Genomic DNA, 57,671 nt, shown 5'->3' on the forward strand with positions numbered 1-57,671 from the left:
TTTTATTGACCACTACATATGAAAGATAATAAAGGACATGGATTCCAAAAAGAAGAAAATAAAATAGAGCTTTATACAAAAATAGAAATTTTTTTGAATAAACACCTATAATCTCGGCTGACTATCTTTTACATTTTTATTAAAATGTAGCCTTTTGATTATGCTTATACTTAAGTCTTATTTTTGATTGTAATTAGTATAAAAGCACTGTTTTATATTAAGTATTCCACTTTTTAGTTTGTGGTAAAAATCAGTTTATACGTTTATACTTACCTTGTAATTTAAAGGTTAATACCAACAAGCAAGAGAGATATAAATGAAAGAAGTCCGATCTTTTGTTAAAACTGCATCATTAACAGAGCTTGAAAAAGCACAACAATTAATTAGTGATGCAATTGCAAAATATACTGAGCAGCTACAAGCTAAACAGGAAGTGTTGGATCTTTTAAAAGAAAAAGGACTTACGTTAGAAGATTTACAAGATGGCGCAGCCGATAAGCGAACTAAAGTTAAAGCTAAGTATCGCATTGAAGTTGACGGTGAATTCATTGAATGGACTGGCCGTGGGCGTCGTCCAAAAGCGTTTGAAGGTGTTGATTTACAAAAGCACTTAGCTTAAAAGTACAAAAGAGATACATTGCTTCTCTTTTGTTTTCTACCAATTGTTATAACTGAACCTTAATAGTTTTAGTCTTTATTTACTAAGTAATCCTCACTCAAATCCAACTTTTCCTATGAGCTATACATTAAGACCTTACCAACAAGAAGCAGTAGAGCGCACTGTTTTACATTTTAGAGCGACAAACGACCCCGCTATTATTGTACTACCCACAGGTGCAGGGAAAAGTCTCGTAATAGCTGAACTTGCGCGAATAGCTAAGCAAAAAATATTAGTGCTTGCACACGTTAAAGAGCTAGTAGAGCAAAACTCACAAAAATATAAAAGTTTTGGTTTAGAGGCGAGTATATTCTCAGCAGGCTTAAAAGAGAAATCTTTAAATCATCAAGTAACTTTTGCGAGCGTGCAATCTTTATCAAGAAATTTAAATAAATTAAATGAGCATTATTCTTTGCTCATTATAGATGAATGCCACAGAGTCAATGGTGATAAAAAAAGCCAATACGGTAAAGTTATAAACGCTCTAAAAGAGTATAACCCTCATTTAAAAGTATTGGGTTTAACGGCTACACCTTATAGATTAGGAGTGGGATGGATATATCACCATCATTACCATGGTTTTGTTAAAGGCACGAAAGAAAGCCCATTTAAAAGTTGTATATTTGAGTTACCGCTCAGGTATATGATCAAACATAATTACTTAACGCCGCCAAATGAAGTTGACGCAGCAATTAGTCATTATGATTTTTCGTCTTTAGAGTCTAATGCATTTGGGCAATATACGACTGACGATATGAATGCGCTTTTAAAAAATAGTGAACGTGCTACGCAAGCCATATTAACGCAAGTCATGAAATATAGTGAAGAGCGTGAAGGTGTTATGATTTTTGCGGCTACCGTTATGCACGCCCAAGAGATTTTAAGCTATTTACCTCAAAAGCAAAGTGCGCTAATAACAGGCGATACCCCTAATACTGAACGCGATAAAATTATAAAACGGTTTAAAGCAAAGCAGCTAAAATACTTGGTTAATATATCGGTGTTAACGACAGGGTTTGATGCACCTCATGTCGACTTTATCGCAATTTTAAGACCTACAGAATCTGTAAGTTTATATCAGCAAATAGTGGGGCGAGGGTTGAGATTATCTGAATCAAAAACCGACTGCCTTGTAATTGACTATGCTGGAAATGGTTTTAATTTATTTCACCCTGAAGTGGGCGATAAAAAAGGCGATAGTGATAACGAGCCTGTACAAGTGCCTTGCCCAGGCTGTGGCTTTGCTAATATTTTTTGGGGAAAAACCGATGCTGATGGCAAAGTAGTTGAGCATTTTGGCAGGCGCTGCCAAGGCCTTCTAGAAGATGATGAAGGTAACAAGCAGCAGTGCGATTATCGTTTTAGATTTAAAGAGTGCGACCAATGCGGCGCTCAAAACGATATAGCAGCCCGTAAATGTCATGATTGCGGAGCAGTAATGGCCGACCCTGACGACAAGCTACGTAACGCACTTAATTTAAAAGACGCGTTAGTACTGCGCTGCAGTGGGTTATCAGTGGTTCAACTTAAAGACGATTTAATTAAGTTAACGTACTTTGATGAAGATGGCGCAAGCTGCGATGAAGTTTATAACCTTGCCAGTAAAGGTGGGCAGTTTGTATTTAATAAGCAATTTGGTAAGCGAGTAGGGCAAGGACAAACACCTATAAATTTTAAAAATGCAGAGCAGGTAATCAAAGCGCAGTATGATTTAGTGCCACCTGATTTTGTTATTGCACGCAAAAGTAAAAAGTATGGGTGGAAAGTGGCTGATAAACTGTTTGACTATAAGGGAAGCTTTAGAAAGGCAAATCAGTTAAACCGTTAAGCTTAACTGACTTTAAAAGGTTAGGCGGCGTCTTCGTCCATTAATCCCCAGCCATCACCATAACCATTATAGCTATTAGCAATACTTTCTAGATATTGCTCAGCTTGCCCTAATAGTGTGTGCTCTGGCACCATTTGAACATGAGTAATTACTTCCCATACGCCAGTATCTTTGCATTTTTCAACATCAGCGCTTTGAACTAATGCATCAGAGATTATTTCTTTAGCAAACTTTTCTGCATCGGCTTGTTGCTCAAATAAAATGAAAAAATCGATTTGGTGCATTTTATTTAAATCAACGCCAGCATCGGCTATTTCGGCTAAAAGTTGGCCGTTATCATCATCAGGGAATTGCATTAAAAACTCGTTTAAAATTAATTTTGTATACATATACGCTATTGTAACCAAATTATTGTCATTACGCGTACAAATTTTAATTATGCCGATACTTATTCAAAGTTAAATTTACGCGATAGATTGTCACTAAGTTAATGTGTTGCTCATTATGGCTATGCTAATATGCAGGTAGTTGACCAGTTATGTATAAGATATTTAAAGTAAGGATATTTACTTGTTTATTAAGTTTTTACGCTGCATGTGTATTGCGGGAGCCTTAATTTCGGCAAACAGCTATGCAGCAGAAAAAGTCATAGAAGATTATGATATAAAAGGTATTAGCGGTGATTTAGAAAATAACGTAGCGCTTTATCTTAAGCAATTAATTGGCGAGAAACCAACGCGTACGCTTCGTCGCTATGCACAAAAACAAGTACAAAATAGTATTAAGGCGCTGGGCTATTATAACCCGACTGTTGACGTTATATTTGATGACAATGACGGCGAATTAATTGTTGAGGTTGAGCGCGGGCCTGCAACGCGTATTGAAGCAATTAATATTACCTTAAATGGTGAAGGCAAAGACGATACTCAGCTGCAAACGCTAATAAATAACATTAGCTTAAAACAGGGTGATATTTTAAACCACGGGCAATACGACTCCGCACATAAAAAAATTGAATCGATGCTTTTAGAGCTTGGTTATTTTGATGCTAAATGGCCAGCACGAAAATTAGAGGTGTCGGTGCAAAAAAATAGTGCCGTTATTACCTTCGTAATTAATACAGGTGTGCGCTATAAATTTGGCGATATTGAAATTGCGAGTAATACTCCGGCTGAAAAATACATACGTTCTTTAGCTCCATTCGCTCAAAACCAACCCTATAAATCAACACGTATAGCTGATTATAATCTTGATTTATCAAGCACACCTTATTTTGCCAGTGTTCGCGTGTATGCTGATATTGCTGCGCGTAAAAATGGTTTGGTACCAATTAAAGTTGATGTTCTTCCCAAACCAGCAAATAGCTATGAAGTTGGGGGGGGATACAGCACTGATTTAGGACCAAAAATACGTTTTAAATGGAGCAAGCCCTGGATCACAGAAGATGGCCACTACCTAGAGACGAATTTAAATGTAGCGCAAAAGCAACAAGATATTTCAATGGCTTACACCATTCCTGTTGACGATCCTAATGATGACTTGTGGCGGTTCTCTGTAGGTTACAAATTAGAAGATGAACTCACAAATGATACCTACAGCGAAATACTAACGGGCCAATTACAGCGTCAATGGTTGACCGAAAACAAATGGGTGCGCACAGCTTTTTTGCGCAGAGACCAAGAAACTTACCGTATTGGTGATGAGCCTGAAGAAAGTACTGAAATGTTAATGCCGGGTATTAGTTACGCTCGTAAAAAATCAAAGGGCAGGACAACTCCTTATTGGGGAGAGCAGTGGTTGATTTCGGCTGAATTTGGCTTAGATGATGTTCTCTCAAGTACTAATTTAGTAAGAGTACAAATGCAACATGCGTGGCTACGTACCTATTTAGATAAGCATTTGGTGTTTTTAAAAGCAAATGTAGGTGCAATGCTCGTTGATGATATTGAAAACGTACCTTACTCACTTCGCTTTTACGCCGGCGGCGATCAAAGCGTTCGTGGCTTTGCATACCAATCAATTTCGCCAGAAAATGATGATGGCGACCTTATAGGTGGTAAATACTTACTAACCAGTACAATAGAGTACAACTACCAATTTGCTCAAAATTGGCGCGCGGCTTTATTTGTTGATGGCGGTACAGCTACAAATGATTTTTCAGATGATTTTGAGGTAGGTGCTGGTTTTGGTTTTCGTTATTTAACACCTGTTGGCCCTGTGCGTATAGACCATGCATGGGGATTAACAAAAGAGAGTAAAAGTACACGCTTGAGTATTACCATAGGGCCAGAAATTTAATGTCAGTATTTAAAAAAATAACAGCCGCTGTAAGTGCTACATTAATCACGCTGCTTGTTAGCGTATTTTGTTTATTATTCACAGCCCCGGGTAATCAATTCATTGCCTACAGTGCAAACAAAGCAGTGGATGGGCTACATATTGAGATTAAAGATGGTCGCTTTATTTATAACGATGCTTTTAATGTTCGTTTTGAAAATAACGGTTTAGTTTTTAATGCGCAGCAACTAAAAATAGATTTATTTTGGTGGCAATGTGATGGCATTTGTATTGAAAACTTAAGCGCTAAATCTATAAAATTAACCTTGCCAAAAACAGTCGAGGCCCAGGATGAAACACCCTCTGAGCCCCTTGAAAAAATCACCTTACCCTTTAATGTTTCATTAAAAAATATAGCGGTTTATGATTTTACATTAAACCACCCTAGTGCAGATGTGAATGTTAATAATTTTAAATTATCAGCTAAAGCTGAAGGTTCAAAACTCACAGTAAAGAGCTTAAATATTCCCAGTATACTTGTTGCTTTAAAAGAGCAAGAACAACCTGTTAAGGCACAAACTGCTCAAAGCAGCAAAGACCCACTTACACAATTGCCAGCACTTCCTGATATTGAATTTACATCACCCATTGATTTAGCCATTGAGGCTTTTGATATTGCAAAAGTGACAATTGAACAGGGCGAAGCACAGCATAATATCGAAAACATTTCTCTGTTATTAAGTGTAGAAGACGCAGCTATTAATTTGCAGGCGCTTTCAGCCACATATGAGCAATGGCAGCTTAATACCCAATTAAATGCAAAGCTTGCAGGTAACTTGCCTATAAAAGGCCAAGTAACTTTGCAAAGTGATGCACACCAAGCAAATTTACAGTTAAACGGTGATTTAGCTGACTTAAATTTAAATTTAGAAACGAGAGGACAGTATCCGCTCACGTTAACCGCGAACGCTAATTTAAAGCAAAAAAATTACCCATTTGAACTAAGCGGAAAAATCAACCAATGGCTTATTGATGCGCAAAGTAACGAACTTAAAGTTAAAAATGTAAGCCTTAACGCAAATGGTAACGCCGATGACTACCAACTCAATTTGCAGGCTAACAGCCAATTAGGTGCTTATCCGGCTGTTGATCTTAATACTCAGCTATCAGGAAGTTTAACTCAAGCCACGCTTAAAACATTAAGTATTAAAGCTAACGAAAGTAGCGCAATCATAAAAGCTAATGTTGATTGGCAACAGGGCATTAAAACGAGTTTTAACGGTACGCTTGCAAACTTAAAAGCACAGTATTTCACGGATGCTGCAACCAGTGACATTTCAGGACAGTTTAAGGGGGCATTTACCGCTGAAGCCGGCTCGTGGCAACTAAAAATGGATGATACTAAGTTAAGCGGATTACTAAACGAGGTACCCCTTGAGTTTGCGTCAAACTTTCAGCTTGATGATGCATTAAAAGCCAATATCGATAGCCTTTATTTAAGTAGCGGCACTAATAAATTAGTACTCAGTGGGCAAGTTGATGATGGCTGGAAAGTTGATGGTAAAATAACACTTCAAAGTAATGAAGAGGCAAACATGCCATTTATTGCCAACGGCACCGCCAATTTAAAAGTGAGAGGTGAGAGGTTAACGCCTTCTGTTGATTTGGCTTTAGTGCTAGATAGTTTTATTTACAATGAAATTAACGTCAATAAATTTAACGTAAAGGGACAACTAGATACTAGTGCGGATTGGCAAACAAACTTATCCGTGAGTGTTGGCTCTGCGCTGGTGGCTGATCAAAAAATAAATAGCGTAAAAATTGATGCAACTGGAGATAAAACAGATCATCAGCTTATTGCATCGGTAGATGCCGAGCAGGGCAGTGTTGAACTTGAACTAAATGGCAAAATCAATAATGCCACGTGGAATGGTGAGCTTAGTAATGTAACGCTTGGTGATAAAAAGCTCAGTTTTAGCAACACTAAAAATATTGCCGTAATGTTTAACTCTCAAAATGGTGATTTTGATGTAAGTGCACACTGTTGGGCTTCTGAGCAAAGTGAGCTTTGTATAAACACGCTTGCCCAAACTAAAGAGCTTGGCCTGTTAAATGCGACGTTAAATAATTTAGCGCTTGAAGAGCTTAAACACTTTCTGCCAAAAGATATCCATACTCGTGGTGATTTAACAGGCGACGTGGCACTTAATTGGCAAAGCGGTGCGCTTAAAACACTGCGTACGAATATAAACTCCAAAGATTTAACCGCAATATTAACTTCAGAAGAGGACCGATTTAAATTACCTATAGAAACTCTTAGTGTGAGTGCCTTTTCAGACTCTCAAACAGGGCAGCTCAAAGCTAATTTAGAATCAAGCGTTTTAGGTAAAATTAATGCACAAATTAATATTGATGACATACAAAATACGCAAGCGCTTAATGGTAGTGTTAATATTGAAAAAATATTGCTTTCAGACTTGCAGCCATTTTTAGAAACCCTAGAGGAATTAAAAGGTGATATTAGCGGTAAAGTAGCACTTTCGGGTACGTTACAAGACCCATTATTAAACGGCGAGCTTAACGTAAACGATATCAACCTTGAGGGCGAGCAGCTCCCTATTGCGCTACAAAAATCTAATATAAACATAGTGTTTGATAAAACGACTGCCACAATAGAGGGCAATCTAAACGACAATCAAGGTGGTAAAGTAAAGCTAACTGGCGATGTTGATTGGCAAGGTGAGCAACCAGCTGTAAACGTTGATGTAGCGGGAGAGCAGTTTTTTGTAAGGGCACAACAAGGCGTTACATTTAAAGTATCACCCGACTTAAAAATAGGGTTAGCTAATAATGCACTTAAGCTAGCGGGGGAAGTGGTTGTACCGTATGGTCGTATAATGATTGAAGAGCTTCCAGAGGGAGCGGTACAAGTAAGTGACGATGAAATTATTGTTGACCAACAAACACAAGAGACAGAAAAGGTGCCTTTTGATTATGACATAAACTTAAAAGTGATTGTTAAAAATGACGTAAAAGTAGAGTCGTTCGGGTTAGAGTCTAAAGTGGCAGGGGATTTAGCGATTAAAATGAGCCAAGGTGCGCCTATTATTGCCACCGGCGAACTTAACTTGATAGATGGTACCTATTTAGCATTTGGCCAAGATTTAATAATAAGTACTGGGCAAGTCGGTTTTAGCGGCTCAATTGAGCAGCCATACTTAAATATTAAAGCAATACGTAACCCAGATAACACCGCTAATGATGTAATTGCAGGGGTTACGTTAACGGGTAATGTTGAACAGCCAACACTTAAAGTGTTTTCTGAGCCCGCGATGGATCAAGCGCAAGCATTGGCATATTTACTTAACGGGCAACCATTAGGGGATGGCGAGGGGTCATCTAGTGATGCAATGCTTACACAATTACTACTTTCTCAAGGTGTTAGCCGAAGTGAAGGCGTGGTCTCTAAAGTGGGCGAAACGTTTGGTCTATCTGATGTTAGCTTAAGTTCGTCAGGCAGTGGTGATAGTACCAAAGTAGAAATATCAGGCTATATAGCACCAAGCTTACAGGTAAAGTACAGTGTAGGCGTATTTGATTCTTTAAGTGAAGTGGCTGTACGGTATCAATTGCTTTCACAGTTATATATAGAGATAACCAGTGGATTATATCAAAACGTAGATGTGTTATATAAGTTTGACTGGGACTAAGTCTAAATTTTGTATTATAAGGATTATATGAAAGCGTTATATTTAATGGCATGTATTGCAGCGTTATCGGGATGTGCTCAGCATGCCAAACCCACTCAAGATGTAGCATTAGCTGTAAGCGCAAGTGATGTATTAAATAATGCTAAAGCAGACGAATGGCAAACGGTAAGCACACAAAATATTTTAAAAATAACGTTGCCCACAGGCTCAGCTTATATTGAGCTCAATCCTTTACTTGCACCTAAACATACCGCGCATATAAAACAATTAGCGCGGGAGGGTTTTTATAAAAACACCAGTGTTTATCGTTTTGTTGAAGGTTTTGTAGCGCAGGGCGGCGACAGTTCAGGTAATAAAAAAATACAAACAGCTAATAAAACGGTACCTGCAGAGTTTTATTTAGAAACGATTCAACCTCTTAAAATTACCGCGTTAAAGGGCGATGGTTACGCGCCTGTAACGGGGTTTTTAAATGGTTTTGCAGTAGCGCAAAATCAAACACATACACAAACCTGGCAAGTTCATTGTAATGGGGTATTTGCAATGGCGCGCGGGAACGATACCGACAGTGCAAGCACAGAGTTTTTTGTAACCATAGGACAAAGCCCTCGTTATCTTGATAAAAACATTACGGTGTTTGGCCGAGTACTTGAAGGTATGGAGCATTTTAACCGCTTGCAGCGAATACCAACCGATGGTATTGCATTTAACCCCATAACAAATGTGCAAGTATTAGCTGATGTTAAAAACGATAAAAGTGCATTTAAAGTAATGAAAACAGATTCTGTATCGTTCACACAACTCATTAATGCTCGTAAAAACCGTACTGAGCCATGGTTTGTGCAGTCTTACAATTATGTGGATGTATGTGCGATGCCTATACCAACAAAGCGTATTGATTAGAGTAACACCAACATTAAAAAAGGAGCTTAAGCTCCTTTTTTAATGTTCATACTTTAGTGTTTAGGGTATTTACTGACGATTAATCTTAACGGCAAACGGTGTATCATTATAGTGCGTTGAACGGTACGGGTTAATGTCTAACCCACCTCGGCGTGTATAACGTGCGTACACTTCAAGTTCTTTAATGTTTAATTGCGTGGTTAAGTCACTATAAATACGCTCTACACATTGCTCATGAAACTCATTATGCGTCCTAAACGATATTAAGTAACGCAGTAGCGATTCACGACATATTTTCTCGCCTGTATATCTAATAATAATGCTCGCCCAATCAGGCTGAGAGGTTATTAAACAGTTTGATTTAAGTAAGTGGCTATGAAGTGTTTCTGTAACTACAGTGTCACTTTGTGCTTTTAGAGAGTAAGCGTCAATGTCGTAATTATCTATCTCGATGTCTAAATCATCAATACACTCACCAGGAAGCGCAGTGCAAGGTAGGCAGTTGTAGTCATCTGCATTATATAAAGTTACTTTTACAGGGCTATTAACAGCATTCGATAAATCGTCAATTAAATGCTGCTTAACCACTTCATTACTACCAAAGCGAGTTTGATTAAAGCTATTTAGATAAAGCTTGAACGATTTAGACTCAATAATATGGCTGCTTTGACATTCAAAGGTAAATAAAGCCACTGCAACTTGCGGTTTACCTTTAGCGTTTAACCACGAAAGCTCGTAACCTGTCCAAATATCTTGGCCTTTAAATGGCAGCTCGGCTTCATCAATATTTAGAGCATCACGATTTAGCTTGCGCGCAATAGGGAAAAGCAAGCTTGGCGTATAGTCGTCTACATACTCAGTAGATTGCCCTAATACACTGCCTTTAAGGTCTGGAGAATTGCTGTAATCTGTCATGTTTGCTCTTAAATAGTTACAATAGGAACATTATATCTAATTTAATTGAGTTTCACAGTATGTCTGTTGCATTGCTTTTAGAACAACTTCACCATCAATTTAGCGAAAATACCTTTAAAAAAACCGCTAAATATCCACTTATAGCGCATGATGAGCAATGGCCGAGCCCCTCTGAGCTTGGAGAGGTTGACGAACAAGGCAATATTCAATGGCAAGGCGTACGCCAGCAGCCAGCAGGCTCATTAAACGATTTAGCTAAGGCATTAGAGCTTGAGTTTCCAAAAGCGCTTAGCGAGCTTTATGGTCACATGTACGGTGGAAGTATTTTGGCAAGTATTGATGGTCATCAAGTTGAGCTATTACAAGCTTGGAATAGTGATGATTTCGACATGCTACAACAAAACATAACAGGTCATGTTTTAATGAAAAGAAAGTTAAAGCAGCCAGAAACAGTGTTTATAGGCTTAACAGATCAAGACGATTTATTAGTCAGTGTTTTAATTCATACTGGGGAAGTTTGTTTAGAGCATGTCGGCAAAAAAACGCACCATGTGCTTGCACCAAATTTAGAATCGTTTTTAAAAGCGCTTGAAGTTTAAAATGTAATTAATAAATCAGCTTAGCGTTATCACTAAGCTGATTTTAAAAACGCATTAGTAGTGGCTACTGAAAATCCCACGACACATTAGAGACTAATCCGCACGGCTCACATCTAAAATCAAACAGCCCAAACCAAGGCTCATCTAGTTTCCAATCACTATTACAGCCAGGGCATTTACGTTCAAGTTCAGAGGCTTTATCAACACCGCCAACACGGTATAAGTAATAGTAAACTGGCTTTTTAGTTAAAAAACTAATGCGCTTAGTTATGTCTTTTCCACGGCGATATAAATCGCTTTGTGTACTCGATATTTCTTCAAGAGCAGGAAACTCACAGCGTGTTGCGCCATTAATCTGTATTTGATCGCATGCTTGCCAATCTTCTTGCCACTTAATTAGCGTTTTATAATCGCCATTGGCTATAGCGGGTATATTAAATAGTGGCACGGGCAAAAAGTCATCACCACAATAAAGCGGGCTACAGGTGTGCACATAAGTTGTGTACAAGATATAGCTTGATGGCTCCTTACAGCAATCAGCTCCGTTTGAATGAATATCCTGGCCGATAATTTTAACTTTAGGGGCAAGCAAACCAGCAGTATTAAGTAGCTCAATACTGTGTTTTACAAACGGGCTATTATTTAGAGGATGCATGGCATCCTCTGTAGGGCACATTACACGGGTGATGAAGTAACCGTCTTTTAACACGGTTGGGAATTCTTCCCCCATTATTTGGCCATTAAAACGCAGGGCATTTACTAAGCGGTTTATTGCTTGTTCGGCTTGTTCTAGGGTAGTGTCTTGGTAGCAATCAAATGTTAAATCAACAACGAACATTTATAGTCTCAAATTATTTTTGCTCTAGCAAAGCGAGTAACCTATCAAGCTTTTGCTCAATTCTATCTAGTTGACTAGTTTTAGGTTCGTTATCGCTGGTTTGCTGTGGGTTCTTCATTAAGTTATGAATAGATTCAGGGTTATTCTTATACTGACTTACTGCGGCAATTATCATAGGCATAGGCACTGATTTTGCTAAACGGCCTTTAGTAAGTGCAACAGTGGGAGTTTTGCCTTCCTCAAGAAGGACTTTAATTGCATCAAATACAACTGAATTCATTAGGTAATAACTCTTTAATATATAAATGCGCAGCACGTAGGCTGCGCGGATGCTATGTTAGCAATAAATAGGGGAGGGCACATTAATTAATGTGCCAAATACGATTAGTTACTTTGTCTAATTCTTACATCAAGTTCATCAATTACTTCGCTCCAGGCACCATCTTCTTCAAGTGACTCCGTTAGGAAGTGCTGCTGTGCTTCATCCCAAAAAGGGGCGTTTTGAAGTAATGTCGTGTCGTCGAGCTTATGGTTGGCAATAAAATCATCAATTTGCTCTTCAGAATTTGGTAAACCAAGCTGTGCAAATAAGGTGTTTATGTCGTGCTTTGTTGTATCCATAATATAGCTCCATGTAATGATAACAATTTATTAAATGCGCCTTTTAACCAGCCTCAGTAAAAATTGACCTCGTTAAGTCGCTCATAGAATTAATATACTCAATATTAGATTTATCCAACGTTGGAGTACGATTATAAGCTTGGCTAGCTAAACTCTAGCTGAATTGACGCTTTTTTCACTTTAGGTATATAGTTAACTGGTAATTAGGCATATTTAAAAACTTAGCGAAAGAGGAAGTAGGATGACCACAGACACACCAACAGACACTTTTAGCGTACAGCATTTAGCCGCAGAAGATCTAAGTATTGCTGCGAGCCTTATTTACCAGGCTTATCATGACGATCCTATGTTGCAAACGCTGCTTAATTATGACGACAATAACAAATCCGCCTACGAAAAAAAGCTTCGTTCACTTGTTCGCGAAGAGCTTAGTTCCTTTTGGCAAGAAAAACAGCCTTTAATAGGCTTGTACCGTAATGGAAGGTTAAAAGCGGTAGCGTGTGTATTTGAGTCTAATAGCCAATTGCAGCCAGAGCGCTATTGGCATTGGCGTTTAAAACTTATGCTCAGTGCTGGTTTTTTGCAAACTAACCAATTAATAGAAAAAGAAAAAACTATACGTGATGCATTAAAAGAGCAGGGTAATTATTACTTTTTAGCATTTATAGCGGTCGATCCACACTTTCATGGCCAAGGACTAGGGCGATGTTTATTAAGAGGGTTAGATGACCTTGTAAAGTCAAATTCAACAGCAACAGGCATGGCTGTTTTTGTTACACGTAAAGAGCACTCCAAATTTTTTAAAACCGAGGGCTTTAAAGCACTAAATCAACTTACTTTTAATAAAATCGACGGTGACTTGCTGTTTAAATAATGGTTTAACTGAATAGTTTGTACGGTTAATTGAATTTTTAACTATTTATGTGTGAGTAATACGCCAAAACGGACATAAGGCCGTGAGATATATCCTACATTGACGTGAGTGTTAATAGATAAAGGCCTGTGATAATAGGTCTTTTTTGGTTTAAGTTACTAATATGTATGGTTTATTTTTTTTTGCATATTTATTACACTCATTTATTTTTTGTTAAGTGCTATTACCAAACCAAGTTTGCTTTAAACTTTACTTTGTCAAGACGACATAGCTTAACGATTAAGCTACTGCCAAGGATACGGAATAGGCAACATAGCAGGCGCTAGCAGGAAGCACAAAGGACAAGTTAAAACGGATACAAGGATGAATAAGGAAGTGCAAGAGGCACTTAGTAGCTAGGAGTTACTTTAGGATATTCACGGATGAGGCTACAGGAAGTAGCAGGAACGTTAGTTTACGTAGGATGGCCAAGGCGGCAAGAGGAAAATGCAGGATGCATAAAGTGGCAGGAGCTACTTAAAAGGATGACCACGGATGAAGCTGCGGTATGTAGCTACGCGTTAGATTACGCAGGTTAATCAGGAAGGTTAAGGATATTGCAGGATGCAATGGGAGGGTAAACAAGGTTGTTTGCTCGTTCAGGGGATGATAATACGGATTTATAGATAAAGGATATCTAGCAGGATGCAGTCCAATTGGGGCGTAACTTTAGTTACGCCTTAGTTTTTTGTATTAAGTTTAGTTTTAAGCATTAAAAAGCGCTTAAAATACTTTTATATTTTATGCGGCGGAACAACCACACTTTTCAAAAACTCATTTTCCATTATAAGCACACCTTGATAAGCATTCTCACCATCGCTTGAAAATTCAAATATAAATTCACTTTTAATACCTGGCTTACCGTTTTTTAAAAAACCAAAACGGCGCTTAGTGCATGCAACACTCATTAGCTGTACTTGCAATTGATCGCTTTGGCGCTTTGCATGAACGTTCGCTGCTTCAGCAACTTTTCGGTTAAGCCAAAATAAATAAATTACACTACCAATAAGTATGAACGTCCATAAGCTTGCCATTAAGAGAATAACCTTCCAATTGCTCGTGCGAGGGTTTCGCTACGATTTTCTTTTCGTAATAAACCTAATAAATGAGGGCGAATAGTGGGTATTGCAACTAGATCGGCAAACACACTAGGGAACAGCTCCGCTATTGCTTGATGCTGTGCACAATTATCCATAAATATATGTAACCGCTCAGGGTCTTCTAACTGCATAAAACAGCGCCCTGCAATGGTTAAAAGTACGTCCGAATCGCTACCAAGTGATGAGCTTAATGCTGCATCAACCAGTTGTGTGCTTAGCCCTTGCGCTTGCCCTTTAGACAATGAGCGCAGTGCAGCGGTTAAAGCTATGGTATCGTTATTTTCAATTGCAGCTTGACCATAGGTTAATAAAAGCTCACTCAAAGATGTGGGTATTTCAACATGTTCAAGCATTGCGCTAAGTGGTTGTAATACTTCAAGCGGTAAATGCGCCCACGCGTTTTGTAAGTTGCTTAAATTTGCGTCGTTATCTAGGCGTAGTGCAAAATCTGCAATACCTTGAAGTGCAACACTTTGCCAGTTATCAAAGCCAATTTTGCCGCTAAAGTATAATTGTGCGTGTTCGTAATATTGCGAAGCCGGTTGTTTTAATAGCACTTTAAGCTGTGCGTTAAACGCAGCTAACTTATTTGCATTAGGTGTAAAAACATAAGGGTTGTTATCAAGTTTTCCATCAGCCTGCTCACCTGTAATTTCAGTGCCTAAAGCCTCAATAACCATATTAGCAAAATGATCGCGGCTTGCACTTACCAGTTTGCTTTGTTCATCAAGCGGAAACTTTAAAAACCACACGTATGGTTCTTTGCTTGCTTTACTATCCCAAAATTGAATAGCAAGCCATGCATGACCCCCAAGAGGGTAAGGGTACGGGGTTTGAGCTTGTTCAATGGCTAAAAACTGTTTTTTATCAAGCTTAGTTATATGTCTGCCAATATCAAAAGCACGCCACTGAGTACCTGCACCGTCTAAAAGTTGGCCTAATGTGGCTATGTGTTCGCTCATTGTATTCTCAACTGTTTTTACTGCTAAATTGCCCTAATTATACGCCATAGCGGGCTGTGTGGGAACAGGGTATAATTGCATTACATATATGAAAGAGGGTGGTTATGTACCAGCAAACCCAAGCTTATTTAAATCAGCTAACAGCTCTTTTAAAAAAGCATCAACTTTGGCAAGCTCAGCCAATAGCCCCGGAGGCATTAAATTCCAGTGTTCCATTTTGTCACGACACGATGGCGTTTGAACAATGGCTACAATTTGTATTTATAGAAAAAGTTCAGCATTTAGTGGCTCATCAGCAACCATTGCCTCGTAATTTTGCAATTGCGCCTATGGCACAAATGACCCTTACTAATAAAAACGGTAGTAACGAGATTATTGAATTACTAACCCAGCTTGATGCTTTTTTAGGAGAGCCCAATGAGTGAGCGTCCAGAGCCTGTTGAATACGACGAATTGGCTATTTTGTATCAAGACGAGAACTACGTAGCCATAAATAAACCCTCGGGTTTATTAGTGCATCGCTCTTTTTTAGATAAGCACGAAACTCAGTTTGCCATGCAAATGTTACGTGATCAGTTAGGGCAACATGTGTTTCCAGTACATAGACTCGATAGACCTACGTCGGGTGTGCTGCTATTTGCTTTAAGCTCCGAAGCCGCGCGTGATATGAATCAGTTATTCATTGAAGGCACTATCGCTAAGCGATATTTAGCGCTAGTGCGCGGGTTTGCCCCTGAATCAGTTTTTTTAGACAAACCGCTAAAAGAAGAGCTGGATAAAATAGCTGACAAGTTTGCAGATCAAGATAAAGCGCCACAAGAGGCGCAAACTCAGTTTAATTGTTTGCACCAAGCTGCATTGCCAATCCCTATTGGCAAATACCCAACCGTGCGCTACTCGTTAGTTGAGTGCTTTCCTAAAACGGGGCGTAAGCATCAAATACGTAGGCACTTAAAGCATTTATCGTTACCGATTATAGGTGATGTAAATCACGGTGATAATCAGCATAATCAGTTTTTTAGGGAGCACTTTGCACATAGGCGTTTAATGTTATTTGCAACGCAGCTTAGTTTTGTGCACCCTTACAGTAATGAATCAATAACAATTAAAGCGCCACTAGGTGAAGACATGCTTAAAGTATGCAAGCAGCTAGGTTGGCCAGATCAAGAAAAGGATTATTAATGTCACATATTAGTATTTTTGTAGGCAGTGTTAATGGCGGCGCGGAGCGTTTGAGCGATGAAGTTGCAACCACAATTGAAAAAGCGGGCCATACTGCAAGCGTTATTAGTGAGGCATCTCTTGATGATATTAAAAATGCTTCACATATTTTAATTGTTACTTCAACCACAGGCCAAGGCGATATACCTAGTAATTTAGCGGGGCTGTATTTTGCTATGAATAGCACGTTTCCTATGCTTACCGATAAACCTTTTGGGGTTATTGCTATGGGTGATAGATGCTATGGTGACACCTTTTGTGGCGCTGGTCGCAGCTTTGATGAGCTATTACGCGACTTACAAGCAAAGCCAGTTGGTAATCGTCTTGAAATAGATGCCTGTGAAGACTTTGAACCATGGCCCGTTACAGAGCCTTGGTTAAAAGCATGGCTTGAAAAGCTACCTGCTTAATTTAATCCTGAACTTTGAATAGTAAATTTATCTTTAACAGCTATTTTTAGCGTTGAATTTACGTGCAATAGGCCAAATTTATTAAATTTAAAGTATTAAAAAAGGAGCGCATGCGCTCCTTTTTACTTTTATAGCTCTATAAATTAGCTACTTCTTACGTCTACTTTAAGCTTTAACTTTTGGCCAGGTTGTAAATACTTTTGGCCGGCTAAGTTATTCCACTTAATAATCTCGTTAACCGTTAAATTAAACTTAGAAGCAATACGCGCAAGCGAGTCACCACGGCGTACTTTGTAGGTAATGGTACGATTAGTACTTGCGGTTGCTTGTGGTTTACTTGCTGATTTATAGACAGTTAGCTTTTGATTTAATCGCAGTACTGAGTTTTTCTTCAGTTTATTCCACGACGCAAGTTCGTCCATTGTTACATCGTATTCGCGGCTTATATCCCAAAGTGTATCGCCACTTTTAACCGTGTGCGATAACTTAGTACGCGTGGCTTTATTAGCTGCTAAACGCATTTGTTTAGGTAAATGTTCGCTATTAATTGCACCATCGGTAAGCGGTACTAACAGTTCTTGGCCTACGCGAATAGTATTTGATTTTAATTTGTTGAGCGAACGAATTGCACTGCTACTGGTGGTAAACTTTTTAGCAATAACAGAAAGGCTATCGCCACGAGCGACAGTGTATTGTTGCCAGCGTAAGCGATCTTTTACATCAGTAAGTGCAAGCTTTTGGCTAAACTGTTCTGCTTTATCGGTAGGTAATAATAAAAAGTGCGGCCCATTAGGATCCGTAGCCCAGCGGTTAAAGCCAGGGTTTAACCTGTATAACTCAGTAAGTGTCATATCGGCCATCTCAGCGGCAAGCGCTAAATCAATCTGAGAGCCTACATCAACCACTTCGACTACTTGTGCATTGATCACCGGTTGCCATTTAACGTTAAACTCATCCGAGCGCTTTAATAAATCGGCAAGCGCTAATAGCTTAGGTACGTACGCTGTGGTTTCGCGTGGTAAATCTAGAGACCAAAAATCGGTTGGTAAATGCTTTTTACGATTCTTTTTAATCGCACGCATCAAACGCCCTTCGCCCGAGTTATACGCCGCAATAGCGTTTAACCAATCGCCTTCAAGGGTTTTATGCAAATACGATAAGTAATCTAGTGCAGCACGTGTCGATTGAACAATGTCGCGACGACCGTCGTACCACCAGTTTTGCTTTAAATCAAAACGCTCACCTGTTGCAGGCATAAACTGCCAAATACCTGAAGCGCTTCTATTAGAGTAACCAAATGGGTCAAAGGCACTTTCTACAATGGGTAGTAATGCTATTTCGATTGGCATTTCGCGTTTTTCTACTTCTTCAACAATAAAATGAAGGTAAGGCTCTGCACGTTTAGAAATGCGATCTAAATAAGCTTGATGGCGAGCGTAGTAATTTCGCTCGGTAACAACAGGGCGGTTTTGTGGTACGTCAATAGAAAGCTGGTAACGAATACGTTCCCACACGTCATCAAAAACGGGAGCTTCTTGGTCTTCACTATTAACTTGTTGATATTGTGCGTTTACCATCAATGCATTGTTGATATCGTTAGGGCTTGCGCCTTCAAGCTTTTGGTTTGCTTGAGTCGCTACTTGAGAGTCAGAGTCTAAGGTTGTAACCGTTTGACAACCACTTAGCGCAAGCGCCAAGGCAATTAAAAGAGGAGATTTATTCATAAATACCAATACATCGGGTAAAAAACTCGGCGAATACTACCCGTTATGAGTCAACATTGCCACTTAGTGACCACCTTAAACGCGAAGAGAAAATCATGCCCTAATAATAAAGGCATGATTTTAATATAAAATATAGCTAGCTATTAGATTATGCGTTAAAAATTGTCTTTGAACTTTCTCAGACTAGCAAAGTTTCCCCAAGGTTCATTGTTTTTTGTAACTAAAAGGAATTCTTTTGGTAATAATTCAGTAATAGTGGGTAAATCGCTGCGCATAAACGGATTTATTTTAAGCTCTTGCTCAATAGTGCTTGGTAACGTTATTTCATCTTTACTACGAAGTTCATCTACTTTTTTGCTGTACTCGAGTAGCTCAGGGTTACGTGGCTCTACTGCTTTTGCAAACGCTAAGTTAGCCTGAGTATATTCATGAGTGCAATACACCTTACAGCTTTTTGGTAATTCACGCAGTTTATTGAACGAATTCCACATTTGCTCGCTTGTCCCTTCAAATAATCTACCACAGCCACCGCTAAATAAAGTATCGCCAGTAAAAGCGAGTTCGTCGTGGGTATAACAAATATGATCAAGCGTATGCCCAGGCGTGGCTACAATATTAAATGGCACATTAAGTACTTCAATATTATCGCCATCAATTAAAGTATGCGTAATACCATCAAAAGGACTATTGGCGGGGCCGTAAACAGGGATATTTGCAAATTGCTTAACCAGATCTGCTACGCCACCGGTGTGGTCGCTATGATGATGGGTTATTAAAATGCCAGCTAATGATAAGTTATGCTCAGCTAAATACGTAATCACAGGCCTTGCGTCACCTGGATCTACCACCCATGCTTGATTACTATTATGAGTGGTTAAACACCAAATATAATTATCAGAAAAGGCTTTAATTGCTTTGACTTGCACCATGTTACATTGCTCTATAAAGTGACAGTTAACACATAGTATAACGAGCTCATAAAATGAAACCAGCCCTTAGTTTTCAAGAAGGACCTAAACCGCTGTCATGGCAGCAGTTCCCTCATGGTGACTATTTACGATCTGACATTGAACGCAAAATGGATCAATGGTTACCGCGTATGTTTGGCTATCACATGCTAAAACTAGGTAATTTAAGTGGTGAAATTAATACAAGTGTTAGCACCATTAAGCATCAAGTGTGCGTTGCAGAGCCCGGCCCCTATACAGGTGTTGTGGCCGATATCGACGAATTACCTTTTTACGAGCACAGCGTTGATGCGTGTATTTTAAGCCACTGCTTAGAGTATCATTCAGATCCGCACCATATTTTACGCGAGGCACACCGCACGCTAATACCTGGTGGTTATATTGTTATTACCGGTTTTAACCCATTTAGCTTATGTGGGCTTGCTCAAATGCTGCCGTTTAGTGGTCAAAAACTTCCATGGACAGGGCGCTTTTTTACACCTGCCCGTGTTAAAGATTGGCTTAACTTATTAGGATTTGAAATAGTGAGTGATGAGCGATTTATTTACTCATCGCTAGCGAGAGGTAACAGGTTGTCGCGTTTTGAATTTTGGCGCAGTTTTGCTAAACAATATTTAAAACCTATGGGGAGTGTGTATATGCTGGTGGCACGTAAGCGAGTAGCCCCGCTGACACCTATAAAGCCTAAGTGGCATGCAAGGCCGCAGTTTGCGCCAGTAAAAGGGGCAGGGCTTAGGCAAACCTCTAAGCAGCACTTTAAGCGCTGCGATGAAAAAAATAACAATTAAGGCTGATAACCTACATCTTCAAGTAAATCTTTACTGCCTGCGGCATCGCGAGCTAAATCGTCAACTATTTCGTTGTACTTATGGCCACTATGCCCTTTAACCCACTTCCATGTAACAGTGTGTTCGCTACAGGCTTTATCTAGACGTTTCCATAAATCTACGTTTTTAACCGGTTTTTTCGCAGATGTTAACCAACCGCGCTTTTTCCAATTAGCTATCCACGATTCAATGCCTTGCTTAACATATTGGCTATCGGTTGTGAGATTTACCTCGCATTCACGCGTAAGTGATTCTAAGGCTACAATCGCTGCGAGCATTTCCATGCGGTTATTAGTTGTTAATTTATAACCTTGGCTTAATTTTTTTTCGTGACCGTTATAAATCATAAAAATACCATAACCACCAGGGCCCGGATTACCTAAACACGAGCCATCGGTATAAATCTCTACGGTTTTTTGCACTGTTTTACCTTGATATTATGTACAATAAAGTGATTATAGAAAGATACCAGAGTCAGGCTAAATTCGATATGGCACGTAGACAAATAGTTTTAGATACAGAAACCACCGGCATCGACCCTAAACAGGGTCACCGCATTATAGAAATTGGTTGTGTAGAGTTAGTAAACAGGCGCTTAACCGGCAACAATTTTCACGTTTATATAAATCCACAACGTAGTATTGAAGAAGAAGCGATAGATGTTCATGGTATTACCAACGAATTTTTACGTGATAAACCGCTTTACCGTGATATAGCGCAAGAGTTTTTTGACTATATAAAAGGGGCAGAGCTGGTTATTCATAATGCACCGTTCGATGTGGGTCATATGGATAACGAATTTGCGCTGCTTAATCAGGGTTACCCTAATACCCACGATTACTGCCAAGTTCTCGACACCCTTAAAATGGCGCGTGACTTGCATCCTGGTCAAAAGAATAATCTTGATGCTTTGTGCCGTCGCTACGATATAGATAACGCAAAACGTACATTGCACGGCGCTTTACTGGATTCTGAAATTTTAGCCGATGTTTACCTTGCCATGACAGGTGGGCAAACGAAGCTAAACTTAAATCAAAATAAAGACGATGGCAGCGAGCAACAAAAAGGCGGCATAAGACGTTTAAGCCCAAATAGGGCACCTTTAGTTGTTTTACGTGCAAATGACGCTGAACAAAGCGCACACGAAGCACGACTCGATCTTGTCAATAAAGAAGGCGGCCAATGTTTATGGCGCGCTGAATAAGGCTACCCAATGAAAACGATATATTTTGTTAGTGCGTTATGCGCCGCCAGTTTGTTCACTGGCAATGCTTATGGCGTTAAGCAAGTAGAAGTGCTCAAACGTGACGGGCATCAAAATGAAATTCCTTTATTAGAAAATCGTTTTCGTATAGATAGTAAAATTGAAGAAATAACTCTGCTGTTTTTTAGAAAGCTTGGCACACCGGCTGTTATTTTAGTTAGGCCAGATGGCAGTAAATACTTTGCAACTGAAGCCGTAAGAAACCCCGACCTCGATTGGTTTGACGAGTTAACCTACGATTTGGTTACAATAAAAAATCCTATGGCTGGTCCATGGCAGGTTATTGGCAGTATTTTGCCTAACAGCCGAATTGTAGTGCTTGGTGAAGTATCTTTAGAGGCGCAGCCACTTCCTCCTATGTTATTTAGAGGGGAGACGATTAAAATTACCGGTAAAATACTTAACGACGGTGAGCCAATAGACGCTGAGCTATTTAGGGATGTAGTAAGCCTTAATGTAGATTTTGTAAGTACCAATAACGAAAACTTTGCTAATTTTGGTTCAGGGATACAAGAAGTCGCCGAATTTAAAGATGATGGGCGCGGATTTGACGAACGCGCTAAAGATGGCATTTTTACCGGAGAGTTTACGTTAGACTTTCCTGCTGGTGAATGGACGCCTGAGCTTTACGTTGCAACGCCTCTATTACAGCGCCGTATTGTACAAGACACAATAGAAGTGCACGAACCTCCTTTTTCCACAAACGTTACCCTAGCAGAGCAAGACACTGACGATCATCAACTTACAATAACGATAGACCCACGCATTGTAAAGCCAGAAACCGTCATTATTCAGGGCAAAATTTATTACCCTAATAACGAAGAGCAAATGTTTACCATAGACGCTGCTCCTAATGACTCGCGCCAACTTAACGTTAAAAATTATGATTGGGGTCGATACAGTGTTGAGTTATCTGTTTTTGGCACAAATATAAACGGCCGTGAGTTTATGGCGACGCTACCAACCTATAAATTTGAAATAGAACGTCCTATAGTTGCTGTGCCTGAAATTGATCCGGCAACGATTATTACGCCTGAACAAATGAAAGCGAGTGAGCCTGTAGATGAAAAAATGGCCACTTCAACAATTGTTAGCTTAATAATAGGCTGTAATATTCTTATTTTATTACTCGGCTGGTTAGCAATTCGTGTATTTATTCAGAAAAAACCAATCAAATTTAAAGTTAAGCTGCCTTTTTTAAATAAAAAGAAAGCAGTTGATGGTGAAGTTACCAACACAGGAAAAAATCAAGTTGGCAAAAATGGTTCAAAAAATGACAAATCAGGTGAAATTTTAAACCTTTCGATGTCAGATGACTAAAAAACCTATAAAAAAACAAAAAAGCCCTTGACGAAATAGGGGCTGGTTCGTATTATTCACGCCGCTGTCAGGGGAGACTCAGACAGCAACGAAAATGCGGAGTGGTAGTTCAGTTGGTTAGAATACCGGCCTGTCACGCCGGGGGTCGCGGGTTCGAGTCCCGTCCACTCCGCCAATTTTCGACAATTTGTAAGTACGCGCTGGAGTGGTAGTTCAGTTGGTTAGAATACCGGCCTGTCACGCCGGGGGTCGCGGGTTCGAGTCCCGTCCACTCCGCCAATACTTACACAACATATGGTTGTAAAACATAATCTTATTATGGAGTGGTAGTTCAGTTGGTTAGAATACCGGCCTGTCACGCCGGGGGTCGCGGGTTCGAGTCCCGTCCACTCCGCCAATAAGAAAAAATAACAGTTTAAATATGCGCTGGAGTGGTAGTTCAGTTGGTTAGAATACCGGCCTGTCACGCCGGGGGTCGCGGGTTCGAGTCCCGTCCACTCCGCCACTATTTAAACACTGTTATGTTACAAAAATTTGTATGCTGGAGTGGTAGTTCAGTTGGTTAGAATACCGGCCTGTCACGCCGGGGGTCGCGGGTTCGAGTCCCGTCCACTCCGCCAACAAATTTAGTAATGACAAGTAATATGATATCTCTGCGGAGTGGTAGTTCAGTTGGTTAGAATACCGGCCTGTCACGCCGGGGGTCGCGGGTTCGAGTCCCGTCCACTCCGCCATTTGATATCGTAACAAAATTAGTAAGTGCATTACCCCATGCACATACCACTGCGGAGTGGTAGTTCAGTTGGTTAGAATACCGGCCTGTCACGCCGGGGGTCGCGGGTTCGAGTCCCGTCCACTCCGCCACTTGTTATTTCCTCAATAGCAAGATTATAAAATTATTTCATATTTATTTTAATAAAATATACTTTGGCTATCAGCTATCAGCTATCAGCTATCAGCTATCAGCTATCAGCTATCAGCTATCAGATCGACTCTTTTATTCTAACCTGCTAATATTCCTTGTTATTCTTCACTATTCAGCTTCATATATCTACATGAATAGCCAAGAATCTAGTCTCACTTTAAAAAAGGAAGAACTAAAATGAGCACACTAGGTCAACAATTAAAGCAGCTAAGAAATAACAAAAAATTGAGTCAACCTGAATTTGCCCAGCAAGTAGGGATAGAACAAAGTTATTTATCAAAACTTGAAAACGATAAATCAATTCCCTCGAATGAAATATTTAGATCTTTATTGATTGCATTAGATCTTTCAATTGATGAGTTTATGAAGCCGCTTGTATCGAGCCATGATAAAGCTAGGCTGATGCAAATACCCGATGTAGAAGTGTGGTTTAAGAGTAAAGCTGTAAAGAGTTCTGCTGCACAGCGAAAAATTATATACCTTGCTATGTTTTTGATTGCTTTTGGCTGTGCATTATTTTACGCAGGACATAAAAACTATCTGTTCAATGAGCGCTTTTACGAATACAAATCACTGGGTGTGATCAAAAAAGATGAACCTCTGAATATTTATACTCATTGGAGCAATTATATTATTGAGTCAAACCGCGAGAAAAGAGAAGAAAAAGGGCGGGAAATACTGGCCAGAAGGGTACCAAGTTTTAAGTTAATGGATAAGTATGTTGGTGAGTCATTTGTCGAAGACGTTGAGGGAGGTAAACGTGTTTATAGTGCAGATGAAATCTCGCGAACAATGCCACATGCAGGCAATAGCTGGCTCGAATTTATCGGCATATTTGCCGCTGTATTTGGTTTGGTGTTTGCTTTACTGGAACCTAGATTAACCAAACAATAAAAAGCCTGCGTACAAGAAAACGCAGCAGGCTTTAATATAAATTGGTCTACAATTACCCTTGTGGGCCAAATGACTCTTTTAAGTAAGTATCTAAAAAGTTTAAATAAGCGTTAGAAGCGCTGATACTGTTTTCTTTTTTAGTAAAACCGTGGCCTTCATCTTCAAACAATACATACTCTACTGGTACGCCATTGGCTTTGACTGCGGCAACGAGTTCATCGCTTTCAACTTGTAAAACGCGCGGATCGTTAGCGCCTTGTATTACCATTAAAGGTTTTGTAATATTTTTAGCATGAAATAATGGCGATATAGCACGATGACGTTCGCCATCAGTTGCAGGGTCGCCCATTTCATCGTACAAGGATTTTTTAACACTCTCCCACCATGGTGGAATGGAGTTAAGTGTTCTTGCCCAGTTAGTCACCCCAAAAATATTAATACCTACTTTGAACTCTTCTGGTTCAAAGGCAAGGGCTGCTGCGGTCATAAACCCGCCGTAACTACCTCCAATAATGCCAATTTTTTCGCTATCGACCCAATCTAAACTTTGAAGGTGCTTTTTACCGTATACAATATCTTGTAAGTCATCTGTGCCGTGCTTTTTATCATCCAAATGAAAAAACGTTTTACCGTATCCTGAACTACCCCGGTTATTAACGGCAAAAATAGCATAACCATGATTAACTAAATGTTGTAGCATTGCTCTATAACCAGTACGGCTTTGCCCACCAGGGCCGCCATGCACCCACACCAGCGCAGGTACTTTATTGTTTCTATTGGCTTGTTTTGGTTTATACAACACGCCTGGAACTTCTAAGCCATCAAAGCTTTTAAAGCGAACGATAGTGCTCTCTACTAAATCGCTTTTATCTATATCTTTACTTAGTGTGTTGGTAAGCTGCTTAGCGCTATCATTATCCACTTGCCAAACAAATAAATTACTTGGTGAGGTGTCAGAGTTTAAATAAAACGCCATGGTTTTCTCGTCACTTGAGAAATTTACACTGCTTAAATTTCCATTGGGTAGGGCGGGCATAGCAACTTGTTTACCTGAACGAGTATCTAAAATAGACACTTTAGTACTGGCATCGGTATTGACTCCACTTACTTGGTAGCGGCCAGATTTAGAAAAATAGATAAAGGTTACGTCCCATTCGTCTTCTAAAGCTGGGCTATGTTTCTCTGTCGCTAACTCATAGCTCCACACTTGTGAAAACTCGCCTTTTGCGTTCGTAGAGTAGTATAAATATTTACCATCAGCAGAGAAGGTTTCAGGTGTATATTGTGCGGGATCATCATGCTTAGATATAAGTTGTGGCTTGAGGTTTTTTTTATAAGTGTCGAGAATGTATGTATCACTGTCTTTATTGCTATTATTTTTAGATAAAGCAATAAAGCGTCCATCGGGGATAATAGCACCAACATCTAATCCGAGCTCATTTTGATAAGCAGGGGACGCTTTATAGGTTTCACTATCTACGCGATATAAATCCATAAACTTGGCATCACGCTGATTACTTTAGATAAAAAACTGGCTGCCATCTTTTGTAAAACCTGAAAAGCCAGCTCGTGTTTCATCGCCAGGGGTTAAATCTTTGATTGAACTGTCAACTTCACGCACGTAGACATGGTACCGTTCGTTACCGCCTGAGTCTTTGGTAAACAATACATGCTCATCATTAGGGAAATAGCGCACTGGCTAAGTACTGTCTTCAAAATTAGTTAAACGGGTTTTACTACCGGTTTTAACATCGACTTCGTATAAGCTTTAAGTGCCACTTTCATCGCTACTAACTAAAACTTTATCACCACTTGGTGAAAAACTACCGCCCATAATAGAGGTGGTGTCAAAAAAGTTTTTGCGTCGTAGGTTTTTACTTGTTGTGCTTGTTCAGTTTTCACAGTGCTAGAGACTAAACTATTAGATTGATTGCAACCCGCTAATGCAAGAGATACAGCACAGGTAATACAGGCAAGTTTGAGGCCTTTTTTCATAGGTACATTCCTTAGTTTATAGGTATGTTTTCATTTAGAAGTGTTAACCGAACGTTTTTCAAACGCAAGTATTTATGATATGCAAATAGTAATAAAGTGTTACAAACCATAAATCGTTTTTATATAAGTATTCGCTATAATGATAACTCGTTGAAAAGTGAGTATTTATGATAGAAGTCATTGGGTTACATAAACAGTTTACTGAAAACATATTGTATAATGGTTATAACGTGCGATTCTGTGCACCTAAAATATGCATCGAAGCGCCTAATGGCCAAGGGAAAACAACGCTATTGATGATGTTAGCGGGGCTTGAAACTTACCAAAGTGGAAAGCTTTTGTTTTCTGGAAGCGAATTAACCGAACCACACAAGCAAGTTGCTATAGCCTCAGACTGTATTGCTTTACCCGACTTCTTAACAGCAAAGCAAATAATTAACTTATCCTCAAATACATTTGGCTGTCGTTGGCCGGCAGCTATAGTTGATGGATTTAGTTTTAATGAATTTCTAAATACACGTTTTGACGCCCTTTCATCAGGTAATCAAAAGAAATGTCAGTTAATTTTAGCGCTTATGCGCGATGCACCGTATTTACTGTTAGATGAACCCAGTGCAGCGCTTGATCAAGCGAGTATTGAGTATTTATTAATTTTACTTGATGAATATTTAGTAAATAAGCCACAAGGTCAAATAATTATCACCTGTCACGAGCCCGAGCCTTTTTTACTGCATGGCTTTGAGTGTATGCCTTTATGATTTCAAATTTAAAACAATCAATTGGCCAATACCGCTCTTTTATGGATTATCGTTTACAGGCATATAAAACTGAATTTACGCAATTATTTTTACAACTGAAATGCTTCGGGTTGTTATTTTTAGTGGTGTTAGGCTCGTCAGTACTAGGTTTAATATTGCTACTATTTTTAGGGCTTGGAAAAATTATTGATAGTAGTGATACACCTCAATATGGTGCGCAAATGGCTTGGCTGTATTTGTTGCTACAAAGTGTAATGTTGAGCGCAATGAAGTCTGCAATAAAAAACTCCGCCCAACGAGCGTTTCAACAGACATTAGTAAAGCGGTATTGGCTTGGTTTGATGGATATAAAGCTTATGCTGCTAAGTAATGGCTGGTTGATTGCAAGCCTTGTTATCGCGATTGACCTGAGCATAAACCAGTGGCTTAGAGTGCCGCATTTTTTGGTGTTTTTACTATTACAATTTACGCTCGGCATTTTATGCTTATACAAACCAATAGCGCTTGTTTATGGATTTTTATTATCAGCAATGTGGCTTATGTTACCGTTTGATGTAAGCCCATTAATTTATCAGTGTGGGTTTGTGTTGTTGTTTGCGTTAAGTACTTTAATGGTACCTTTTAATTTTGTAGCTAAGTTAGAGATGAGCTCACTGACAGGCTTTTGGCTAATGTTTTTTATACACAACAGCTGGACTTTGATTTGGCGAGGTGCTTTATTGCTGTCCCTATTTATGGCATTTGAGGTATTACTACAAGAGCGCGCTAATTTAGCAGTTATATTCAGTGTTTTGTCATTTGCTTTTGTGGTGTTGTTTAGTAGTTCATTACAATTTGATTGTAGTCATCTACATCAACAATATAGTGTGTTTTTTAAAATACAGAATAAGCAAACAGCATTTTTTATTGGCCAATTTGTTCCTAGTTTAATTGTGCTCTTACTTTCGCTTATTGTTTTTTTTGCTTTATTCAACCAAGCAAGTGGCTTGTTGCTATTAACTGGCATTATTTGGTGCGGACTCCAACAAGCTATCGCGCAAAAAAAACCAGCGCATTACGCGCTGGTTTGGATGATCACAACAGGTGGACTGTTGGCTGCGTTAACCTAACTGGTTAAGCTGCATCTGCTTTGCTGTCTTCACTTTTACGTGCGGCTTTGCCGGCTAATAAATCAGCTGGGTCAAAGTCATCAACGTTAATTACGTCTAAACGGGCTTTTTCTACAGCAGCTAATTTATCAGCTTCTGCTTGACTTAATATGCCAGCTTCAAGGCCCATTTGCGCTACTTTATCAAGTTGAAAGAATGGCAGTTTAAGCCCTTTCTCTTTACAAACTCGCTCAAATAACGGCTCTACAGCCAGTACGTCTTTAAGTGTTTGCTCTTGACGGCCTACTAAATTAAGAGGTTCGTCAGTTAAATAAACATAGCTTGCTAAACGATTACGCGTTTCGCTAGGTACTTGTAGTAGTTGTGCTAGTTTATGCTCAAGTTTGTCTGTAGGTTTACGAACCGGGCGACCAAACGGGAATAACAATACTTTTAGTACGCCACGTAGTGGGGCAGATGGCATGTTATTGATTAAATCAGCAAGTGCACGTTGGCAATGGTAAAGGTGATCCTGACAACTCCATTTTACTAGAGCAAAATCTTCTTTTTTACGGCCTTCATCGTTGTAACGCTTAAGCGTTGCAGACACTAAGTAAAGGTAGCTTAGTAAATCACCTAAACGTGCTGAAATACGTTCTTTACGCTTAAGAGAACCCCCAAATACTGCCATGCTAATGTCAGACATAAGTGCTAAAGAGGCACTAAAGCGAGACGCGATTCGGTAAAACTCAGCGGTTTCATCTTTGTAAGGTACACTCGTAAAGCGTGCGCCTGTCAATGCAAGCCACTTAGTACGTACAAGGTTCGACATAGTAAAGCCAATGTGGCCCATTAGCGCTTTATCAAATACGTTAAGCGCTTCTTCGCGGTCTTCAATTTCACATGCACCAAGCTCTGTAAGTACAAATGGGTGACAGCGAATTGCACCTTGACCGTAAATAATCATATTACGGGTCAAGATGTTTGCACCTTCAACGGTAATGGCAATAGGTGCGCCTTGATAGCCACGACCTAAATAGTTATTTGGCCCAAGCATGATGCCCTTACCGCCAAGTACATCCATTGCATGAATGGTTGAGTCGCGCATTTGCTCAGTAAGGTGGTATTTAATAATAGCTGAAACTACCGATGGCTTTTCACCTAAATCAACTGCACCGGTAGACATGCTAACAGCTGCATCTGAGCTGTATGCGTAACCTGCAAGTTTAGCCAAAGACTCTTCAACACCTTCCATTTTACCAATAGGTAAACGAAACTGACGACGAATACGGCTATAAGCACCTGTAGCTAAGGCGATAGTTTTAATGCCACCGGTTGAATTTGACGGCAATGTGATTGCGCGGCCAACCGATAAACACTCAACCAGCATACGCCAGCCTTGACCTGCCATTTCCGGGCCGCCAATAATGTAATCAAGTGGTACAAATATGTCTTTACCGCGAGTTGGGCCATTTTGAAATGGTACGTTAAGCGGAAAGTGACGACGTCCAATTTCTACTCCAGGAGTATCTGTTGGAATAAGTGCACAGGTAATACCCGGCTCTTTAACATCGCTTAATAAACCGTCTGGATCTTGTAGTTTAAATGCAAGACCAAGTACTGTAGCCACGGGGGCAAGTGTAATGTAACGCTTATTCCACGTAAGGCTTACGCCTACAACTTCTTCGCCGTTCCATTGCCCTTTACACACTACACCGTAATCAGGAATTGAGCTTGCATCAGAGCCAGCCTCTGGCGAGGTTAGTGCAAAACAAGGGATTTCTTTACCGCTCGCTAAGCGTGGTAAGTAATGATCTTTTTGCTCTTTTGTACCATAGTGCTGTAACAATTCACCCGGGCCTAAAGAATTTGGTACACCAACAATTGACGAAAGTAGTGTTGATTTACTCGTTAACTTTTGAAGTACACAAGATTGTGCAAACGCAGAGAACTCTAAACCGCCGTATTCCTTTTTGATGATCATGGCAAAAAATTGATTATCTTTTAGGTATTGCCATACATCTTGAGGAAGGTCAGTAAGCTCGTGCGTTGCTTCCCAATCATCTAACATGCTACATACTACTTCTACAGGGCCATCAATAAAGGCTTGTTCTTCAATAGTAAGTTTAGGGATTGGGTATTGGTGTAGCTTTTTCCAATCTGGGTTACCACAAAATAAATCAGCTTCCCACCACGTAGTACCGGCATCGATTGCTGACTTTTCTGTGTCAGACATGCTTGGCGTTACTTTTTTAAAGGTAGAAAAAATAGGCTTTATTATATATTGCTGACGAATGCCAGTAACAGAAAGAGGAACCGCGATGATCAAAAAGATCAACCAGCTAATTAAACCAAACGCACCTGCAAAGGTACCAATTAATAAAGTTGCAGCAGAAACACCAAGTGCTGTGTTCCAACTCGCTCTGTGGTAAATCGCGATGCTGAGCAGAGCGATTAAACCGAGTGTAAATATGAGTGTCATTGCTTATTCCTTAATAGAGGTCAGACCACCTCAGTTAGAGTAGCGCTAGTAAGCTTAAGTTTCAAGTACATTACAGTGATAAATTATAGTCGAAATAGACATAATTAATTCATAGCTTCCCTTAAAGAGGAACGAGCATGCATTGCTACTGCGTTTAATTCAGCGATTAGTTATATTAAAGCGCTAAAAATCAGTAAATCAGCTAGCCAAAAAAGATTTTTTAAGTAAATATGTCTGCTGTAGCGCACTGTAAAACGCAGCGTTATTTATACGTATTTTTTAAGGGTTAGTTTATTAATGTGTGAATTACTTGGCATGTCAGCCAACGTACCTACCGATATTTGTTTTAGTTTTTCAGGGCTTTTAGAGCGCGGTGGCAATACCGGCCCGCATAAAGATGGTTGGGGTATTACCTTTTACGAAGGTAAAGGGTGTAGAACGTTTAAAGATCCTGAGCCAAGTTATCAATCAGAAATTGCAAAGCTCGTTAAAGCGTACCCAATTAAAAGCGTGTCGGTTATTAGCCATATTCGCCAAGGTAATCGTGGGCGAGTGTGCCTTGAGAATACCCATCCGTTTACACGGGAACTTTGGGGCCGCGAAATTACCTATGCACACAATGGGCAGCTTTCTAATTATCACGATTTAAAACCTGAGTATTATCGCCCTGTAGGCAATACCGACAGCGAACTGGCATTTTGTTGGTTGCTTGATAAAATTCGTGAAAAGTATCCAAAACGTCCCTCTAATATGGCCTCTGTTTTTAGATACGCTGCCAAGCTTTCACACACGTTGCGTGAAAAGGGCGTATTTAATATGTTGCTTACTGATGGCGTGTTTGTATTGGCGTATTGTACTAATAACTTACATTACATAACGCGCCGAGCGCCATTTGGCAAAGCAACCTTAATTGATGCTGATATGGTGGTTGATTTTCAACAAGAAACCACACCAAACGATGTAGTAACCGTAATAGCTACACGGCCACTCACGAACGATGAGCGCTGGCAAAAAATGCAGCCGGGTGAGTTTGCTTTATTTAAAATGGGCGAGTTAATTTAGCGCTAAATTAAAAGAATAAAAAAACGCGATATAAAATCGCGTTTTTTATTCAATATACACTTTGACCAATGCGCATAATTAATTGTTGCAAATAGGTGTTATAACGCCTCTACGCTAGCATCGCTTTTGTCTGCTACAGCTGCAGGAGCTGCGACAGGTTGAGTAACGGTAAACGAGTTCATTTGCACTTCAAACTGCTCCATCCCTTTTTCGCCTTTCCACATACGCACTAGCATGTAATCCATTTCTGGCGCAAACCATGCAAGCGCTTGGCGTTTGTCGTTATCGTATAAGCGTTTAACTTTAATGGCTTCTACATTGCCAATCGGCAACGAAATCATTTCAGTGCCTGTTACTTCAAAATTGTAGTCGCGGCGATTACCTTTTTTATCAATAAGCGGAAACGAGAAATTAGTTTCGCCTTTTTTTAGGCCTTCACGTACTTGTACTTGGTACGAAATAGCATCCTGAAATTCGTCAGTCCACTCGCATTTTAGCGGGTATTCGCTAGTGCTACTTGTGACCACTTTATTTTGCGTATCAAAGTCTATTTTGTAATCTTTATCTGGGCCTGTGCCTGTACGCACCATGTTGTAATGATGTGGGGTAACTTTGCCATCTTTGTATGTAAACTTTGAGGTTTCTTCGCGCGAGTCAGAAAAAATCATCCACTCTATATTGCTGTGATAAGTAAGCTCGTAGTTATTATCGCTTAATTTTTTAAGCTCACGTACGGCTTCACCATGATTTTTACCTTTGCGTAAAATATCATAGCTTGCTTGATACTGTGTTAGTTCGCCTGCAATAAGGCTAGTAGGAAGTAAAGCGCCCGCACATAATAGCAAGGCACTTATTTTTTTATTGTGGGTAGTGCGCGCCGTGTGCAGGAAGTTGTTTTTCGTCAAGAACTGCATAATCTGCTTCCATAGTAAGTCTTTGTTCACTGAACCATTTGACCACCAAAGGATAAATTATATGCTCTTGCTCGTGCACGCGCTTTGCTAATGTCTCTGCTGTATCATCCTTGAGTACAGGTATTTGCGCCTGAAGAATAACCGGACCGCCGTCTAATTCTTCAGTAACAAAGTGAACACTTACGCCATGAACATCGTCTTTTGCATCAATTGCTCTTTGGTGGGTATTCAGCCCCTGATACTTAGGCAACAAAGATGGATGAATGTTCAACATTTTTCCAACATATTTTTGCACTAAGCTAGGAGTAAGAATACGCATAAACCCAGCTAATACAACTAGATTCGGCATAAAAGAGTCGATAACGTTCATTAATTGCGCATCATAGGCTTCGCGCGAGTCAAAATCTTTATGACTGAGCACTTTTGTAGCTATGCCAGCTTGTTTAGCACGCTCTAGGCCATAAGCGTCTGCTTTATTGCTAATAACAGCCGCTATATGTCCATTTATCTCGCCACGTTCGCAGGCATCAATGATGGCTTGTAAATTAGAGCCACTACCTGAGATCAAAACTACCAGACGAGTGGGTGCCATTACTTAGCACCACCTACAATTTCTACTTGCTCTTCGCCTGGCGCTGCATTGTGAATTTCACCAAGGTGCCATGCGTTTTCGCCTAAGCCTTTTAAAATTGTTAAGCTTTGGTCAAGTTTGTCTGCAGGAACTACTAATACCATGCCAACACCACAGTTAAATGTACGGTACATCTCGTGCGTGGCAATGTTGCCGTTTTCTTGTAGCCAGTTAAAAATACTTGGCCACTGCCAGCTATCGCCTTTAACCACTGCCTTTGCAGAGCCTGGTAACACGCGAGGAATATTTTCCCAAAAGCCACCGCCAGTAATGTGCGAAAGGGCATGCACGTCAACTTGCTTAAATAACTCAAGTAAAGGTTTTACGTAAATACGTGTAGGCTCTAATAAATGCTCGCCTAATGTTTTACCGTCAATTACTTGGTTTGTATCAGCGTTTGATACTTCAAGTACTTTACGAATTAAAGAAAAACCGTTTGAGTGAGGGCCGCTAGATGCAAGCGCAATAAGCTGATCGCCTGCTGCTACTTTAGTGCCATCAATAATTTTAGATTTTTCTACTACACCGGTACAAAAGCCTGCCATGTCGTAGTCTTCACCATCATACATACCTGGCATTTCTGCTGTTTCGCCACCAATTAGGGCACAACCAGAAATCTCACAACCTTTACCAATACCGGTTACTACATCGGCTGCTGTGTCTATATCTAGTTTACCCGTTGCGTAGTAATCCAGAAAAAACAGGGGTTCAGCGCCTTGTACTATTAAATCGTTTACACACATCGCAACTAAATCAATACCAACAGTGTCGTGCTTTTTTAAATCGATAGCTAAACGAAGTTTAGTACCAACACCATCAGTACCAGCAACTAATACAGGTTGCTTATAACCTTCAGGAATTTCGCAAAGTGCGCCAAAACCACCAATTCCGCCCATAACTTCAGGACGACGAGTTTTTTTCACTACGCCTTTAATACGCTCAACAAGTGCATTACCAGCGTCGATATCTACGCCCGCGTCTTTATAGCTTAGAGACTGTTTTTGTTCGCTCACAGGTTTTCCTCAAAATAGTTGTTTTGGGTTGCTTAGAAACGCGCGTATTTTACAACAATTGCAAGGTCGCGGCTAGCGTAAATGTAATTTTGAAATAATTAACAAGGACACTTGTCCGCTGTTTGTTGTTTAAATAAACAAAAAAACGCCCATAGGCGTTTTTTTAGTATTTAAGGCGTAAATTTAACAGTTATGCTTTGGCGGTTAATATAGCTCTGAGAGGAGCAGGGTAACCTTCAATGGTTTTACTGGTGTCGCTTGGGTCTAAAAAATCAACTAACGATTCGTTTTCCATCCAGTCGGTTTTACGCTGCTCGTCAAGCGTGGTAATTGCACAATCTTTTACTTGCACATCTTTAAAGCCAACGCGATCCATCCATAGTTTTAATGCAGCAGTACTTGGAATAAACCACACATTGCGCATTTTTGCGTAGCGGTCAGTAGGCACGAGTACTGTATTTTCATCGCCTTCAATAACTAAGGTTTCTAGCACTAACTCGCCACCCGGGCGAAGCTGCGCTTTTAACTGCGCTAAAAAATCAATTGGCGAGCGACGATGATAAAGCACTCCCATCGAAAAAACCGTATCAAACGCTTTAAGCTCGGGTAATGCTTCAACGCCTAGTGGCAATAAATGTACGTTTTCGTCTGGGTTGTAGTGTTTAATTGCCTGAAACTGACATAAAAATAAATCAGACGGATCAATACCCACCACAAACTCGGCGCCTTCACCGCGCATTCGCCATAAATGATAGCCAGAGCCACAGCCAATATCTAACACTGTACGGCCTTTTAATGGCTCAATATGAGGAAGGAGGCGATCCCATTTCCAATCACTGCGCCATTCGGTGTTTATTTCAATACCGTGAACACTAAAGGGGCCTTTTCGCCAAGGCATCATTCGCTTTAGTAAATGCGTTGCTTGTTTTTGCTCGCCTTCGCTCATTTCCCCTGGCGCGCCAATTTCTACCTTAGTAGCTATGTCAACATGCGTAGTTTTTACTTCAGGTAAATTTTTAAGTACTTTTTGCCATTTGGGTAAATCACCATGGCTTGCCTCTAACTGCCAATGTTTTAATTGAGCGGGTAGGGTTTCTAGCCAGTGGCTAAGTGGACTTTGTGCAATTGCAGCGTAAAATTGGTTAAACCATTGAGACATAAATTACTCTTTTTATTTAATTGCTACCATTGAGCAAAAATTAAAACATTGGTACCACACCTGCGTTTGGCTAAAGCCAATATCGCTTAAACGATTAAAGTGTGTGCTGAGCGTATCGGGACGCATTACGTTTTCAATAGCAGTGCGTTTTTGGCTTATTTCAAGCTCTGAGTAGCCATTGTGACGTTTAAAGTCGTGGTGCAAATCAATTAATAAGTTATCGCATTGCTCGTTTTCGGCTTTAATTTTTTCGCTGAGTAACAATACGCCACCGGGCTTTAAGTTGGCGTATATTTTTTCAAGCACGGCTTGGCGCTGTGCATGAGGTATAAATTGCAGCGTAAAGTTCATTGCCACAACCGATGCGTTTTGAATTTCAAGCTCGTTGATATCGCCTAAAGTAACAGTAACCGGCACGTCCGATTTAAAACCTTGTAAATGCATTTTACAACGCTCAACCATGGCCTGTGAGTTATCTACTGCAATAATGTGGCAGTTATCAGTACGAATATTACGGCGCATACTCAGTGTTACTGCACCTAGCGAGCAACCTAAGTCATAAAGGTTTGAATTGCTTTGTGCGTATTCGCCGGCTAATTTACCCATCGTGCTTACAATAGTGGCATAACCAGGTACAGAGCGCTGAATCATATCAGGAAATACTTCAACCACATTTTGGTCAAAGCTAAAATCTTTTACTTGTTGCTCAGAGGCATAAATACTGTCTTTTATGGTCACGAAGGCAGTCTCTTTAAAAATAATGATGCTATTTTAACATTTTATGCTGGATAGTCAGTGATAAATTCAGTAGCTTGGCTAGAATAATGAATAATAAGTATAAAAGAGAGCGTTAAATGAGCAAAAGTAAGGTAATTAGTACAGACGATATATTAGCAACCCTTTGTCATTCAGTGACGGGAGTCCTTTCATCAGCAAGTGGTAACGAAATAAGCTACTCAGCCATGGTGCAAAAAATAACGCGCACCTGTATGCGACCAGATATAGGTTGCTTCGTATTATTTGACGGTGGCTTTACAGGGCTTGTTGTAACCAATTTTACTGCGCAAGCCGCAATGGAGATTTATGGTGATTACATGCGCAATATGGGCATGCCAGAGGAAGAAATTGCCCATAGCCATTTATCAGACGATGTTTCAAATGTAATGGGCGAGCTGATGAACCAAATTGTTGGCGACTTTACCTCTAAAGTACGCGAGCAATTACATACGTCTATTACACAAAACCAGCCAAAAATGATGGCAATCAACAAACAAGTGCAAATATCGGTAGATACCACCATGGATCGCCCACAAGCACGCCGCGTAACCTTTACTACGCGTAACCAAAATATCTTTTATCTAGAGTTGGCAATGGATAAAACTGAGTTTATTAAACTTCATGATTTTGACATTGTAGAAGCGATAGACCCAGACGATATTATTGAAAACGAAGCTAAACAAAAAGCTGAAAAAGAAAAAGTAAAGTCAAAAGAAGCAGAAAAAGATGATGCCGATGACGACTTTATGGCTGAATTAGGGCTTTAAGTTTATTTATGTAGGTTGGGTTGAGTGAAACGAAACCCAACCCAACACGCTTTTGAGCTGCCAGTTGAAAAGTTACTTAAAAACGCGATTTGATATCGCGTTTTTTGTTTTAGGTAATAATTAATATTATAAGGCAACAAACAGTTTATTTATGAGTTACTTGGTGTGAATTTTGCTTGTAGTTATAACTGTGAATATATTAATTCATCAAAAGGGGAAATAGATGCAACTTACTCATAATTTAATGGACCTATACTTTAATTATAACGGCAGAGTTGGTGATGTGAAGGGCGCCCAAGAGGGCATTGAGGAATTTGAACAAATAGCTAAAACGGCTTCAACTGAAGAGGAGAAAATTCGTTATGAGCAGGCTGCAGAGAAGTTAAAAACCGAAATACTCCCAAAAATGCAAAAAGAGATGGAGCAACTAGCTAAGGAGCTAGGGTTAGACTCTAGCGATATTGGTAAAGTAGCGAAAGCAGATTCGAAAGAGTCAGTGACTCTAGCTATACGTCAGCAGCCCCAAGGGAAGCTGCTATTACTAAATTCGTATGAAGTAGGCAACTATTACCACAATAAAATTTAGATGTATGCTGATTCCGTATTGGAAAATACCCTAGCGGCAATTCATTACCGGATAAATAGAAACTATTCTTTGTCTTACTTAAAAGTTCAAAAGCATCTGCAAATTCGAAAGATAAATATGGCTTTGTGATCATCATGAAATTGACCGCCTAATAAGGATTCTCACCCATCGCGACTACCACACAAAAAATCCGTAAATCTAACTCTAACTGGTGATACTGCGGCTCCATGTGACAACACAGTTTATAAAAGCCTTTGTTGTGGTCTTTTTCTTTAAAATGCGCGAGTTCGTGTACGACTAATGCTTTTAGTAGTGGCTCGGGTGCGCGCAGTAAATCGCTGTTTATGGCTAAGTCGTGCTTACGGGTTTTACCTTGCATGCGGTAAGTGTGAGTACCTAATGCATTGGTGACCATACAAAATATCTTTTATCTAGAGTTGGCAATGGATAAAACTGAGTTTATTAAACTTCATGATTTTGACATTGTAGAAGCAATAGACCCAGACGATATTATTGAAAACGAAGCTAAACAAAAAGCCGAAAAAGAAAAAGTAAAGTCAAAAGAAGCAGAAAAAGATGATGCCGATGACGACTTTATGGCTGAATTAGGGCTTTAAGTTTATTTATGCAGGTTGGGTTGAGTGAAACGAAACCCAACACGCTTTTGAGCTGCCAGTTGAAAAGTTACTTAAAAACGCGATTTGATATCGCGTTTTTTGTTTTAGGTAATAATTAATATTATAAGGCAACAAACAGTTTAGTTATGAGTTACTTGGTGTGAATTTTGCTTATAGTTATAACTGTGAATATATTAATTCATCAAAAGGGGAAATAGATGCAACTTACTCATAATTTAATGGACCTATACTTTAATTATAACGGCAGAGTTGGTGATGTGAAGGGCGCCCAAGAGGGCATTGAGGAATTTGAACAAATAGCTAAAACGGCTTCAACTGAAGAGGAGAAAATTCGTTATGAGCAGGCTGCAGAGAAGTTAAAAACCGAAATACTCCCAAAAATGCAAAAAGAGATGGAGCAACTAGCTAAGGAGCTAGGGTTAGACTCTAGCGATATTGGTAAAGTAGCGAAAGCAGATTCGAAAGAGTCAGTGACTCTAGCTATACGTCAGCAGCCCCAAGGGAAGCTGCTATTACTAAATTCGTATGAAGTAGGCAACTATTACCACAATAAAATTTAGATGTATGCTGATTCCGTATTGGAAAATACCCTAGCGGCAATTCATTACCGGATAAATAGAAACTATTCTTTGTCTTACTTAAAAGTTCAAAAGCATCTGCAAATTCGAAAGATAAATATGGCTTTGTGATCATCATGAAATTGACCGCCTAATAAGGATTCTCACCCATCGCGACTACCACACAAAAAATCCGTAAATCTAACTCTAACTGGTGATACTGCGGCTCCATGTGACAACACAGTTTATAAAAGCCTTTGTTGTGGTCTTTTTCTTTAAAATGCGCGAGTTCGTGTACGACTAATGCTTTTAGTAGTGGCTCGGGTGCGCGCAGTAAATCGCTGTTTATGGCTAAGTCGTGCTTACGGGTTTTACCTTGCATGCGGTAAGTGTGAGTACCTAATGCATTGGTGACCATATCGCCTTGTTTTTTAAATGCTGCGCGGCCAAACGGTGGGGCGTTTTTTAAATACTGTTTTTTTAAATCAGTGGCGTAGCTGTAAAGCAGTTTATCGGTGGTTATGGTGTGCGCTTGCGGGTACTTTTTTAGTAAGTAGTTACTTACTTTTTTGTTTTTAATTAGGCTTAATACCTGCTCAACAATATTGGCTGGGTAGCCGGTAAAATAGCGTGCGTATTCACTCATTTTTATTCTCTATTTAAAAAAGCGTAGGCTGGTGGGCTTCTTTTTCACCGCTGAATGGATTTAATACTGGGTGACTGTACCCTAGGTCTTCACAAAATTGGCGTGCAAGTAGTGGCGATTCACGGTTATCGGCAGTATGAAAAAACACATAGGGTGTTTTACCCTCATCAAGCCATTGTTTTACTTTACTTAGCCACGGCTTATAAAAGGGTTTATAGTCGTTTTGTAAATCGGCTATGACAAAGCGCGCCATAGGCTGCATGCCTGTAGCTATTGCATGTACAGGTAAGTGGGGCTTTTTTTGTTGTGCATCTATTAACGCCTCGGTGGTGGGCTTTATTGCAAAAAGCGCGCGCGTATCCATAGAAATACGGTTTATATTATTTGCCATTAATAGCTGATTTAGGGCAATTTCGGCTTCGCCTTTTGTAAAAAAATCGCTGTGGCGTACTTCTACCCCGTAACTTAGCTCCTTGGGGAGCAAGCTAATAAACTGGGCGAGCTTAGGTAAGTCGTTTGGCCCAAATGCTTTGGGTAATTGCAGCATAACTTGCCCTGTTTTTTCTAAAATAGGGGAGAACAAGCTAAGCCAATCGGTAAGCTCTGTTTGAATGTTACTGAGCTGTAGCTCGTGACTAAAACGACGATGAAATTTAAATGTAAACTTAAAGTCATCGGGTACACTTTGTGCCCAGCGTAATAGAGTGCTTGGCGATGGATCGGCGTAAAAGCTGGTATTGCCTTCAACTGAATTAAAATGCTGTGCGTATTGGCTAAGCATATCGGCGTTTTTACATTGGCTTGAAAATAAATTGCCTTTCCACGCGTTGCTCGACCACTGAGGGCATCCAATATATAACATATAAATAGCTGATAAATTACTTCGTGACGCAAGTGTACCAAATACATTTGGTAGTTGCTGCAAATTAACATTACAAAGCTAAACACACGCCCTAGCATCTTGATACTACTTGGGTATAATGCAGGGCTTAATTTGATTATTTTTAGATTGCTAGCGGCTTTATTTGTATTGTGGTGACCTGTTTTTTAAATCACACGCCTTAAAACAAATAAATTTAACCGTTAAAGCCTTTTATCTGACAGGAAAACTATGCGCTCTATATATTGCGGACAGCTAAATAAAACTCACGTAGATCAAGAAGTTGAACTATGTGGCTGGATCAACAAACGACGTGACCTTGGTGGACTTATCTTTGTCGATTTACGCGATAGAGAAGGTTTAGTACAAGTTGTATTCGATCCAGAAGTTGAAGGACTAATGGATACCGCTAACAAACTTCGTCAAGAATTTTGTGTGCAGTTAAAAGGGGTTGTACGTGCGCGCCCAGACAGCCAAATAAATAAAGATATGGCAACTGGCGAAGTGGAAATTTTAGGTACTGAGCTTACAATCATTAACCGTTCAGAGCCATTACCGCTTGATTTTAACCAAACAAATTCAGAAGAGCGCCGCTTAAAGTACCGTTACTTAGATTTACGTCGCCTTGAAATGAGCGACCGTATTAAATTACGCGCTAAAGCAAGTAGCTTTGTTCGCCGCTTTTTAGATGAAAACGGCTTTTTAGATATCGAAACACCTGTACTTACTAAAGCAACACCAGAAGGCGCGCGCGATTATTTAGTACCGAGCCGTGTTCACAAAGGTAGCTTTTACGCGTTACCGCAGTCGCCACAGTTGTTTAAGCAATTGTTAATGATGTCGGGTTTTGACCGTTACTACCAAATTGTTAAATGTTTCCGTGATGAAGATTTACGTGCTGATCGCCAACCAGAATTTACCCAAATAGATTTAGAAACCTCGTTCATGAGCTCTGATCAAGTACGTGGTATGACTGAAAAAATGATTCGTGAGATGTGGCAATCATTATTAAACGTTGATTTAGGCGACTTCCCAATTATGCCTTACAGCGAGGCAATGAGCCTGTATGGTTCAGATAAGCCAGATTTACGTAACCCAATGAAATTAGTTGATGTTGCAGATTTAGTTAAAGACGTAGAGTTTAATGTTTTCTCTGGTCCTGCTAATGACGAAAAAGGCCGTGTTGCTGTACTAACTGTACCGGGTGGCGCTAAACTTTCTCGCAAACAACTTGATGATTACACCAAGTTTATTGGTATTTACGGCGCTAAAGGCATGGCGTGGATGAAAGTAAACGACCGCGATGCAGGTGCTGAGGGCGTTCAATCTCCAGTAGCTAAGTTTTTAAACGAAGAGGTAATTACCCAGTTACTTGAGCGTACTAACGCACAAACTGGCGATATTATTTTATTTGGTGCTGATAAACGCAACGTTGTAAACGAAGCAATGGGCGCGCTTCGCTTGAAGATTGGTGTTGATTTAGAAATCACTAATCTTAATAGTTGGGCGCCACTTTGGGTTGTTGACTTCCCAATGTTTGAAGAAGATGACGAAGGGGTGCTTCACGCAGTACACCATCCATTCACAGCACCAAAAGATATTAGCGCAGAAGAGCTTGAAGCAAACCCAGCAGCGGCTATTTCAGATGCTTACGATATGGTATTAAACGGCTACGAAGTAGGTGGCGGTTCGGTACGTATTCACAATGCAGATATGCAAGAAGCAGCATTTAGAATTTTAGGTATTGACGCACAAGAGCAACAAGATAAGTTTGGCTTTTTACTTGATGCCCTTAAATACGGCACACCGCCGCATGCAGGTTTAGCCTTTGGTCTTGACCGTTTAGTTATGCTTTTATGTGGTACAGATAACATTCGTGACGTTATTGCTTTCCCTAAAACCACTCAAGCATCGTGCTTATTAACCGATGCACCTAGTAAAGCTAATAGCGACTCTTTAACTGAGCTTGCAATTAGCGTAGTAGAAAAAGCAATTCCTAGCGAAGAGTAATACCACGCACAACACGTGTGATTAGCTAGATTTAAAAACCCTTAGGAGTATGCCTAGGGGTTTTTTTATGGTTAAATTTAAAGCAGTTTAAATATTGTACCAATCGGCTTAAATATTTAGCCTTTTTAGCGTGCTAAACAAAGCGTTAACAGTGTTATAAATTTCTCATGCAAAACTATATGTCGATATTTATGCCTTGTTATCACTCTATTTATCTGTCGCTATAAATGACTAGTAACTTAAGCTGATTGGTATTATTCAATAGAGAGGGAGTTCTTATGTCGTTTAATCTCACATTATTTGGTGAATTTTTGGCTTTTTTTATTATGTTTTGCATTCCGATTTTTGCGCTTATTAGCTACAAAATAGGTAAACGTAAAAGTACCATGCCTGGCGTTTTAGCCTTTGTAGGCGGATGTTTAGCAGTATTTCCGCTGTTTGGCTTAATTTTTATAGCCTTATTAGCGCTTAAACAAGATTTGCCTAAAACGAGCCCTTACGCTCATTAACAAAAACCTAATTACGGATAAGCAGTAACAGTGTCAATTTCCAATAATAATCATTATTACGACCAGCAATTTAGTACCTTGCAGTTAGCAGAGCAATTAATTGAAAACGCTGAATTTGAAGCGTGTACGTTTACTGAGTGTGATTTCTCACAGGCGCACTTTAAAACATGCCGATTTATAGAGTGCAGCTTTAAAAATTGTAATTTGTCGTCACTCAAGTGGGGCTACAGCTCCCTTGAAAATGTAAGCTTTAGTGATTGTAAGCTAAACAGTGTGCAGTGGGGCGATGCTGATTGGGGAGCACTGAGTATTGATGCGCCGGTGAGCTTTAATAGCTGTGAGCTTAGTAACAGCTCTTTTTATGATTTAACTTTAAAATCACTAAAACTAATTCACTGCTTTGCAAAAAACGTTGATTTTAGACATGGCAACTTAAAGCAAAGTAAGTTTACCGGAACAGATTTTCGCGATAGTGAGTTTTTTCAGACCAATTTAACTAAGTGTGACTTTGTTGGTGCAACTGAGTTTAATATTGATTTAAATAATAATGTATTAGCGGGGGCTAAATTTGAGCGCTTTGAAGCACTTAATTTGCTTAAAAGCCTTGATATAGAGCTTTGTGACTAGTTTACGTTGTTTAGAAGCTACAAAATGCGAGCTTCTAAACAATAAATAACCTACATTGAGATTAATAATAGCTTTAGCTAGTTATTAACAGCTAGGGCCATTTTTGTTACGTGCGCTTGCAAGTGCGCGAGCAATTTCCAGTAACGCAGGGGTAATATCATCAGCACCGTCTTTAACAAGCTTAGTTACATCACCTGATGAATATAAGCTATCGCGCGGCGACTTTATTCCTAACTCACGAACAAAGTCTTTTGTTTTACCTGTGCTGCCGGTTTCAATAAATTTGAAAATAATACGCTCGTTATTACTTTTTGGCTCGGCCTTTAATACGGCAATTTCTTCTTTGTAGGCTTCTATTCGACTTTGCAAAATGTCGATACGTTGTTCAATGGTGTTATATGATTTCATGGGGTACTTTCTAAATTAACTAAAAATAATACCCGTATTATCGCATACATTAGCAATGACGCGCGCTAACCTTTATGGTAAAAGTTATTTTTATTTAAAAACAATAATTTATATAATTTAAAACATGCATAAAGCAATAAAAAAGTTACTAATATTAAGCGCACTTACACTAAGCGCGAGTTTAATGTCACCATTGAGCTTTGCTCAAGACGGTGTGATAGTAGATGAAAGCCGCAATCGCACCATTCCTATCAATATCACACTCCCAAATAATAGTAATCAATGCAGCGGGCAGGCAAAGTGCCCTGTAGCATTTGTAAATGCGGGCTACGGCATTAGCCACAATGACTACACGTTTGCGAGTAAGCTATTTAATGCACAAGGCTATTTAAGTATTGCAGTGGCGCATGAGCTTAAAACCGACCCTAAACTCAACCACAATCAGCCCTATTTAACTACCCGTATGGAAAACTGGCACCGCGGTGTAGTAACGCTTAAGTTTTTAGTTAATCAACTAAGTGCGCAATACCCTGAGTATAACTTTTCTCAGCTCACGTTATTTGGCCACTCAAACGGCGGCGATATATCCGCTTTATACGCTGCAATCTATCCAGATGAAGTAAGCCAAGTAATTACACTCGATCACCGCCGTATGTTGATCCCACGTAATAAAAGCATACGCGTACTTACACTTCGTGGTAGTGATTATCCAGCTGATGCAAATGTGCTGTTAAACGATACAGAGCTTAAAGAGTTTCCTGTTAGCCAAATAACGATTGAAAAATCGCGACATAACGATATGTACGATGGCGGGCCAGCGTGGCTGGTAGATAGAATAAGTAAAGAAGTAGTGGCGTTTTTAAATTAATAAAACTTGTAGGGCTTTACTTTATTAAATAGCGCAGCCATGGCTGCGCTATTTTTGTTTTAGTTACTCAACTAACTCACTGACAACAAGAGGGCTGTTATGCAGGGTTTTATGTACAGGGCATTTGTCGGCTATTTCTAGCAGGCGTTGGCGCTGTGCTTCAGTTAAGTCGCCGCGTAGGGTTATTTTACGGGTAATGGCTTCAAGTGTTTGAGTGCATTCACCGTTGTCGCAATCTTGGTAGTAGTCACGCGTGTGTTCAAGCTCTACTTTTACATGATCAAGCGGCAGCTTTTTTAACGTGGCGTACATACGCAATGTCATTGATGTACACGCGCCTAGGCCTGCGAGTATATGATCGTATGGATCAGGGCCTAAGTTATTTCCACCTACTTTTATAGGTTCATCTGCAAGCCATGTATGATCTTTGGTGCTCACATGCTGAGTGAATATATGGTCTTTTTCTTCTACTAAAACTTTTCCACCTTCTAATTTTGCGCTATAGCCAGTTTTATCATATTCAACGTAGCGGTTTGCCCAATTAGCAATAATAGTGGCTGCGTAATCAGCGTCGTCTTTATTAGTTAATAAGTGATCGGCGTTATCTAGGCTTATAAAACTTTTAGGGTGTTTCGCTGATGCGTAAATTTTCTCAGCTTCAGAAATATTTACTGTGGAATCAACAGGGGAGTGCATAACTAATAACGCGCGTTTTAATTTGCCTATGTGGCTACGACCGTATTTTGCTATGTCCTCTACAAATTGCTTTTTAATGGTAAATTCACGCCCGGCTAAGCTTACTTTAGCTTCACCTGCTGCGTTAATTTCATCAAGGTGTGCTTCAAAGTTATGCGCTACATGCTGCGCATCTGACGGTGCGCCAATGGTTGTAATCGCTGATATTTCAGGAATATGCTCTGCTGCAGCAAGCACGGCTGCACCGCCTAAGCTGTGGCCAATTAATAGCTGGGGGGCTTCAAAATTATTTCGCAAGTGATCGGCTGCGGCCACTAAGTCTTGAATATTCGAAGAAAAATTACTATTGGCAAAATCGCCATCACTATTACCAAGGCCAGTAAAATCAAAACGCAGTACGGCAATCCCTTGCTGGGTAAGTGCACGGCTAATACGGGTTGCAGCTGCTATGTCTTTTCCGCAGGTAAAGCAGTGGGCAAAGAGCGCATAAAACTTTATATCGCCAGATGGGCGTTCGAGTTGACCGGCAAGTTCTAAATCGCCGCTTTTAAAAGATACTTTTTGTCGCATGTGGAAGCCTTCGTGTCGCAATTTAATACATTACAATCATAGACCAGATATAGGCATTATTTGTTGCAAATTCAATGTTTATTCTGCTTTGATCTCGATCAAGTGAACTGTTTATTAAATAGCCTTAAGGACATTTGTCCTTATGTTTTTGAGGTGGTTTGTCTATCCTCGCACGGCGCTATAATGAAGGATTTGCTACTTTATCTTGGCATGTTAACTATATTTTAAAGCAGTTCACTTCTAACAACCTATTCACTGGAACGTACAATGCAATTACCTACTGTTGATTATAAAGCTCCCGATGCGGCTGCTCACTTTGTTGAATCGTTAAGAAATACTGGTTTTGGTGTATTAAAGAATCACCCAATTCCACAATCTTTAGTTGAGTCTATCTATAAAAATTGGCAAGACTTCTTTAATTCAGAGCAAAAGCACGACTTTTTATTCTCTAAAGAAACGCAAGACGGTTATTTTCCGCCTTCAGTATCTGAAGTAGCTAAAGGCTTTACAGTAAAAGACATTAAAGAGTACTTTCATGTTTACCCTAAAGGCCGAGTACCGGCGCAGCTTGAAGCTGACGTACGTGAGTACTACCGCTTAGCTAACGAATTTGCAGCAACGCTTTTAAGCTGGGTTCAAGCAGAGGCACCAGCGGATGTACGTGCTAAGTTCTCTATTGATTTAAAAGACATGATTGCTGATTCTGAGCAAACATTGTTACGTATTTTACATTACCCGCCAATGACAGGTGACGAAGAGCCAGGTGCTATTCGCGCTGCTGCCCACGGTGACATCAACTTGTTAACTGTATTGCCAGCGTCAAACGAGCCAGGCCTACAAGTTCAAAAAACAGATGGTGGTTGGTTAGACGTACCATGTGATTTTGGCAGCCTTATTATTAATATTGGTGACATGTTACAAGAAGCGTCGGGCGGATATTTTCCATCGACTATTCACCGTGTAATTAACCCTACAGGTAAGGCGTCTACTAAATCACGCATTTCGTTGCCGCTGTTTTTACACCCGCGTCCAGATGTTGTTTTGTCTGAACGTTACACTGCTGACAGTTACCTACAAGAGCGCTTACGCGAGCTAGGTGTTAAATAGCGCTAATAATAAGCGCTATTAGGTATAAACAAAAAACGGCTACTGGCCGTTTTTTGCATTTTTAAGCAATATGATGACTGGTTTAATTTTATTAAGCTATGCTCAATTGCCAACAACGTAAATAATGTCATGCATTCTTAGCCATGACAGGTATAATGCGCGCAACTGGCTAACGTAGCCTTATTTAAAAGAGAGTTTATATGAGTTTTGATGGTTTAGGTTTATCACAGTCTTTAGTTAATGCGGTTTTAGAAAAGGGCTATGAAACGCCAACGCCTATTCAGGCTCAAGCAATTCCTGCAATTATTGAACGTCGCGATGTAATGGCGGCTGCACAAACCGGTACTGGTAAAACAGCTGGTTTTACATTACCACTTATTGAACGTTTATCGTCAGGTCCTAAAGCTAAAAGTAATCACGTACGCGCACTTATTTTAGCGCCGACCCGTGAGCTTGCACTGCAAGTTAGCGAAAACGTTGAGGAATACGCTAAGCATTCGGATGTCAGTTCGTTTGTTGTATACGGTGGCGTTAAAATTAACCCGCAAATGCAGCGCCTTCGCAAAGGGGTTGATATTTTAGTGGCAACGCCTGGGCGTTTAATTGATCTACATAATCAAAATGCAGTTAAGTTTGATAGCGTTGAAGTACTCGTACTTGATGAAGCTGACCGAATGCTTGATATGGGCTTTATTCACGACATTAAACGTCTCATTGCTAAAATGCCACCTAAGCGCCAAAACCTTATGTTTTCGGCAACGTTTTCAGATGATATTCGTGCATTAGCTAAAGGCTTAATAAACGATCCTGTTGAAATTTCAGTTGCAGCAAAAAACACCACAGCTAAAAGTGTTACGCAAAGCGTTTATGCGGTAGATAAAGGGCGTAAAACTGCTTTACTAAGTCATTTAATTCGTAGCAACGATTGGCAGCAAGTTTTAGTATTTAGCCGAACTAAACATGGTGCTAACCGCCTAGTTAAACAACTTGAGCGCGACGACATTGTAGGTGCCGCTATTCATGGTAATAAATCACAAGGCGCGCGCGTAAAAGCTCTTGATGGTTTTAAAAGCGGTGAAGTACGTGTACTTGTAGCCACTGATATTGTGGCTCGTGGCCTTGATATTGTTGAGCTCCCGCATGTAGTAAACTACGATTTACCTAATGTATATGAAGATTATGTACATCGTATTGGCCGTACAGGTCGTGCTGGTGCATCGGGCCATGCTATTTCGTTTGTAACAACGGAAGATGCAGTAGATTTATACGGCATTGAGCGCTTTATTGGTGAGCTTATTCCTCGTGCTGAGGAAGATGGTTTTGAGCCAGTAAACCCAGTAGCTGAGCGTGCACTTGATGCTCGCCCATTGCCAGCTAAAAAGCCTAAGAAAAAACAGCCTTTTAATAAGCCTAAATCTGATAGCAGTAAGCCTAACAGTAAAAAGCCAAACAATGGCGGTAATGGTACAGGCCCTCGTCGTGGTGGTTCTAAAAAGCCAGCAGCCAAAACAGATGATAATGCACAAAACCCATGGGCAAAACGCCAATCGGTTGGTGGTAATGGTCAGCGCCGTCGTCGCCCAAATAATAATGATTAATTACAATACCAACTTGCAATAATATTTAATTAAGCAGCTTGGTATAATACAAAAAACGCGCTTACTTCATTTTAGTAAATAGAGGTAGCGCGTTTTTTATTATCTAAAATTTACACTTACCTAATTAAATAATTAACGGCTAAACCTACAAATAAAGTAACACTTACGCTTAGTAAGGTGCCTAGCATTACATACTCAGTGAGCTTTTTATCTTTACTGGCACTTAAATCGCCAAACCTAAATACCGACTTTGCAGCTAGTAAAAAGCCAAGCCCCGCAAATTGATCAAGCAATATAAAGCTCAGCATTAATACGCGCTCTATCATGCCAATGCTTTGCCCAGCCAATGGCAAGCTGCCCTCACTTGAAAAGTGAGCGGTGAGCCTTTCTAGCATCATTCTAATAAATACGGCACTTGGGCTTAATATAATTAAATATCCGCATACAACCCAGAGTACGTTAGGGTTCGTGGCAAGTGCGCTTACGTATGCGATTAAACTTTGGTTATCCGTTATATAAATACACAGCGCTATTATTACGGCTATATGCGCTATTTGGTCGAGTAAAAATGGCACTACTCCTTTATTTGAATACGACTTAGCTATATCAATAAAGTAATGACTAAGCACAATTACAGCTGTGGCAAGTAACACAGTACTCAGTTGCTGCCAGCCATAGGTATATTCCCAAAAAGCGAGAATAATAGCGTTTGTTATGCCATGTACTAGCACATGTAAATAGAGCTTTTTAGCTTTAAAGTGGCGGGAGTTTCTATCGTTCACCCAACTCATAGGTTGCCAGTAAAAATCAGCGAGTAAGTGACCAATAATAAGTGCCACCAGCAGTAACGAAAACGCCATTATGCGATTCCTTTTATTATATTTTTTATAACCTGTTCTGCATACGTGATAAAGCGCTCTATAAGTTGATAGTTAGCTAAATTAAGTAGTTTAGTCACGTTTTCGCGGCTTGTATTGAGCTCTTTAGCAAGTGCTGCGTGGTTGTTATTTTTTTGCGTTAAATACACGTACAAAGCGTTTGCCTGTGCTTTTGTTATTTTACTCAGTAAGGTATCAACAAAAATGAGATTAAGGCTAAAGCTTTCGTCTATGCTTTGCTCGGTTATATTAAATGCAAAGCGTTGGTTGGTTATTTTATCAAGGCCTTGCCCTGAGAGAGTATAAGCTGAGCCTGTGGCTGTTTTTATATCACTGCGCGGGTTATCAATTTGACCAAGTGCCATACTTTGTCGGACCTCGTATCCTGCAGATTTTAAGTGTAAATATATGAGGATGGCAGTTTTAATTAACTGCTCACCTTGGTTAACTTGTAGCTGAAATGCATCACCTCGGTAAATGTTCCAAAGCGTTGATTTATTGCTAATTGCACGCAAACTTTGCTCTAACTGATAAAGCATGGCATCGTATTGTTGCTTAGGTATTTTTTGCGATTTAATTATATCGCCGCTGATCACACCAATCATAAAAATCCAACTTCAAGGTAACTAAAACCAGTTACATTTGGCTAAGTAACCAAATATGGTTACATTTAATTAAGTAACTAATTTAGGTTACTTAAAGGGCAATTGCAAGGAACTAAATTTTTATGGCGCTGCATTTACAAAGCGCCATTAGCATTAATCCTCTTAGGAAAAAAATGACTTTACATAACGAGCAGCAAAACAGTAAACCGCGTGTAGGTATTTTTGTTGATGTACAAAACATTTATTACACGTGTCGTGAAAGTTATCGTAAAAACTTTGATTACAACGCCTTTTGGGCGCTAATGAAGCAGCAATACACCATTGATTGTGCTTTTGCGTATGCAATTTATCGTGGCGATGAAAAGCAAAATCAATTTCAAAATATTTTGCGCGCCATTGGCTTTGAGGTAAAGCTAAAGCCCTTTATTCAGCGTCGCGATGGCAGCGCCAAGGGCGATTGGGATGTAGGCATAACGATAGATATGCTAGAGCAAGGCAAAAATCTTGATAAAGTGATTTTGCTCTCTGGTGATGGTGACTTTGCTTTATTATTAGGGCATTTAAAAAACCAATATAATGTACCGTGTGATGTATATGGTGCCGACAGGCTCACCGCCGAAGTGCTAAAACAAAGTGCAGCACAATTTCATTTAATTGATGACACCTTACTAATGTAAGTTAACAAAATTGATTAATTCCTGCGCAGCTTTGATTCGTGTAACTTGAGAGATTTTAATAGTGAACTAAATAGGGTTGTTTTGTGGCGTGAATAAATTGGGTTTGCTAAAGGGTTATGGTAATTTTAAAACATAACGTGTTACCAAGGATTTAAATGCTTCATTACAGCAACATGCCGCTAGATAGAGGCTCAAACTTTCGTAAAAACCCTAAGTGGTTACAAGCAAAAGTGTCGGCGAAAAGTAAGTGGCTTTTAGTGAATAACAATCACACTTTGTTTTTTAAAGACTCCCCTCAAGTGTGCTATTTAACGCATCAACAAGTTGCACATTTAGATTTATCAAACGCCATTTTTTTAGGTTCTGACGATGATGAAAATGGTGTGTTTGCTCTCGATGTCTCTAAAATACACGACGACGAACTAGCCCCCGTTATTGGGAATGCACAATTTTTTGATATTCGACAATATGGCCCTCAGGTGGATATGCAAGACGGCTCTATTGCCGCACTTGCTCGTGGACTGTGTTATTGGCATGCAACCCATAGTTTTTGCGGGCGCTGCGGTAGCAAAAACAAGTTAGTTGAAGCAGGGCACTCTCGCTTATGTGAAAACGAGCATTGTAAGCATCCTACATTCCCACGTACCGATCCGGCCGTAATAATGGTGGTTACAAAGGTATTTGCTGATGGTGTAGAGCGCTGTTTACTGGGTCGTCAGGCAATATGGCCGCAAGGTATGTATTCGTCACTTGCTGGGTTTGTAGACCCAGGTGAAACACTTGAGCAAGCAGTAGCCCGTGAAGTCAAAGAAGAAGCCGGTATTGAAGTAATGGATGTTAAATATATTGCTTCTCAGCCTTGGCCTTTCCCTTCTTCTATTATGCTTGGCTTTTTTGCAAAGGCGACATCAGAGCAAATTAATGTAGATAAAGACGAACTAGACGATGCAAAATGGTTTAGCCGTGAAGATTTAGCGCAATTTGGTAATTGGCATGATGAAGGGGAGCACTTAAAGCTTCCTCGAACTGATTCTATATCTCGTTATTTAATTGAACACTGGCGCACTCATCCATAAGGAATAACAATGTCGGGTAAAAGTAATAAAAACACTCAACTAGTCTCATCAGGACGCAAAAAGGCCTATACCCATGGTGTAGTAAACCCGGTAGTACAACGAGCCTCTACCATTGTATTTGATACCGTGGCTGATCTAAAAGAAGCCGCTAAAACGCGTGGCGACAAAACTTTATTTTATGGCCGTCGTGGAACTACTACGCATTTTGCCCTGCAAGAAGCAATAACTGAGCTTGAAGGCGGCGAAGGCTGCGCGTTATATCCATGTGGTGCGGCGGCTATTAGCCAAGCGCTGCTGTCGTTTGTAAAAGCGGGCGATCATATTTTGATGGTTGATAACGTGTATGAACCAACGCGCGACTTTTGCGATAAAATTTTAGCTGGACTTGGTGTTACTACCACTTATTACCCACCAACTATTGGCGCGGGTATTAAAGAGTATATAAAGCCAAATACTAAGGTATTGTTTTTAGAGTCTCCGGGCTCTATTACCATGGAAATACAAGATGTACCTGCCATGGTAAAAGTAGCAAACGAGCAAAGTATTATGACTATGCTTGATAACACCTACGGCAATGGCATGCACTACCGCCCATTAGAGCATGGTGTAGATATTAGTATCCAAGCGGCAACAAAATATATTGTGGGTCATTCAGATGTAATGATGGGTGTAGCTGTTGCTAATAAAAAGTATTGGCCAACCCTTCGTGAACACTCCTACCTATTAGGGCAATGCACCAGTGCCGATGATGCGTATTTAGCTCTCAGGGGGTTACGTACAATGGGCGTGCGTTTAAATCAACATGAAAAAGCAGCTATAGAAGTTGCTAAATGGCTAGAGCAACATGAGCTTGTTGATCACATTCGCCACCCAGCATTTGAAACCTGCCCAGGGCATGAGTTCTTTAAACGCGACTTTGATGGCAGCAATGGTTTATTTTCAATAGTAATGAAAACCGGTAACCAAAAAGCAATTGATGCGTTTTTAGATAGCCTTGAGCATATTAAAATGGGCTTTTCGTGGGGCGGTTTTGAAAGTTTAGTAACGGCTAATTTAACCATGAAGAGGCTTCGCTCAAATACCGGCTGGGATTTGGGCCCTGTGATTCGTTTGCATATTGGCCTTGAAGACGTTGGTGATTTAATTAACGACTTAAGCCAAGCGCTTGAGATATACCAACAGCATTTATAAAAATGGTTAAATAAAGTATGACCAATTACATTTAAATGGTTTGTTACAAAGCTCACGTAAGGTGAGCTTTTTTTTGCTGGTAATTCAAGGTGTTTACACTTAGTGTTGAACAATACTTTAATCATAAAACGTCATTAAGGATAGCCAATGGTAACACCACTACCGATAAATATGAGGCGACTAACGCATATTGCGGGATTTGAGCTTGTGCGCATGTTTTTAACTAAGCGTGGTTTAATCGCGCTGGCTGCATTTGCACTTGTGTGGCTAATAATACTGCGTTACCCAATTGGGCAGGCTGTAAGTATTATAAGTGCGCCAGACTTTGAGCAACTAGCACGTGATATATCAGGCTCTATAGGATTAAGTAAATTATTGGATTGGCCTGAATCTGAGTTTGCTATGTATTGGCTAATAGCTTTGTACAGCTTTCCTCTTTTCGCCATATTTATTTGCAGCGACCAGACTGTAGGTGACAGAGAGCGCGGAACGTTAAGGTTTTTATCGCTACGCTCAACACGCTTTGAAATACTTTTTGGTCGTTTTTTAGGTCAATTAGCCGTATTAGCCTGTTTAGTAGGTATTACACTTATAGCCACTTTAGCGGTTTTAGGCTTTAGAGATCCAAGTTTGCTTGCTGGTGGTTTTTTTCGTGCGTTATCAATATTCTTAACCTTAGTGGTGACACTTAGTCCATTTGTAGCACTAATGAGTTTAATAAATACTATTGCACGCTCATCACGTTTAGCCATTGTACTGGCGATTTTATATTTCGCGGGAGGTGGCATTGTTGTAGGTATACTGGCTTGGCAAATACCAGCTTTAAATGCACTGGATTATTTATTTCCTGGAGTAAACTCTGAATTATTAGCTGGGCAAAACTTACCAATAATGACCGCATTAGGCGTACCGCTGTTACAAAGCGTTGTGCTTATTGCTATTGGGCATCGAATATTTACAAGGAGTTCGCTATGAAATCATTAATTACAGCCAGCGGACTAAGTAAATCATATGGTGCGAAACAAGCACTTAATAATGTTAACTTTGAAATAAAACAAGGTGCACCGGTGGCGTTAGTGGGCCCCAATGGTGCCGGTAAAACCACACTGTTTAGTTTACTTTGTGGGTATATAAACCCAAGTCATGGTGAGCTCTCTATTTTAGGGCACAAGCCTGGTAGTGCAGCACTTTTTAATAAGGTCAGTGCGTTGCCACAAGATGCACAGTTAGATCCTCGTTTTAATATTGATAAGCAACTTGCCTTTTATGGCAAGCTGCAAGGTATGAGTACCAAGCAAAGCCATAACGAGGCACTGCGTGTGCTTGATTTAGTCGGCTTAACAGAAGTCGCTAAGCAGCGCGCAGGCGATTTATCGCATGGTATGCGAAAGCGTGTGACTATTGCTCAGGCGCTAATTGGCGCGCCACAAATTGTTATGCTTGATGAAGCAACCGCAGGGCTCGATCCTATTCATGCAAGAGAAGTGCGAGAGCTGGTATCTAGCTTAAGTAGTGAGGCTACATTTATTTTAAGCTCTCACGATTTAACCGAGCTTGAGCGCTTATGCTCGCAAGTACTGCATTTAGATAAAGGCATACTAAGTGAGCACCAAACAAAAGAGAATAATACCGATAAACACTTTTACACGTTAATGCTTAACGAGGCTTATCAAAATGTAGAGCAACAACTACAATTGTTAGCAGGTGTAAGCCGTGTTTATATGAGCCAACATAAAGAATATGTGGTTGAGTATCAACCATCAAATGAGCCGCTTGATATTGCTTTACTAAACTTTTGCCATCAACAAAATTGGCAATATAGGCAGTTAGTCAATGGCCACACATTAGAAAATCAAATATTCAAACAGGAGAAAGTATAATGGGTTTACTGAGCGGTTTAATGGGTAACGCAAGTGAAGTGGATGATTCTGATTTAGAAAAAGTACTTGCTAATACGCTTATAGAAGGCGAACAAGTAGAAAAAGCTTACAAGGTTATTCGTGATATGTTTATTTTTACTAATAAGCGCTTAATTTTAATTGATAAGCAAGGTATGACCGGCTCTAAAATGGAAATGGTAAGTATTGCCTATTCTAAAATTACTAAATTTAGTAAAGAAAGTGCAGGGCACTTTGATTTAGATGCAGAGCTTAAAATTTGGATTGGGTCAGACCCTACTCCTATTAGTAAAGAATTTAAGTCGGGCGATAATATTAATGAGGTGTATCGTGTAATTAGTCAGCACGCACTATAAATATTGTACATACTTTAAGTAGTTGTTGATTATATGTTGCAACTACTTTAATGTTATAGTTTCTTACACCTCCTTACAATTAACTTAATAAATACAATTAGTTAATTAAGTTTTCGTTCAGTTTCCCAGCGTTAGCATGTGCACACTTTAGTCAAAGAGCTAAAGCATAAAAAGCAATGTACAAAGGGAAGTCTTACAATGAAAAGATTAGCAGTTATTATTTCAAGCATTTTATTATCTAGCACTGCGGCTGCTGCAGACAGCTATAACTCAATTAGTAATTTAAGCTACAAAGATAGCGATAACAACGACAGCGTGGCTGTAGATTCTATTTACTACTTATCTCCTAAAAAAACATTAGGCCCGTACGATCAGTTTGAATACATCAACAAGCAAACAAATGTATATGGTGGTTACGCTGATGATGACTTTGGCGATTTAACTAACATTGGTGGCGAATACTTTATCAATGAATTTTTAGTTGGCGCATCATACGAAAACTACGACCCAGATTCAGGCTCTAACGGTGAGCTTTACAAACTAACAGGTGGTTACTTTTTTAACCCTGACTTACTAGCTAAAGTAACACTTGTAGAAAACAAAGATGGCGATGATTACGCTTTATTTGATTTAGCATATAACCATATGCTTAACAGCACCGATTATGTTGGTGTAACTGTGACTGCAGATGACGATTTTGATTACCGTGCAGTTGCAGCTAAGTACTTTATCGACTTACAACAAGGTAACTTTTTAACCTTTGAAGGTAAGTACGAAAGCATTGAGGATGCAGAAAACCAATGGGTAGCTGAAACTAACTACTACTTCTCAAAAGCAACGTCTGTATTTGCTAATTACAACAAGCAAGATACTTACAGCTTTGGTGCTCAGCACTTCATTAATAAAAACATTGGTCTTAAAGTAGGTTACGAGAACAATGCAGATGACTCAGATAACGATGCTTACTTTGCTAACATGCGTTTTCAGTTTTAATTAACTCCCTGACTTAGTTAAACAAGAGTATTAAAAAGCCCGCTAATTAAGCGGGCTTTGTTGTTTTTGGCGTTTGAGTGTTCAACGATGAGTTATTACTAGCCGTATTTACGGCCTTTATTTTTATCAAGCAGATTGAGGGGATGGAAGGTGATAGCTGTAAAATAGTAATTACTAGTGTTCTTTATACTGGTAAGTGATAGCTAGTATAAAAAGCATACAGGAATGCGCAATGATACAAACCTGTTCGAAAACGAAATTTGAGAAATGGTAAAATAAAAATAGTAATTTTTTTAGAAATGAAAAAATAAAAAGAAAGTAAATTATATTGATGAGGTTTATTGAATAGTTAACTTACACTCATTTTAGCGGTAGTTTGTACCTTATTTATTACTTATTTAGGTTAAATGATGACATGCTGCTATTTTTACGAATATGCGAGATGCTTTGCATTTACATTTAAGCATTAAATTAACAATTCAACTGCGGTAAAACTGTACTGTCATTCAGAATTCATTCATTTTTTCAGCGTTAGGATGCGCCCCGACTTTAGCTAGACAGCTGAGGCATACAAAGTAACATTTATAGGGAATTTAAGATGAAAAAATTAGCCGTTATCATTTCGAGCATTTTATTATCAGGTGCTGCTACTACTGCAGCGGCAGCCGATAGCTATAATTCAGTTAGCAATTTAGGTTATCAATTTACAGATAGTAATAATGATGACCAATTCAGTATCGATTCTACTTATTACTTTTCTCCTAAAGATACATT

The 57,671-nt window shown here is 39.7% G+C and carries 56 protein-coding genes, 7 tRNA genes and 3 pseudogenes (1 of these 66 running past the window's edge); 42 read left to right on the forward strand and 24 right to left on the reverse strand.

The features are described 5' to 3' along the window. Positions 1-316: 316 nt before the first annotated feature. Together J8L73_RS16255 and J8L73_RS16260 are read left to right on the forward strand one after the other, a co-directional pair. Positions 317-619 (forward strand): H-NS histone family protein, encoded by a 303-nt coding sequence (locus J8L73_RS16255; RefSeq protein WP_211000623.1) that lies wholly within the window; start codon positions 317-319, stop codon positions 617-619. Positions 620-734: 115 nt separating this feature from the next. After that, on the forward strand, positions 735-2,486 hold the full coding sequence (locus tag J8L73_RS16260; RefSeq protein WP_211018675.1) for a DEAD/DEAH box helicase: 1,752 nt from the start codon (positions 735-737) through the stop codon (positions 2,484-2,486). Positions 2,487-2,506: 20 nt separating this feature from the next. On the opposite strand, the gene J8L73_RS16265 is transcribed toward J8L73_RS16260, so the two are convergent. Next, positions 2,507-2,842: a ribonuclease E inhibitor RraB gene (locus J8L73_RS16265; RefSeq protein WP_211000621.1), complete on the reverse strand. Its 336-nt coding sequence runs from the start codon at positions 2,840-2,842 to the stop codon at positions 2,507-2,509. A 214-nt stretch (positions 2,843-3,056) separates the two neighbouring features. Between J8L73_RS16265 and J8L73_RS16270 the strand changes: the two genes are divergently transcribed. From J8L73_RS16270 to J8L73_RS16280, 3 genes are read left to right on the forward strand one after another with little or no spacing between them, the layout of a single operon-like run. After that, entirely contained in the window at positions 3,057-4,784 is a 1,728-nt protein-coding gene (locus tag J8L73_RS16270) for an autotransporter assembly complex family protein (protein ID WP_211018676.1), read from the forward strand. Continuing rightward, positions 4,784-8,473: a translocation/assembly module TamB domain-containing protein gene (locus J8L73_RS16275; RefSeq protein ID WP_211018678.1), complete on the forward strand. Its 3,690-nt coding sequence runs from the start codon at positions 4,784-4,786 to the stop codon at positions 8,471-8,473. The genes J8L73_RS16270 and J8L73_RS16275 overlap by 1 nt, the downstream gene beginning before the upstream one ends. Before the next feature lie 27 nt (positions 8,474-8,500). Further along, positions 8,501-9,376 carry a peptidylprolyl isomerase gene (locus J8L73_RS16280; protein WP_211018680.1) on the forward strand — a complete coding sequence of 292 codons (876 nt, stop codon included), beginning with the start codon at positions 8,501-8,503 and terminating at the stop codon, positions 9,374-9,376. Positions 9,377-9,445: 69 nt separating this feature from the next. Here the strand turns inward: J8L73_RS16280 and queF are convergent, their stop codons facing one another. Continuing rightward, complete coding sequence (gene queF, locus J8L73_RS16285; protein WP_211018683.1) at positions 9,446-10,291, reverse strand: NADPH-dependent 7-cyano-7-deazaguanine reductase QueF; 846 nt, start codon at positions 10,289-10,291, stop codon at positions 9,446-9,448. A gap of 59 nt (positions 10,292-10,350) precedes the next feature. Between queF and syd the strand changes: the two genes are divergently transcribed. Beyond that, on the forward strand, positions 10,351-10,890 hold the full coding sequence (gene syd, locus J8L73_RS16290; RefSeq protein ID WP_211018685.1) for a SecY-interacting protein: 540 nt from the start codon (positions 10,351-10,353) through the stop codon (positions 10,888-10,890). A 64-nt stretch (positions 10,891-10,954) separates the two neighbouring features. Here the strand turns inward: syd and J8L73_RS16295 are convergent, their stop codons facing one another. The 3 genes from J8L73_RS16295 to J8L73_RS16305 form a co-directional block, all read right to left on the reverse strand. Continuing rightward, positions 10,955-11,728, reverse strand: a complete 774-nt coding sequence (locus J8L73_RS16295; RefSeq protein ID WP_211000615.1) for a Zn-ribbon-containing protein — start codon at positions 11,726-11,728, stop codon at positions 10,955-10,957. Positions 11,729-11,741: 13 nt separating this feature from the next. After that, on the reverse strand, positions 11,742-12,008 hold the full coding sequence (locus J8L73_RS16300; protein WP_211018686.1) for a hypothetical protein: 267 nt from the start codon (positions 12,006-12,008) through the stop codon (positions 11,742-11,744). 104 nt (positions 12,009-12,112) lie between these two features. After that, complete coding sequence (locus J8L73_RS16305; RefSeq protein ID WP_211000613.1) at positions 12,113-12,349, reverse strand: DUF2789 domain-containing protein; 237 nt, start codon at positions 12,347-12,349, stop codon at positions 12,113-12,115. 241 nt (positions 12,350-12,590) lie between these two features. On the opposite strand from J8L73_RS16305, the gene J8L73_RS16310 reads away from it, so the two are divergent. Then, positions 12,591-13,223, forward strand: a complete 633-nt coding sequence (locus J8L73_RS16310) for a GNAT family N-acetyltransferase (RefSeq protein ID WP_211018688.1) — start codon at positions 12,591-12,593, stop codon at positions 13,221-13,223. Positions 13,224-13,996: 773 nt separating this feature from the next. Here the strand turns inward: J8L73_RS16310 and J8L73_RS16315 are convergent. Further along, entirely contained in the window at positions 13,997-14,296 is a 300-nt protein-coding gene (locus tag J8L73_RS16315) for a DUF3301 domain-containing protein (protein ID WP_138682846.1), read from the reverse strand. Further along, positions 14,296-15,324: a DUF3549 family protein gene (locus J8L73_RS16320; RefSeq protein ID WP_211018690.1), complete on the reverse strand. Its 1,029-nt coding sequence runs from the start codon at positions 15,322-15,324 to the stop codon at positions 14,296-14,298. Before J8L73_RS16320 ends, J8L73_RS16315 begins: the two co-directional genes overlap by 1 nt. Positions 15,325-15,428: 104 nt before the next feature. Between J8L73_RS16320 and J8L73_RS16325 the strand changes: the two genes are divergently transcribed. The 3 genes from J8L73_RS16325 to J8L73_RS16335 are packed head-to-tail and all read left to right on the forward strand — an operon-like array spanning position 15,429 to position 16,955. After that, the gene (locus tag J8L73_RS16325) at positions 15,429-15,749 is read left to right on the forward strand and encodes a YqcC family protein (protein ID WP_211018692.1); all 321 of its coding nucleotides are present in this window, start codon (positions 15,429-15,431) and stop codon (positions 15,747-15,749) included. Continuing rightward, entirely contained in the window at positions 15,742-16,506 is a 765-nt protein-coding gene (truC, locus tag J8L73_RS16330; protein WP_211018694.1) for a tRNA pseudouridine(65) synthase TruC, read from the forward strand. Before J8L73_RS16325 ends, truC begins: the two co-directional genes overlap by 8 nt. Then, positions 16,506-16,955, forward strand: a complete 450-nt coding sequence (locus tag J8L73_RS16335; RefSeq protein WP_211018695.1) for a flavodoxin — start codon at positions 16,506-16,508, stop codon at positions 16,953-16,955. The genes truC and J8L73_RS16335 overlap by 1 nt, the downstream gene beginning before the upstream one ends. A gap of 143 nt (positions 16,956-17,098) precedes the next feature. Here the strand turns inward: J8L73_RS16335 and J8L73_RS16340 are convergent, their stop codons facing one another. Both J8L73_RS16340 and gloB read right to left on the reverse strand, forming a co-directional pair. Continuing rightward, positions 17,099-18,679 carry a LysM peptidoglycan-binding domain-containing protein gene (locus J8L73_RS16340; RefSeq protein WP_211018697.1) on the reverse strand — a complete coding sequence of 527 codons (1,581 nt, stop codon included), beginning with the start codon at positions 18,677-18,679 and terminating at the stop codon, positions 17,099-17,101. Positions 18,680-18,834: 155 nt separating this feature from the next. Beyond that, positions 18,835-19,608 (reverse strand): hydroxyacylglutathione hydrolase, encoded by a 774-nt coding sequence (gene gloB, locus J8L73_RS16345; RefSeq protein ID WP_211018699.1) that lies wholly within the window; start codon positions 19,606-19,608, stop codon positions 18,835-18,837. 53 nt (positions 19,609-19,661) lie between these two features. Here gloB and J8L73_RS16350 point away from each other — a divergent pair, with 53 nt between their 5' ends. Further along, a complete protein-coding gene (locus J8L73_RS16350) occupies positions 19,662-20,435 on the forward strand; it encodes a class I SAM-dependent methyltransferase (RefSeq protein ID WP_058548306.1) in 774 nt (257 codons plus the stop codon). Here J8L73_RS16350 and rnhA read toward each other — a convergent pair. Then, positions 20,432-20,896: a ribonuclease HI gene (rnhA, locus tag J8L73_RS16355; protein ID WP_211018701.1), complete on the reverse strand. Its 465-nt coding sequence runs from the start codon at positions 20,894-20,896 to the stop codon at positions 20,432-20,434. The two genes, J8L73_RS16350 and rnhA, sit on opposite strands and share 4 nt — an antisense overlap. Before the next feature lie 68 nt (positions 20,897-20,964). Between rnhA and dnaQ the strand changes: the two genes are divergently transcribed. The 10 genes from dnaQ (at position 20,965) to J8L73_RS16405 (ending at position 24,877) form a co-directional block, all read left to right on the forward strand. Next, a complete protein-coding gene (gene dnaQ / locus J8L73_RS16360) occupies positions 20,965-21,678 on the forward strand; it encodes a DNA polymerase III subunit epsilon (protein ID WP_211018703.1) in 714 nt (237 codons plus the stop codon). Positions 21,679-21,687: 9 nt separating this feature from the next. Beyond that, positions 21,688-23,058, forward strand: coding sequence for a TIGR03503 family protein (locus tag J8L73_RS16365; RefSeq protein ID WP_211018705.1), 1,371 nt, complete (start codon positions 21,688-21,690; stop codon positions 23,056-23,058). Between the two features lie 98 nt (positions 23,059-23,156). Next, positions 23,157-23,233: transfer RNA gene (locus tag J8L73_RS16370), tRNA-Asp, on the forward strand. Positions 23,234-23,260: 27 nt separating this feature from the next. After that, positions 23,261-23,337: transfer RNA gene (locus tag J8L73_RS16375), tRNA-Asp, on the forward strand. Positions 23,338-23,378: 41 nt separating this feature from the next. Continuing rightward, positions 23,379-23,455: transfer RNA gene (locus tag J8L73_RS16380), tRNA-Asp, on the forward strand. Positions 23,456-23,486: 31 nt separating this feature from the next. Beyond that, positions 23,487-23,563, forward strand: a tRNA-Asp gene (locus tag J8L73_RS16385). Positions 23,564-23,601: 38 nt separating this feature from the next. Beyond that, positions 23,602-23,678: transfer RNA gene (locus J8L73_RS16390), tRNA-Asp, on the forward strand. A gap of 37 nt (positions 23,679-23,715) precedes the next feature. Next, a tRNA-Asp gene (locus tag J8L73_RS16395) sits at positions 23,716-23,792 on the forward strand. Positions 23,793-23,845: 53 nt separating this feature from the next. Beyond that, positions 23,846-23,922, forward strand: a tRNA-Asp gene (locus tag J8L73_RS16400). A 238-nt stretch (positions 23,923-24,160) separates the two neighbouring features. Continuing rightward, positions 24,161-24,877, forward strand: coding sequence for a helix-turn-helix transcriptional regulator (locus J8L73_RS16405; RefSeq protein ID WP_211000590.1), 717 nt, complete (start codon positions 24,161-24,163; stop codon positions 24,875-24,877). 52 nt (positions 24,878-24,929) lie between these two features. On the opposite strand, the pseudogene J8L73_RS16410 reads toward J8L73_RS16405, so the two are convergent. Next, a pseudogene (locus tag J8L73_RS16410) lies at positions 24,930-26,872 on the reverse strand (S9 family peptidase). 167 nt (positions 26,873-27,039) lie between these two features. Between J8L73_RS16410 and J8L73_RS16415 the strand changes: the two are divergent. After that, on the forward strand, positions 27,040-27,630 hold the full coding sequence (locus J8L73_RS16415; protein ID WP_211018707.1) for an ATP-binding cassette domain-containing protein: 591 nt from the start codon (positions 27,040-27,042) through the stop codon (positions 27,628-27,630). Next, entirely contained in the window at positions 27,627-28,739 is a 1,113-nt protein-coding gene (locus J8L73_RS16420) for a DUF6136 family protein (RefSeq protein ID WP_211018708.1), read from the forward strand. Before J8L73_RS16415 ends, J8L73_RS16420 begins: the two co-directional genes overlap by 4 nt. A 4-nt stretch (positions 28,740-28,743) precedes the next feature. On the opposite strand, the gene fadE is transcribed toward J8L73_RS16420, so the two are convergent. After that, positions 28,744-31,200 (reverse strand): acyl-CoA dehydrogenase FadE, encoded by a 2,457-nt coding sequence (gene fadE, locus J8L73_RS16425; RefSeq protein WP_211018710.1) that lies wholly within the window; start codon positions 31,198-31,200, stop codon positions 28,744-28,746. 297 nt (positions 31,201-31,497) lie between these two features. On the opposite strand from fadE, the gene J8L73_RS16430 reads away from it, so the two are divergent. Then, positions 31,498-32,262 carry a class II glutamine amidotransferase gene (locus J8L73_RS16430; protein WP_211000586.1) on the forward strand — a complete coding sequence of 255 codons (765 nt, stop codon included), beginning with the start codon at positions 31,498-31,500 and terminating at the stop codon, positions 32,260-32,262. A gap of 98 nt (positions 32,263-32,360) precedes the next feature. On the opposite strand, the gene J8L73_RS16435 is transcribed toward J8L73_RS16430, so the two are convergent. The 5 genes from J8L73_RS16435 to cmoA all read right to left on the reverse strand — a co-directional run bounded on the left by J8L73_RS16435 (position 32,361) and on the right by cmoA (position 36,717). Next, the gene (locus J8L73_RS16435; protein WP_227006953.1) at positions 32,361-33,176 is read right to left on the reverse strand and encodes a DUF3108 domain-containing protein; all 816 of its coding nucleotides are present in this window, start codon (positions 33,174-33,176) and stop codon (positions 32,361-32,363) included. Further along, the gene (gene purN / locus J8L73_RS16440) at positions 33,121-33,768 is read right to left on the reverse strand and encodes a phosphoribosylglycinamide formyltransferase (protein ID WP_058548297.1); all 648 of its coding nucleotides are present in this window, start codon (positions 33,766-33,768) and stop codon (positions 33,121-33,123) included. The genes J8L73_RS16435 and purN overlap by 56 nt, the downstream gene beginning before the upstream one ends. After that, entirely contained in the window at positions 33,768-34,820 is a 1,053-nt protein-coding gene (purM, locus tag J8L73_RS16445; protein ID WP_211018717.1) for a phosphoribosylformylglycinamidine cyclo-ligase, read from the reverse strand. Before purM ends, purN begins: the two co-directional genes overlap by 1 nt. Before the next feature lie 190 nt (positions 34,821-35,010). Further along, positions 35,011-35,979: a tRNA 5-methoxyuridine(34)/uridine 5-oxyacetic acid(34) synthase CmoB gene (gene cmoB / locus J8L73_RS16450; protein WP_211018719.1), complete on the reverse strand. Its 969-nt coding sequence runs from the start codon at positions 35,977-35,979 to the stop codon at positions 35,011-35,013. Between the two features lie 12 nt (positions 35,980-35,991). Beyond that, entirely contained in the window at positions 35,992-36,717 is a 726-nt protein-coding gene (gene cmoA / locus J8L73_RS16455) for a carboxy-S-adenosyl-L-methionine synthase CmoA (RefSeq protein WP_002959989.1), read from the reverse strand. A 116-nt stretch (positions 36,718-36,833) separates the two neighbouring features. Here cmoA and J8L73_RS16460 point away from each other — a divergent pair, with 116 nt between their 5' ends. Both J8L73_RS16460 and J8L73_RS16465 read left to right on the forward strand, forming a co-directional pair. Continuing rightward, entirely contained in the window at positions 36,834-37,523 is a 690-nt protein-coding gene (locus tag J8L73_RS16460; protein WP_211000582.1) for a DUF3334 family protein, read from the forward strand. Positions 37,524-37,746: 223 nt separating this feature from the next. Then, the gene (locus tag J8L73_RS16465; protein WP_211000581.1) at positions 37,747-38,109 is read left to right on the forward strand and encodes a hypothetical protein; all 363 of its coding nucleotides are present in this window, start codon (positions 37,747-37,749) and stop codon (positions 38,107-38,109) included. Between the two features lie 148 nt (positions 38,110-38,257). Here J8L73_RS16465 and J8L73_RS16470 read toward each other — a convergent pair. Next, positions 38,258-38,524 (reverse strand): annotated as a pseudogene (locus J8L73_RS16470) (YgjP-like metallopeptidase domain-containing protein); the annotation flags it as partial. 1 nt (position 38,525) lies between these two features. Here J8L73_RS16470 and J8L73_RS16475 point away from each other — a divergent pair. Together J8L73_RS16475 and J8L73_RS16480 are read left to right on the forward strand one after the other, a co-directional pair. Further along, positions 38,526-38,726: pseudogene (locus J8L73_RS16475) on the forward strand (DUF3334 family protein); the annotation flags it as partial. Positions 38,727-38,944: 218 nt separating this feature from the next. Then, complete coding sequence (locus J8L73_RS16480; RefSeq protein WP_211000581.1) at positions 38,945-39,307, forward strand: hypothetical protein; 363 nt, start codon at positions 38,945-38,947, stop codon at positions 39,305-39,307. A gap of 148 nt (positions 39,308-39,455) precedes the next feature. On the opposite strand, the gene J8L73_RS16485 is transcribed toward J8L73_RS16480, so the two are convergent. Next, a complete protein-coding gene (locus J8L73_RS16485) occupies positions 39,456-39,950 on the reverse strand; it encodes a YgjP-like metallopeptidase domain-containing protein (protein ID WP_211000580.1) in 495 nt (164 codons plus the stop codon). A gap of 13 nt (positions 39,951-39,963) precedes the next feature. Then, positions 39,964-40,812, reverse strand: coding sequence for a DUF72 domain-containing protein (locus J8L73_RS16490; protein ID WP_211018758.1), 849 nt, complete (start codon positions 40,810-40,812; stop codon positions 39,964-39,966). A 249-nt stretch (positions 40,813-41,061) separates the two neighbouring features. Here J8L73_RS16490 and aspS point away from each other — a divergent pair, with 249 nt between their 5' ends. The 3 genes from aspS (at position 41,062) to J8L73_RS16505 (ending at position 43,976) form a co-directional block, all read left to right on the forward strand. Further along, positions 41,062-42,840, forward strand: coding sequence for an aspartate--tRNA ligase (gene aspS / locus J8L73_RS16495; protein WP_211018721.1), 1,779 nt, complete (start codon positions 41,062-41,064; stop codon positions 42,838-42,840). A gap of 278 nt (positions 42,841-43,118) precedes the next feature. After that, complete coding sequence (locus J8L73_RS16500) at positions 43,119-43,349, forward strand: hypothetical protein (RefSeq protein WP_211018722.1); 231 nt, start codon at positions 43,119-43,121, stop codon at positions 43,347-43,349. Positions 43,350-43,379: 30 nt separating this feature from the next. Then, positions 43,380-43,976, forward strand: coding sequence for a pentapeptide repeat-containing protein (locus J8L73_RS16505; protein ID WP_211018724.1), 597 nt, complete (start codon positions 43,380-43,382; stop codon positions 43,974-43,976). An 84-nt stretch (positions 43,977-44,060) separates the two neighbouring features. Here the strand turns inward: J8L73_RS16505 and J8L73_RS16510 are convergent, their stop codons facing one another. Further along, positions 44,061-44,384, reverse strand: coding sequence for a hypothetical protein (locus J8L73_RS16510; RefSeq protein WP_211018726.1), 324 nt, complete (start codon positions 44,382-44,384; stop codon positions 44,061-44,063). 124 nt (positions 44,385-44,508) lie between these two features. Here J8L73_RS16510 and J8L73_RS16515 point away from each other — a divergent pair, with 124 nt between their 5' ends. After that, positions 44,509-45,252 (forward strand): alpha/beta hydrolase, encoded by a 744-nt coding sequence (locus tag J8L73_RS16515; RefSeq protein ID WP_211018728.1) that lies wholly within the window; start codon positions 44,509-44,511, stop codon positions 45,250-45,252. A gap of 63 nt (positions 45,253-45,315) precedes the next feature. On the opposite strand, the gene J8L73_RS16520 is transcribed toward J8L73_RS16515, so the two are convergent. Then, the gene (locus J8L73_RS16520; protein ID WP_211018729.1) at positions 45,316-46,518 is read right to left on the reverse strand and encodes a bifunctional alpha/beta hydrolase/OsmC family protein; all 1,203 of its coding nucleotides are present in this window, start codon (positions 46,516-46,518) and stop codon (positions 45,316-45,318) included. A gap of 267 nt (positions 46,519-46,785) precedes the next feature. Between J8L73_RS16520 and J8L73_RS16525 the strand changes: the two genes are divergently transcribed. Next, positions 46,786-47,625: a 2OG-Fe(II) oxygenase family protein gene (locus J8L73_RS16525; protein WP_138681410.1), complete on the forward strand. Its 840-nt coding sequence runs from the start codon at positions 46,786-46,788 to the stop codon at positions 47,623-47,625. Between the two features lie 200 nt (positions 47,626-47,825). Beyond that, complete coding sequence (locus tag J8L73_RS16530; RefSeq protein ID WP_211018731.1) at positions 47,826-49,223, forward strand: DEAD/DEAH box helicase; 1,398 nt, start codon at positions 47,826-47,828, stop codon at positions 49,221-49,223. 116 nt (positions 49,224-49,339) lie between these two features. Here J8L73_RS16530 and J8L73_RS16535 read toward each other — a convergent pair whose 3' ends face one another. Further along, entirely contained in the window at positions 49,340-50,083 is a 744-nt protein-coding gene (locus J8L73_RS16535) for a DUF3307 domain-containing protein (protein ID WP_211018734.1), read from the reverse strand. Next, a complete protein-coding gene (locus tag J8L73_RS16540) occupies positions 50,083-50,706 on the reverse strand; it encodes a hypothetical protein (protein ID WP_211018736.1) in 624 nt (207 codons plus the stop codon). Before J8L73_RS16540 ends, J8L73_RS16535 begins: the two co-directional genes overlap by 1 nt. Before the next feature lie 173 nt (positions 50,707-50,879). Here J8L73_RS16540 and J8L73_RS16545 point away from each other — a divergent pair, with 173 nt between their 5' ends. The 8 genes from J8L73_RS16545 to J8L73_RS16580 all read left to right on the forward strand — a co-directional run. Beyond that, complete coding sequence (locus J8L73_RS16545) at positions 50,880-51,383, forward strand: NYN domain-containing protein (RefSeq protein ID WP_211018737.1); 504 nt, start codon at positions 50,880-50,882, stop codon at positions 51,381-51,383. 155 nt (positions 51,384-51,538) lie between these two features. Continuing rightward, a complete protein-coding gene (nudC, locus tag J8L73_RS16550; protein WP_211000569.1) occupies positions 51,539-52,459 on the forward strand; it encodes an NAD(+) diphosphatase in 921 nt (306 codons plus the stop codon). Positions 52,460-52,468: 9 nt separating this feature from the next. Next, complete coding sequence (locus J8L73_RS16555; protein WP_211018739.1) at positions 52,469-53,650, forward strand: cystathionine beta-lyase; 1,182 nt, start codon at positions 52,469-52,471, stop codon at positions 53,648-53,650. A gap of 147 nt (positions 53,651-53,797) precedes the next feature. Next, on the forward strand, positions 53,798-54,625 hold the full coding sequence (locus J8L73_RS16560; RefSeq protein ID WP_211018741.1) for an ABC transporter permease subunit: 828 nt from the start codon (positions 53,798-53,800) through the stop codon (positions 54,623-54,625). After that, positions 54,622-55,530: an ABC transporter ATP-binding protein gene (locus tag J8L73_RS16565; RefSeq protein WP_211018743.1), complete on the forward strand. Its 909-nt coding sequence runs from the start codon at positions 54,622-54,624 to the stop codon at positions 55,528-55,530. The genes J8L73_RS16560 and J8L73_RS16565 overlap by 4 nt, the downstream gene beginning before the upstream one ends. After that, positions 55,530-55,904, forward strand: a complete 375-nt coding sequence (locus J8L73_RS16570; protein WP_089347283.1) for a PH domain-containing protein — start codon at positions 55,530-55,532, stop codon at positions 55,902-55,904. The genes J8L73_RS16565 and J8L73_RS16570 overlap by 1 nt, the downstream gene beginning before the upstream one ends. A 198-nt stretch (positions 55,905-56,102) precedes the next feature. Continuing rightward, entirely contained in the window at positions 56,103-56,897 is a 795-nt protein-coding gene (locus J8L73_RS16575; RefSeq protein ID WP_211018745.1) for a putative porin, read from the forward strand. Between the two features lie 598 nt (positions 56,898-57,495). Further along, on the forward strand, positions 57,496-57,671 hold the start of the coding sequence (locus J8L73_RS16580; protein WP_211000564.1) for a putative porin. The gene runs 628 nt beyond the window's last position; the window shows 176 of its 804 coding nt (coding positions 1-176); its start codon is at positions 57,496-57,498; its stop codon lies beyond the right edge, outside the window.

The sequence above is a fragment of the Pseudoalteromonas sp. MMG006 genome, assembly GCF_018101025.1.
GTDB lineage: Bacteria > Pseudomonadota > Gammaproteobacteria > Enterobacterales > Alteromonadaceae > Pseudoalteromonas.

Coding starts and splice junctions, on each gene's coding strand:
- J8L73_RS16255 (WP_211000623.1), top strand. CDS start 317: ATGAAAGAAGTCCGATCTTTTGTTAAAACTGCATCATTAACAGAGCTT.
- J8L73_RS16260 (WP_211018675.1), top strand. CDS start 735: ATGAGCTATACATTAAGACCTTACCAACAAGAAGCAGTAGAGCGCACT.
- J8L73_RS16265 (WP_211000621.1), bottom strand. CDS start 2,842: ATGCAATTCCCTGATGATGATAACGGCCAACTTTTAGCCGAAATAGCC.
- J8L73_RS16275 (WP_211018678.1), top strand. CDS start 4,784: ATGTCAGTATTTAAAAAAATAACAGCCGCTGTAAGTGCTACATTAATC.
- J8L73_RS16280 (WP_211018680.1), top strand. CDS start 8,501: ATGAAAGCGTTATATTTAATGGCATGTATTGCAGCGTTATCGGGATGT.
- queF (WP_211018683.1), bottom strand. CDS start 10,291: ATGACAGATTACAGCAATTCTCCAGACCTTAAAGGCAGTGTATTAGGG.
- syd (WP_211018685.1), top strand. CDS start 10,351: ATGTCTGTTGCATTGCTTTTAGAACAACTTCACCATCAATTTAGCGAA.
- J8L73_RS16295 (WP_211000615.1), bottom strand. CDS start 11,728: ATGTTCGTTGTTGATTTAACATTTGATTGCTACCAAGACACTACCCTA.
- J8L73_RS16300 (WP_211018686.1), bottom strand. CDS start 12,008: ATGAATTCAGTTGTATTTGATGCAATTAAAGTCCTTCTTGAGGAAGGC.
- J8L73_RS16305 (WP_211000613.1), bottom strand. CDS start 12,349: ATGGATACAACAAAGCACGACATAAACACCTTATTTGCACAGCTTGGT.
- J8L73_RS16310 (WP_211018688.1), top strand. CDS start 12,591: ATGACCACAGACACACCAACAGACACTTTTAGCGTACAGCATTTAGCC.
- J8L73_RS16315 (WP_138682846.1), bottom strand. CDS start 14,296: ATGGCAAGCTTATGGACGTTCATACTTATTGGTAGTGTAATTTATTTA.
- J8L73_RS16320 (WP_211018690.1), bottom strand. CDS start 15,324: ATGAGCGAACACATAGCCACATTAGGCCAACTTTTAGACGGTGCAGGT.
- J8L73_RS16325 (WP_211018692.1), top strand. CDS start 15,429: ATGTACCAGCAAACCCAAGCTTATTTAAATCAGCTAACAGCTCTTTTA.
- truC (WP_211018694.1), top strand. CDS start 15,742: ATGAGTGAGCGTCCAGAGCCTGTTGAATACGACGAATTGGCTATTTTG.
- J8L73_RS16335 (WP_211018695.1), top strand. CDS start 16,506: ATGTCACATATTAGTATTTTTGTAGGCAGTGTTAATGGCGGCGCGGAG.
- J8L73_RS16340 (WP_211018697.1), bottom strand. CDS start 18,679: ATGAATAAATCTCCTCTTTTAATTGCCTTGGCGCTTGCGCTAAGTGGT.
- gloB (WP_211018699.1), bottom strand. CDS start 19,608: ATGGTGCAAGTCAAAGCAATTAAAGCCTTTTCTGATAATTATATTTGG.
- J8L73_RS16350 (WP_058548306.1), top strand. CDS start 19,662: ATGAAACCAGCCCTTAGTTTTCAAGAAGGACCTAAACCGCTGTCATGG.
- dnaQ (WP_211018703.1), top strand. CDS start 20,965: ATGGCACGTAGACAAATAGTTTTAGATACAGAAACCACCGGCATCGAC.
- J8L73_RS16365 (WP_211018705.1), top strand. CDS start 21,688: ATGAAAACGATATATTTTGTTAGTGCGTTATGCGCCGCCAGTTTGTTC.
- J8L73_RS16405 (WP_211000590.1), top strand. CDS start 24,161: ATGAGCACACTAGGTCAACAATTAAAGCAGCTAAGAAATAACAAAAAA.
- J8L73_RS16415 (WP_211018707.1), top strand. CDS start 27,040: ATGATAGAAGTCATTGGGTTACATAAACAGTTTACTGAAAACATATTG.
- J8L73_RS16420 (WP_211018708.1), top strand. CDS start 27,627: ATGATTTCAAATTTAAAACAATCAATTGGCCAATACCGCTCTTTTATG.
- fadE (WP_211018710.1), bottom strand. CDS start 31,200: ATGACACTCATATTTACACTCGGTTTAATCGCTCTGCTCAGCATCGCG.
- J8L73_RS16430 (WP_211000586.1), top strand. CDS start 31,498: ATGTGTGAATTACTTGGCATGTCAGCCAACGTACCTACCGATATTTGT.
- J8L73_RS16435 (WP_227006953.1), bottom strand. CDS start 33,176: ATGCAGTTCTTGACGAAAAACAACTTCCTGCACACGGCGCGCACTACC.
- purN (WP_058548297.1), bottom strand. CDS start 33,768: ATGGCACCCACTCGTCTGGTAGTTTTGATCTCAGGTAGTGGCTCTAAT.
- cmoB (WP_211018719.1), bottom strand. CDS start 35,979: ATGTCTCAATGGTTTAACCAATTTTACGCTGCAATTGCACAAAGTCCA.
- J8L73_RS16460 (WP_211000582.1), top strand. CDS start 36,834: ATGAGCAAAAGTAAGGTAATTAGTACAGACGATATATTAGCAACCCTT.
- J8L73_RS16465 (WP_211000581.1), top strand. CDS start 37,747: ATGCAACTTACTCATAATTTAATGGACCTATACTTTAATTATAACGGC.
- J8L73_RS16480 (WP_211000581.1), top strand. CDS start 38,945: ATGCAACTTACTCATAATTTAATGGACCTATACTTTAATTATAACGGC.
- J8L73_RS16485 (WP_211000580.1), bottom strand. CDS start 39,950: ATGAGTGAATACGCACGCTATTTTACCGGCTACCCAGCCAATATTGTT.
- J8L73_RS16490 (WP_211018758.1), bottom strand. CDS start 40,812: ATGTTATATATTGGATGCCCTCAGTGGTCGAGCAACGCGTGGAAAGGC.
- aspS (WP_211018721.1), top strand. CDS start 41,062: ATGCGCTCTATATATTGCGGACAGCTAAATAAAACTCACGTAGATCAA.
- J8L73_RS16500 (WP_211018722.1), top strand. CDS start 43,119: ATGTCGTTTAATCTCACATTATTTGGTGAATTTTTGGCTTTTTTTATT.
- J8L73_RS16510 (WP_211018726.1), bottom strand. CDS start 44,384: ATGAAATCATATAACACCATTGAACAACGTATCGACATTTTGCAAAGT.
- J8L73_RS16515 (WP_211018728.1), top strand. CDS start 44,509: ATGCATAAAGCAATAAAAAAGTTACTAATATTAAGCGCACTTACACTA.
- J8L73_RS16520 (WP_211018729.1), bottom strand. CDS start 46,518: ATGCGACAAAAAGTATCTTTTAAAAGCGGCGATTTAGAACTTGCCGGT.
- J8L73_RS16525 (WP_138681410.1), top strand. CDS start 46,786: ATGCAATTACCTACTGTTGATTATAAAGCTCCCGATGCGGCTGCTCAC.
- J8L73_RS16530 (WP_211018731.1), top strand. CDS start 47,826: ATGAGTTTTGATGGTTTAGGTTTATCACAGTCTTTAGTTAATGCGGTT.
- J8L73_RS16535 (WP_211018734.1), bottom strand. CDS start 50,083: ATGGCGTTTTCGTTACTGCTGGTGGCACTTATTATTGGTCACTTACTC.
- J8L73_RS16540 (WP_211018736.1), bottom strand. CDS start 50,706: ATGATTGGTGTGATCAGCGGCGATATAATTAAATCGCAAAAAATACCT.
- J8L73_RS16545 (WP_211018737.1), top strand. CDS start 50,880: ATGACTTTACATAACGAGCAGCAAAACAGTAAACCGCGTGTAGGTATT.
- nudC (WP_211000569.1), top strand. CDS start 51,539: ATGCTTCATTACAGCAACATGCCGCTAGATAGAGGCTCAAACTTTCGT.
- J8L73_RS16555 (WP_211018739.1), top strand. CDS start 52,469: ATGTCGGGTAAAAGTAATAAAAACACTCAACTAGTCTCATCAGGACGC.
- J8L73_RS16560 (WP_211018741.1), top strand. CDS start 53,798: ATGGTAACACCACTACCGATAAATATGAGGCGACTAACGCATATTGCG.
- J8L73_RS16565 (WP_211018743.1), top strand. CDS start 54,622: ATGAAATCATTAATTACAGCCAGCGGACTAAGTAAATCATATGGTGCG.
- J8L73_RS16570 (WP_089347283.1), top strand. CDS start 55,530: ATGGGTTTACTGAGCGGTTTAATGGGTAACGCAAGTGAAGTGGATGAT.
- J8L73_RS16575 (WP_211018745.1), top strand. CDS start 56,103: ATGAAAAGATTAGCAGTTATTATTTCAAGCATTTTATTATCTAGCACT.